The organism is Tenacibaculum sp. FZY0031 (genome assembly GCF_036350695.1).
Taxonomy (GTDB): Bacteria; Bacteroidota; Bacteroidia; order Flavobacteriales; family Flavobacteriaceae; genus Polaribacter.
The window spans coordinates 115,343-173,013 of the sequence record NZ_JAZDVY010000005.1 but is presented as its reverse complement, the minus strand read 5'-3'; the positions used below and the strand labels follow the sequence as shown (position 1 = coordinate 173,013).

Genomic DNA, 57,671 nt, shown 5'->3' with positions numbered 1-57,671 from the left:
AATACCAGAAGCAGAAATAAACTTTTTAAGAGGTATTTGATATTCTTGTACTTTATTAAATAGTAAAGTAGCTGTTTTTACACGGCTATCAATTAATTCTTTTTTTCTTTCATTGGTCCAACGTTTATCAGCAATTCCAGCTCCAGCCAAATGAACAATATGACTCACATTATTAAAAGCATCTTTATCGATAAACCCTTCTTTAACATTCCAACGAAATTCGTTATTCTTTTTTGGGGTTCTGGTAAGAATGTTAACGACATGTCCTTTGCTAGTTAACTTTTTAGTTAACTCTTTTCCAATAAAACCAGTTCCTCCTGTAATTAATATAGTCGCCATAGTACTCAAAAATAAACATTCATTTTTAAAAAAATGAGGCGAGTAGAAGAAAGATTATAAAAAAATATTCATCATACACCCTAGTAAAATTAAGGCTTATCAGTCTTTCGTGAAAAAAAGTTTAAAAAAAAGAAAACCACTATTATCATTTTCTCGTAAGTAAGGTTGAATGAGTAATTAACTTTAAAATTTACAACCATGAAAAAAATGAAATTAATTATTGGAGCTAGTGCTTTAGCATTAATAGGACTAGTTTTATTGGCAGCCGATCACATTGACGCTCCAAACGTAACAGGAGGTTCAAGTGATATTACAGACTATTACGCCTTCCAAGGAGAAAATACAAGCAATCTTGTATTTGTAGCAAATATCCAAGGATTGTTAAGTCCATCTGCTACAGCATCAGCGAGCTTTGATGAAAATGTATTGATAGAGTTCAATATTGACAACAATGACGATAAAGTTGAAGACTTGGTAATTCAGGCAATTCCAAGAGATGGGAAAATGTACTTTTTTGGTCCCTATAGTCCATCAACAACAGGTTTAAGTAGTACGTTACCACAAGATGGTTCAGAATACGGGGTGTCTATAACACCTTACGGATCTAGCGCTATTATTGGAAGTAAAGGAGGAATGCAATTTTTTGCAGGACCTAGAGACGATCCTTTCTTTATGGATTTTGCTCAATACGGTGAAATCATCGCAGGAAATGCAGGCGGTTTTAACGATCCTGGGGCGGATACTTTTGCTGGTACAAATGTATTATCGGTAGTAGTAGAGGTACCAAAATCTATGATTGGAGGTTCAGGAACCATCAATACTTGGGTAGAAACTAAAATGAAGCAGTAAAAATCAATCAACTTTAAAAATAAAAGACATGAAACTTAACAATATAAAAATTTTAGCAATTTTAATCCTATCAACTTTTGCTTTAGCAAGTTGTAGTGACGACGATAACAATGTACCTCCAATGGCTTCTATTGATTTTTCAGGAAGTTATATGCAAAAAGACCAAATGGGTAGACCAGCAGTGAACACAGTTTTTGTAAATAGTGATATGAAAGATGCGTTTAACGTTACAATACCGTCTGAACAAGGAGCAAACTTCGCTGCCATGTTTGAAGCGAATTTAAAAGCATTAAGTCCAGCCTACGCAAATGATGGTGATGCAAATGCATTAGGTTTAGATGCTGCCACTTTTGCCAGCGTTTTAGCAACTGACGTGCTAACTGTTTCATTAGATGGTACAACAACTTTTTATGACGGTACTAATGTGTTAACAGGGAGAGCTTTAGCAGACGACGTAATTACAGTTGAATTATTATTGATTTTTGGAGGGGAAGATTTTTCCGAAAACCCAACATTGTCAGATGATCATGTAGATGGAAATGATAAAGACTTCTTAAGTTCTTTTCCATATTTGGCAAGTCCTTGGTAGAACGGGATGACTAACCCTCCTAGGGGTGAAATTGGTTGCTTTTTAGCAACCAATTTTTAAACAAATTACAAACTAAAAATCCTTCTAAAATGAAAACTATTAACCTAATTATATGTGCTATTTTAAGTAGCGCCATGGTGAGTTGTACCTCTTCAAAAACAACAAAGGTAGCTAACCAAGAAGAGTATAATAAGTACTTAGAGAATACGATGACTGCTTCAGAGTCGTTAGCGCAAAAAGAACTAAACTTTTGGCAGAAAAAACTTAATAATCAGCCAACACAATATCCGTATTTAAGCAAAATAGCAAAGGCTAATACGTTACTTTTCTCAGAAAAAGGAACTATTTCTTACTTGATAGAAGCGGAGAAAAAGCTGTTACAAATTAATCAAAAAACAAATTATAACAAAGCTTCATATTTACGATCATTAGCAAGAAACTATATTTCTCAACACCGATTTAAAGAATCGTTAGAATTGCTAAAAAAAGCAGCAATAAATGGAGAGAATTTAAAAGCGACTCAAAAAATGCTATTTGATGTTTATTTAGAGTTAGGAGAACCTAACAAAGCTTCAGAATATTTAGCCAAAATTGAGGATTATGCCGACTTTGACTACTTAATTAGAGTTTCTAAATGGCATGATTATAAAGGAGATTTGTCTTCAGCAATTCGTTTTATGGAAAAGGCGATGAAAAAAGCTGAAGAAGCAAATAACAAGGAATTAAAAGCTTGGAGCTATACTAATTTAGCTGATTTCTACGGTCATAACGGACAAGTAAAAGATGCTTATAATTTATACTTAAAAGCACTAGAATTAGATAACAGTAATGCGTATGCCAAAAAAGGCATTGCTTGGATTGTATATTCTCATGATAAAAATGCAGACGAAGCACTCCGAATTTTAGATATCATAAGTGACGAACATTCCTCACCAGATTACTATTTGTTAAAGGCAGAAATAGCTGAGTTTAAGAATAATTTAACAATGAAAGAAAGTAATATAGAGGTATATTTATCGGCTGTGAAAAATAGCTTGTATGGTGTGATGTATCATCAGCATTTAGCGAAGTTATATCTAGAAGAATTTAACGATACAGCTAACGCATTATCGTACATAGAAAAAGAAATTGAGAGCAGGCCTACGCCACAATCATACGATTTACTAGCTTGGTATTATTACAAAAATAAAGAGTTTAAAAAAGCTTTAGAAGTAATTAATACACATGTAGTAGATAAAACTTTCGAGCCCGAAATACAATATCATATAGCTGAAATTTACAAAGCAAATGGAATTAATGATAAAGCTATGGCTTTAAAAGATGAGTTGCTAGAAAGCTCTTTTGAATTAGGTCCGTTGATGACAGAAAAAATTTTAAGTATATAGTTAAACCCCAGTATTTTGAAAGCAAATATTTTATTTTTAGCATTATTGCTAGGTAGTTGTCATGTATTTTCGCAACAATTTAAAGGAAAGGTATTTAATACTAATAAAAAGCCTTTAGAAAATGTGTACGTATACAACACTACCAGTAATAGTCATACACATACGAAAGTTAATGGAGATTTTATCTTAGATAATTCAAAAGTAGGAGATATTATTGAATTTGGAATTCTAGGATATAAAAAAATCAAGCTACAATTAGATCGTGATGATTTAAGATCATCTAAAGTAATTGTCTTAGAAATGAAAAGTTTTTTATTAGATGAAATGGTACTGTCTAATAAAAGAGATCCATTACAAACAATTGTTAGAGTTGATTTAGATAAAAAACCAGTAAGTTCATCTCAACAAATATTACAACGAGTACCAGGGCTTTTTATAGGTCAACATGCGGGTGGAGGAAAAGCAGAACAAATATTTTTAAGAGGTTTTGATATCGATCATGGTACTGATATAGCATTGTCGGTAGATGGAACACCAGTAAATATGGTTTCTCATGCACATGGACAAGGGTATAGTGATTTACACTTTATTATTCCTGAAACGATTGAAAAAATAAACTTCGGAAAAGGGCCTTACTACGCTAGTAAAGGTGATTTTAATACCGCTGGATATGTAGATTTTAAAACAAAAACATATTTAGAAAATAGCGAAATTGAAGTTGGTATAGGGCAGTTCAATACTTTTAGAACTTTAGGAATGTTTAATTTATTAGACAAAAATAGTACTGATAATGCCTATGTAGCTATTGAATATTTAGCAACAGATGGTTTTGTAGAGTCTCCTCAGAATTTTAGCCGAATTAATATTTTTACGAAATATAGAACTTTTTTAAAAGACAATAGTAGTTTATCATTATCAGCTTCACATTTTACGAGTAAATGGGACGCTTCTGGACAAATACCACAAAGAGAAGTTGATAATGGAAATATTACTCGTTTTGGTTCAATAGATGATACTGAAGGAGGAACAACCTCGAGAACAAACATAAATTTAGAACACTCAAAAGTTTTAAAGAATGATATTAGCGTAACGTCAAATGTTTTTTATTCGAACTATAATTTCAATTTATTTTCAAACTTTACTTTCTTTTTAGACGATCCTGTAAACGGAGATCAAATAAAGCAAACTGAAAATAGAGATATTTTTGGGTTCAATACACAGTTTAAAAAGAAGACATACGTGTCAAATACACCTGTAGAACTAACTTTTGGAACAGGGTTACGCGCTGATATCGTAGATAATTTAGAGCTATCACATACGCTACAAAGAAAAGAAGTATTAGACCAAATTCAATTAGGAAAGGTAAACCAAACCAACTATTACGCTTTTGTAAATAGTGAATTTGAGTTTGGGAAATTTATGGTGGCACCAGCGTTACGCTTAGACTATCTAAAATTTAACTACAATGATTATTTATTACAAGAGTATAAAACATTTTCGGAATCGCAAGTGGTTGTCAATCCTAAAATTAATCTAACCTATACTCCAAACCAAAAAATTCAATGGTTTTTAAAATCAGGAATAGGGTTTCACTCAAATGATACTAGGGTAGTGGCAACACAACCTAATAAAAAAACTTTGCCTAGAGCCTACGGTGTTGATTTAGGAACAGTTTGGAAACCTACTTCAAAAATAGCTATAAATTCAGCAGTATGGTATTTGCTTTCAGAAGATGAATTGGTATATGTTGGAGATGTAGGTATTGTAGAGCCTTCAGGAGAAACACAACGGTATGGTATCGATTTAGGTCTTAGATATCAATTAACAAATTGGTTATATTTTGACAGCGATGCTACTTATACAAAAGCCAAAAGTATTGAAGCCCCATCTGGAGAAAACAATGTTCCTTTAGCTCCTAAAGTAACTGTAACAGGAGGCTTATCTGTAACTAATTTTAAGAATTTTTCAGGAGGAATGAATTACCGATATATAGGAGACAGACCAGCAAATGAAGATAATTCAATTGTAGCAGAAGGTTATTTTGTTACCGATGCCAATGTTAGCTATAAAGTAAATAACATAACATTTGGGGTTGCTTTGGAAAATATTTTTGACGTAGCTTGGAACGAAACACAATTTGCTACAGAATCAAGGCTACAAAATGAACCCAACCCTGTAGAAGAAATTCACTTTACACCAGGAACACCGTTTTCTGCTAAAGCCACCATACGATATTCTTTTTAAAAAAAAATGATAGTCCGGGGGGACTTCATGAGTTGTCATTTTTTTAGAAGGATTAATGGCAACAAAAATATAGCCGCTTTAAGCGGCTATATTAATTTATGAATAGATTGTTGTTTATACTGCACCCAGAGTGTATAATTGTTCTAAAGTAGGTGTTTCACTTCCACCGGCTGGCTCTAAAGTTATACCAAAAGCTTGTGAATCATTTGGGTTTTCAATAGTGAATATTTTAGTATCACTAGCTGTAAATTGATCTATAGTTCCTAAGCTAGTAGGAGCCAAAGGATCAAGTTTTAAAGACCATACTTGGTACACCTTTCCTTCTGGAGGATTGGGTAAACCTTGAACATCTAAATATATATTTTTTGAGCTTTTGTTCCAGTATACTTTAGCATAGGCTTCAGGATACACTTTTTGCCCCTGTAATGGAACCGTAACTATTTCTTTGCTTCTTATTACTGCTAAAAGTTTTTTGTTTTCAGCTAAATCAGCATTAGTTTTATCTAATTGAATTTCATACTGCTCTTTTGATTCATTAATCGTGTCTATTTGACCTTGTAAATTAGCACTCTTATTTAACGATAAAATTAAAGTACTCCCAACTACTAAGGCAGCAGCCCACCCAGTATAAGTTACCCAATTATTTTTTGATGTTCGTAAAGGAATTGTGTTGGCTGAATTTTCTTTTTCTTGTAACATTTTTATTAAAACGTCTTTAAAAGAATTTTTAGCATTTTTAGGAGCAACATGAGAAGTAAGTATAGAAATAGACTTTTCAATTTCTTTTACCTCTTCTAAAACCTCAGGATGTTCCATCATTAACCCATATACTTGCTCATTTTCTTTATCAGAAAGAGCCCCAGCTATATAGAGTTCTAATATTCCAGATTCTATGTGTTTGTTTGTAGCCATTATTTAAGCATAAGTCTTAATTCGTTAATACAATTTCGGCTTCTTGTTTTTACAGTACCAAGGGGTATTTTTAAACTTTCAGAAACTTCCTTTTGTGTAAAGCCTTTAAAATAAAGAAGCTCTATAACCTTAATACAAGTATCTTTTAACTTGTTTACAAAGTTTTTTATACCAATTGCATCTGTTTTAGAGTCCAAACTATCGTGGTTCTCTAATATATCTACGAAAATTTCGGCATCAAGGTTTTTTGAATTGTTCTTAAAGTTTTTAGATCTTGTTTTATCAATAGCAGCATTTCGGGCAATATTGATAATCCATGTAAAAAAACGTCCTTTTTTCTCAGAATAAGTATTTGCATTATTCCAAGCTTTTATAAAAACATCTTGTGTTATTTCTTCAGCTACCGTCTGATCTCTAACAATATTGAAAATTACACCAGTAACGCTTTGTTTGTACATTTCGTAGAGGCTTTCAAAAGCTTTTACATCTTTGTTTTTAAAATTTTTAACGAGGGATTCTAGTTGCATATAGTTTATTGATTGGAGTACAAAATACTAAAAAATCATTTAGAATCTACCTAAATATCCTTTCTATTAGGTTTATTACATGGTAATTAAAAGTTAGTTATAAGTGTGTGGTAAAAAAGAAACCCCATCATTTTGTAATGATGGGGTTGTATGATGGTTATTAATACTATTATTTTACGTCTTTAAGAGTATTATTAATTAACAGTTTTAATTGATTTTTATGAGCTTTTGTGGCAATATTTCCAACACCATTACTTACCCATGACTTAATTCTATTTAAGTTATATAAGGCCATGGCTTTAGAAGCATTTGTATATTTACTTTTTTCATTAACCATTTTTAATAACATCTTAGTATACTCTGTTTGTAAGTTTTGGCGGAAAGAGTTGATATTGGTATTTACATCCACCTTAAAAATCGCATTGTTAAGGTCTGTCATAAAAGTAGCCAGTTTATACTGATTTCCATACAATTCTGAATCAGAAATTCTTTGCAAAGTGTTTCTGTGTAAAATATGGTTTAGCACTCTTTTTTGATAGCTTAATACTTCTGCATGAATTTTAGGATCTTCAGACCTTGCAAAGAAGTTAAAACCACGTCTTTGTTTTGCTAAATAATTGTATAAATCTTTAGGAGCATTAAAGGCATCTGGAGCAAAAATGTAAGTTTTTAAAGCGTCCATAGCTCTTTTTTGATCTGCTAAACTAACAGGTGTGTATGGTTGACTAGCATTTTCCTGACCCGACACAGCTCTGTCTACATAAACACCACCTATAAACCTAGAAATTACATCACCTGCTCTAGCAGCTTGACCATTTAAGATATAATAAGCATTTCTAAGCTCTTCATAAGTTTGTCCTTCTTTAGCAAAACGCTGTTTAATAGTAAACATCATGTTATTAGCCAGCTTAATGCGGTCAATTGAATATTTGATTTGATCGTTTGATAAATCACCTGTCATTACACGAGGATCTATCGCTTTACCAGGAGAACGCATATCGTCTGCATCATTACCAAAAATTAATTCTGGTTTTGTTGATTGCGCTAATAACGCATCCATTTCAGCTCTGTTCTTAAAAGGAGTATAACCGTATTGGATAGCCCAAATATCATAAGGTCCTACCGCAGTATCGTAATATTGTCCTTGTTTACTTCTATCAAGTGTTAAATTGATAGCGGCATAGTCCATAACAGAACCAGTTAAGCATTTTCCTTTTATAAAATCAGCATCGGCTAGTTGCTCAGGAGAAAACAACTGACTTGCTTTCATATTGTGGTTTAAACCTAATGTATGACCAACTTCGTGCATGATTAATGATTTCATAGCTTCTCTTTTCATACCTTCCATTGCTAAATCAGATGCACCTGTCGCTGCTAAAACCGTCTTACCAAACATGGTGTTTTCATGCATTAAATGACCTGCTGAACAGTACATGTGGTTGTTTTCACTTGTAAAAATAGCACGTGCCTCTTCTTCCGAAGAAGCTTTAGACACCTCTCCAAATATTTTATTGTATTTCACGCGATTGGTAAAATGAACGTATTCAAGCATGATGTCAGCTCCTAAAATCTCACCTGTTTTTGGGTTTACAAAACTTGGTCCGTAACCACCAAATGGAGGGTTAGGAGAAGAAGTCCATCGCAACACATTGTAGCGAACATCGCCAGCATCCCATGTAGCATCCTCTGGTTGAACTTTTACAACCATAGCATTTTTGAATCCCGCTTTTTCAAAAGCCTCGTTCCACGCTAAAACACCTTCCTTTATAGTTTCAATAAACTCTTTAGGTGTTGAGTTCTCAATCCACCAAGTAATTGGTTTTACAGGTTCTGAAATAGCTAGCTCAGGATTTTTCTTAACAAGTTTCCAACGGTGTATAAAATCTCTATAATTCACTGTTTGTGTAGAGGTCATATCGTTAGTATTGGTTAAAAAATAACCTACTCTAGGGTCATCCATTCTCGCTTGGTAGTTGTTTTCAGGAAGGTTCATAAACGTATGAAAAACCTTTATAGAAATATATCTACCATCTTTAATGGCTGTAGATCCTTGGTTTAAAACTGTAGGGTTGTTATACACATATTCAGTTTTAAGATTGGTGTTTTCAGGATAGTTTTTTATGGTGTTTATTTTCGACTTGTTTTTATCGAATCTACCTAATTTAAATGCAAAAGGTGAACTTTTAGGGAAGTTTGGAGCTTTAATTCGAGTAAATGCTTCAGAAATAAATAAAGGATTAGCGTCGATTAAATATTCTCCTTTTTTCTCATCAGAGGCTAAAATTTTAGTGCTGGCTATAATCGCATCACTAATATTTGCCTTCGCCGACTTAGAAATCGCATTGTTTTCATCAAAATAAAATGAAGTATTAGGAGCAACAAATTCAATTTTATTGAAGTGTTTTTTTATGTTGAAAATACTTGAACCTCTATAAGCCCCTCTAAAAGCACCTGCTTCTGTAACACCGTCAGCAATTTGCGAGAAGTAAATAAAGTCTTTATTTAACTGTTCTTTCTTCAGTAATAATTTAACATCTCCAGTAACAGAGTCTTGGTAAATAGTAAATAGACCGTCTAATTTTTTACTGCTTTTTGTTAAGCTTTTAATTGTTTTTTGGGGTTTCTTTTTTGATGCAGAAGAAACTTCTGTTTTAGCTTTGTTCTTTTTCTTTTTCCTTTTTTGAGCATTCATGTCTTGTATGCCCATTATTGAAATGGTTAAAAAAAATAAACAAACTAACTGTAGTTTTTTGGTAAACATAATAATTTGTTTGAGTTGATAAATAATAAGAGTAGCAATTTACTTTTATTATTGTTTAATATTGTTAATTATATTATAAAATTTAACAGTTTATTTAGACTTTATGTTGGCTTTGCACAAACGAATTACTTCGTGAATTCGTTTAGTTCTCGTAGTTTCTCTTTTGGCTTGGTGTACCCAGTATAAGTAGCTCTTACGATAGGATGGAGCAAAGTTTTGATAGTTGTTAAAAGCAGTTGGGTTTTTATCAAATTGAACCTGTAAATCATTAGGAATAATTAAATTTTCTACAGTGTCTAAAGCATTCCAAGAGCCATTTTCTTTAGCAATTTTAACAGAAGTAATTCCCGAAGCATGCATTAAATTGGAGGCAGTCAGCTCTTTGATGTATTTTTTATTTAAAGCACTCCAAACACTTTTAGGTTTTCTGGGGCAGAAGTATTGCCGTCTTTTACCATCGCCTAAACTTTTCACAGTACTATCTATCCAACCAAAGCACAAAGCTACTTTCACAGCTTCTTCCCAACGCATACTAGGTATGGCTAAGTCAACTTTGTATAAAATTAAATGGACTCCATCACTTTCATTATGATTATCGAATAACCAAGCTCTCCACTCCATATGTGTTTTAAAATATAGATGAGGTTTATTGTCCATTTAACGTATAATTTTTGAAGGGAACGAAACGATGCTTTCATGTCCGTTTTTACCTACAGCACTTACTCCAAAGAAATAGTTATCTAAGACAATTCCCTCTAAGGTAAACTCAGTAATATTTTCTACATATTTAAAGTTATCCCAAGTAGGAGAAGTGGTATCTCTCCAGTAAATTTTATAGCCTTTGGCATCATTTACCTTATCCCATTTAAGTTTGGCAGATGCTTCAACAATACCGCCAATTCCTACATTTTTAGGCGAAGGTGGAGCAGCAGCAATGCTAGCTAAATTGATAGCATTTACAGCTGTTAATTTTTTAGCATATTCAAAATTTACAAATTGTAAACGATCTCCGTATTCAATACCATTCTCAGTTCTAATGTCTTGGTGTTGTTGCGTATAGTTTTCATGTGCTTCCATAATTCGAATACCCGCAAAACCAGCATCGTTAAAAGGTCGGTGATGCCCGCCACGACCAAACCTATCTAGGCGATAAATCATTTTCGGATTCATTTCAGGCATATACGTTTTGGTAGTTTTGTATATATAACGTGCTAGCTGACGTGAAATTCCGTCTACCTCACCACCGTAAAAGCGACGCGCTTTTCGTTGACGTTCAGTTTCGGTAGGAGGCACAGGTTCAGAAAAGATTCTAAACGTACGATTATCAATTACGCCGTCAACACCTTTAATATTTCCAATCATATCATTATTCATAACCCCCACAATATTCCAGTTTTTTTCCTTGGCGTAGGCAGCCAATCCTTTTCCACCAAACAAACCTTGTTCTTCACCAGACAGTCCTACGTAAATAATACTATTTTCAAAGGTATAGTTACTTAATACACGAGCAGCTTCAATAGTACCCGCCATTCCAGACGCGTTGTCGTTAGCCCCAGGTGCATCATCGGTAAAATTATTAGGATCGGAAATTCTTGAATCAATATCGCCACTCATTACAATGTAATTGTTTGGATATTTAGTACCTTTTTGAATAGCCACTACATTTACCACCCAAACATTTTTAGTAATTCTAGCATTGGTTCCTTTTTTTACCAAGTCTTTTTGATAAAATACCTCTAGACAATGATTACAATCGGAAGAAATTTTATCGAATTCAGACTTAATCCAACGACGTGCTGCACCAATTCCACGCGTATTAGAAATGGTATCGCTTAATGTATGACGGGTACCAAAGTTAGCTAGTGTCGTAATATCAGCTTTAATTCTGTCACTAGAAATAGCATTGATAATATCGTATATTTTTGTATCGGTTTGCGCTAATATATTGGTAGAAATAAGTAAGAATAGTATGGTGAATTTTCTCATGTTAAGGAATTTAGTTTACTAAATTACAAAACAAAAAAGAGAATAAAATTAGCTTTATTCTCTTTTAACATATTTATTCAAGTACGTGTTTATTTAAACAAACTTTATTCGTTGTCTAATTTTTTAGTTTGATTGAAACCGATTAATAAAGCGCCGCCAGCACACAGAAAAATAGAAGCTACAAAGAAAACCTCAGCATCAATAGCATCTACTGGGCGTGTTTCCCATGGACCATTATAACCAAAGAAAGAACTTAAAATAGCTCCTAATAAAACGCCAACACCTATTCCCATAGCTAATAAGGCCAAGTTTAAGATAATAACTCTTCCTGTTAGTGTAGAACGTTTTTTTTCGCCTTGCATAAAAATTTTGGCATCTACACCTTTTTCAATTAAAGCTAAACGTTCTTTATTTCTTGTTGAATAGAATAGATAAAAAATTCCGAATATTACTGCAAACAAGAACATAAATACAATTGCTACTTCCATATTTTTAAGTTTAAAATGATTATTTTTAATGTGTTTGCAAGTATGACAGTTGTACTTTAAAAAAGGTTACAGAAAATTTTTACTTTTTTTTAAAAATACTTGTAACCTTTTCTAAGATGGTACAGTCATAGTATAAAATGACTATTATTAACGATCAAACGTACATAGATAAAATTCTTAAAGGAGATACGAACGCTTATGCTTTTTTAGTAGAAAAGTATAAAGTAATGGTGTTTTCGTTAGCGTTAAAAATGGTAAAGAGTAGAGAGGAAGCTGAAGAGATATCACAAGATACTTTTATCAAAGCTTATAGAAATTTACCTAAGTTTAAAGGGGAGTCAAAGTTTTCTACTTGGCTGTATAAAATAACGTATAGAACTTGTTTAGATAGTTTGAAAAAGAATAAAGAAAAATACATAACCAACCCAATTGATGAGGTTGTCATCAACAGAATCCAATCTACGGATGGTATTTTAGAAGGTATTGAACAAAAAGAACGAGCACGAGTAATAAATAGTTGTTTGTTAAGTTTACCAGAAGAGGAGCGTTCCATTTTATGGATGTTTTATTTTGAAGAACTAAGTTTGAAGGAAATCGTATCGGTAACTGATTTTTCTGAAGCGAATGTTAAAGTGAAATTACACAGAGCGAGAAAGAGTTTACTGAATATAGTAGAAAAAAAAGTAGCACCAGAATTGATTGATCATTATGGAAGAAAATAAAAACATAAAAGAGTTAGATGCTTTTACCAAAAAGTATATCAACGAAATAGAAGAGGAAGCACCGTCTATTGATTTTACTGCAAATATTATGGGTGCTATTTTAAAAGAAGAGGAATCCTCTATTTATAAAGCGACACCATTAATTTCTAAAAAAGTATGGGGTGTGTTAGCTAGTGTGTTAGCTATTAGCATGTTGTTTGTGTCAAAAGGAACTTCATTGAGTTGGTTAAAAATACCCAAGATGAGAATAGATTACTTATCAACTATTCAAATACCTAATTTATTTGAAGGTATTACAGTATCTAATTTAATGCTGTGTGCATGTTTCTTTTTTACCCTAATGGTTTTTGTGCAAATTTATTTTTTAAAAAATCACTTTACTAAAAGGTTAAAAATGTAAAATATTGTTAGCGAATAAACCTAACCACAGCAATTTTTCCACTAACTATTTCATAAACGGCAATAGCTTGAAAAGTAGCTCCGTTTGCTGTAACTTCTTCTTCATCTATCACCACGTTTCCTTTAACTATTCTACTAATAATCTTACAGTGTAAATCTTTTGTGGTTTCAAACTTAGGAGCATATCGTTTGCGCATTTCTTCAATACCTTCATATTCTAATTTATTTGGGTAACTGTACACTTTTACATCTTTAGCGTAAGGTTTTAAAAAAGCTTCTATATCTCTTTTATTATAAGCCTCTAATTGTTCTTGCGCTAAAGTTCTAGGAGATACTTCTGCTACGATTGCTAGTTTTGTTCCTTCAGAATTTGCCATAATTCTTGAAATATTATTAATGTTTTCATTTTTAAACTGGTGAAAAACAGATACCTTTTTGTTAGTTCTAGGGGTGTATTGAAAAATCATGTTCTGATAAGCAATTAACAACCTACCATCAGGAAGCCAACAAACATCTTGACTGGTTCCCGTAGAAACGATTTTTTTGGTTTCTTTAGAAATAGGATTTAATGACCAAACTTCCCATTTTTTACCATTTTGTTTCATGAAACTAACTAAGTTAGAGTTTGGAATTTTATGAAATGAACGTCCAGTTTGTTTAGCTACTGAGATGTTTGTGTTCTTTTTTAAGTCACTCATATAAAGTTCAAGAGTATCATTTACAATTACGGAAGAAATTACAAGGTTTTTAGTATACCACATTGGGTATGCTACTACCAAGTCTTTAATTAGTTCTTTACTTTTACCTGTTTTAAAGTTATATTGATAAAAACGTTGTAAGCCATTATCATCTAAACGTACAGCAGAAACATCTTTTGAGTTGGGAATTCGTTGCGGAGAATATTCGCCTCCATTGGGCGTATGATTCATAAAGCTCTTAGTTCCGCTATTCATAGAATATTTTACAATATCGGTTTGTCCATTTCTATTGGAAGCAAACAAAATGGTGTTGTCATCATAAAAATAAGGTTGGCTATCGTACCCATCATTATTTGAAATGTTTTTTCCATTGGTCACTTTCCATTTTCCGTTTTCAGAATTGATATCAAATAAATGAATTTCGGTATTTGTTTGAGCAAAAGTAAAGGAAGTAATGAATAGGGAGTATAATAGCTTTTTCATCTGTTTATTTTTATCGTTTTTTATTGGTCACACTTCGGCTGCGCTCAGTACAGGAATGTAATTTACCAACAAAGATATTGATAGGTATGAATATTCCTGATGGCTCATTTCATAATGCATAAATTGAGGTCTAAAATACTAAAAAAGTCCGCTCTTAATAGGTAGAACGGACTTTTTATGAAGATTTACAAAGTTACTTTTGAGAAGTTATCCACTTGTCAATTTTGTTTTCTAAAAGTGCCAATGGAATACATCCAGTTTCTAAAACCTGATTATGGAATTCTTTAATATCGAATTTATCACCTAATTCCTTTTTAGCCTTAGCTCGTAATTCACGGATTTTTAATTGTCCAATTTTATACGATAATGCTTGTCCAGGGTTCGCCATATAACGCTCAATTTCAGAGATAATACTTGCTTTACCTTCTGCTTCGTTGTCTAATGAATATTGAATTGCTTTTTCACGACTCCAACCTTTAGCATGCATTCCTGTATCGACTACTAAACGAATTGCTCGGTGCATTTCCATACCTAACATTCCGAAGTATTGATAAGGATCGGTATACAGGCCTAATTCTTTCCCTAGGTTTTCAGTATATAAGGCCCAACCTTCACCATAAGCACTGTACCATAACGTTTTTCTAAAATCTGGTAAGTCTTTATTTTCTTGTGTTAATGAAATTTGATAGTGGTGCCCCGGAATCGCCTCGTGTAAAAACAACGCTTCATCAGAAAATACGTTGTATTTAGTAGCATCAGGAATTGGCGTATAGAAAACTCCTGGACGAGTTCCGTCTAACGAACCCGGGTTGTATTCAGCACTTGCTGATGCTTCTCTGAATTTTTCAGTTTGCTTTACCACAAATGGAGTTTTTGGCTTGTTCCCAAATAACTTTTCCAATTGTGGCTTCATTTTTTCGTGAATCGCGTTAAAGTTATCAATAATTTGTTGCGGCTCTGTATATGGCATTAACTCTTTGTTGTTACGGACAAAATCAAAGAACTCTTTTAAGCTTCCTTCAAATCCAACTTGCTCTTTTACTTTTTCCATTTCCGATAAAATTCGAGCGACTTCTTTTAGCCCTAATTCATGAATTTCATCAGCAGTCATATTGGTAGTCGTATAATTTTTGATAGCGTGTTGATAGTATGCTGTTCCGTTAGGAATATCAGAAATACCGCTACTTTCTCTACCAGCAGCTAAATAGTTGTTTTTTAAGAACTCATACATGGCTTTGAATGACGGAATTAACTTATCATTCAATATGTTGGTATACGCTTCTGTTAATCTAGTTTTATCAGCATCAGAAAAATCAGCAGGTAAAGCGTTTATTGGAGAATAAAATAAATGTTCAGAAAAATCGGTAATTCCTTCAGAAGACTTTTTTACAACGGTTAAGCTTTCAAATTGAGGAATTACTTTTTGAATTAATGATTTAGGTAATACATATCCTTCATTCATTCCTTCTTGCATGCGTTCTTTAGCCGATTGCAGCCAGGTATTGTATTGGTCTAATCTACTTAACCAATTGCCGTAATCTTCCACTGTTTTAAAAGGTTGTGCGCTACTACCACTTGCCAATTGACCCATGGTAAGGTTAATTGTCCACATTTGGTTAATAGGCATTAATAAGTCGTTTTTATAGCTAGCTTGCGCCAATGCCATATCACAGTCCCAATCTAATACCGCTTTACTCATTTGTTGACTTTCGGTTAAGTCAGCATCTGTAAAATTGTTAAGTTTAGCTTTGTAATTTTTGAAAAATTCATTGTTTTTCGCTTGATATTCGTCTGACAATGTGTTAGGAAATTGATCGTTAAAACGATTGTCACCTGCAAAAGTTGCACTTACAGGATTTAATTGTAGTTTTCCTTCGTTATAGTCTTTTAGTAACTGGTTAAACTCCGTGTTTTCAGGAGTAGGAGTGTTCAGCGTTTCTTTTTTTTCTTGTTTGCAAGAAGCAAGAAGTGTAGCCGTAGCTACTATGGTTAAGAGGATTTTCTTCATGGTTATATTTTTGAATGTGAACAAATATACCAAAAAGAACATCTTAGCTTTGTTAAAACTAATTGTTCTTGTAGTACCAAAAAGGGATTTGGGCTACATGCTCAAGTTTTTCTTTTTTTGTTGTTGTATTTAACACTTTCCTATGAATAGAAATTAAATGTTTTCCTTCTGTAATACCTTTTAGAGATAAAATGTTTTCAAACCCGAGTTGTTTATTTGTTTTAACAATTATAAAGTTAGAAGGCATTTGTAGGCTATCTATTTCAATTTTGTAAGACTCATTAAAAGCAGCTAGGTATTTGCTGTATATACTATCTTTTTTGGCAGAATATCCTTTTGATTTAGTGAAAACTTTGTACAAATTACTTTTTAAGCCTCTTTGATCTTCACTTGGTTTTAAGCTTGTATTCCTATTTAAAATAAAATCTTCAGTTTTCTTTTTAAAGGGAATAAATAGTGTAGTGTATGGTTTGTTAATTATCTTAGTTGGTATAGCTACATCTTTAACAAACTCATTCTTTTGAAGTAAATCTAAATAGTTGTTATTTCTAATATAATTCATTGAAGAATATGAATCAATTTCTAAATAATTTGACCTTACATTGTTTAAACTACTAATATAAAATATACACATGTATAAAGGAAAAAGTATGAAGGCAATTCTTCTTCCGAACTTATTATCTATAAGATTATAGAGTAAAGGTCTGTATAAGAAAGAAAGAGTAAGAATACTAAAGACTTTATAAATAGGCATATATAAAAATGATGTCCATTCTTTTTTCTTTAAATATCCAAGTGTAATAAAATCTATAAATATGATAATGGAAAAAAATAGTAAGAATATAGAAAAAAGACCTAATAAAGTTAAGCCTAAAGTTTGAGAAAAAATAGTTGATTCAATAAAAAAATTACCAGCTATTATGAATATAAAAAGTATTGTAAAGAAAGAAATTAAGTAGAACAATGTTAAAAAAGTAACAGCAAATAAAATACTACAATAGTTTTCTAATTTTGCGATATACTCATCAAAAGAACCAACTTTGTTTTTTAAATAATTAGTGAAACGTTTGTTATAATCAAGTACGTCATAATCTATATCGTTAGAGACATATCTTAAACCAATTGCACCAATCCATAAACCTCTTAAAATAACATGAATAACCAAGTTAATAATTAATATGTAACAAGCTGCCCTAATTACAGGGTAATAAAATCTACCAAAGTTTTGTAGTGCTTTAGATTCGTTTATAGCAGCTTCAATAGGTTCGATTAAATTTATGAGACCAAAAATAGCAAAACCAGTTATAAGTAATTCTAATTGCCAGCTTTCTTGCTGGAGTTTATCAAGAAGGGCTTTAAATTTAGAGCTTTTGTAATCGTTATTCATAGTTCGTTTTTTGGTAGATGACTTTCTACAAAAAAACAAAATCCTCTTTGGATTAACAAAGAGGATTTGAATAATTTATTTCAGTAGACTCGAACTATTTTATTAATTCGTAGCTACGTTTGATAAAGTTGGTTAACTCTTCACCATGCAATAGGTTTTGAGATAATTTGGCTAAATCAAATGCTTGTGTAACTAATTGTTTTTGCTTGTCTTGATCAGCAGACAAAATTTCTGATACTAATTCGTGGTTAGTGTTTACTACCAAGTTGTACATTTCTGGTAGGTTACCCATTCCCATCATTCCACCGCCACCAGTAGCGTTCATTTCTTTCATACGACGCATGAATTCTGGTACCGTAATTATAAAAGGAGAAGCACTAGAATCCATCGCTTCTAATTGTACGGTATAGCTAGAGTTATTTACAGCTTCTTCGATAACAGGTTTTAGTTTCTCTTTTTCTTCATCAGAAAGTTTAGAAATTACTGTATCGTCTTTCTTAATTAAGTTATCAATATGGTCAGCATCTACACGTTTGAATTGTACTTTAGCATCTCCAGATTCCATTTCTAATTTTTGCATTAAATGTGGAACGATTGGAGAGTCTAATAAGAGTACTTCGTATCCTTTAGCTTTCGCATCTTCAATATAACTGTGTTGTGCATCTTTGTGCGCCGCGTATAAAACAATATGATTTCCGTCTTTATCTGTTTGAGTATCCTTCGTTTTTTCAATTAATTCATCAAACGTAAAGAATTTATCATCAACAGTAGGGTATAAGGCAAACTTCTTCGCTTTGTCAAAGAATTTCTCTTCCGATAACATTCCATATTCAATAATAACCTTGATGTCGTTCCATTTTTGTTCAAAATCTTCACGATTGTTTTTGAATAAAGAAGAAAGTTTATCTGCTACTTTTTTTGTGATGTATCCAGAGATTTTCTTCACAGCTCCGTCTGCTTGTAAATATGAACGAGAAACGTTTAACGGAATGTCTGGAGAATCAATGACCCCTTTTAACATTTGTAAGAAATCAGGAACAATTCCTTCTACATTATCTGTTACAAAAACTTGGTTTTGGTATAATTGAATTTTATCCTTTTGCATATCCAAGTTCTGTGTTAACTTAGGGAAGTATAAAATTCCTGTTAAGTTAAATGGATAGTCTACATTTAAGTGAATGTGGAATAAAGATTCTTCAAATTGCATCGGATACAACTCTCGGTAGAAGTTTTTATAATCTTCATCTTCTAAATCTGCTGGTTTTTTAGTCCATGCAGGTTCCGTATTGTTGATGATATCGTCTACTTCAATTTGTTTGTGAGGCTCTGTTACTTCTTTACCGTCTTCGTCTTTTGTGGTTTGTGGAGTGAAATCAGGATCGTTTATTTTCTTGGTTCCGAATTTAATTGGGACTTGGTTAAAACGATTGTATTTTGTTAAAAGCCCACGGATTTTTCCTTCTTCTAAAAACTCAGTAGAATCTTCCGCGATGTGTAATACGATTTCTGTACCTCTGTCAGATTTGTCGTGTTCTACCAAAGTATATTCAGGAGAACCATCACAAGTCCAGTGAGCAGCAGGCTCGTCTTTAAATGATTTGGTAAAAATTTCTACTTTATCAGCCACCATAAAAGCAGAGTAGAACCCTAAACCAAAGTGACCAATAACACCTGTTTCGTTTTTATCGTCTTTGTATTTTTCTAAGAACTCTTCAGCTCCAGAAAAGGCAATTTGGTTGATGTATTTTTCAACCTCATCCACGGTCATCCCAAGACCTTGGTCTTTTACAGTTAAGGTTTTTGCATCTTTATCAATACTAATTTCAATTTTAGCGTCACCTAATTCTGTTTTAGCTTCACCAATAGAAATAAGGTGTTTTAATTTTGTAGTAGCATCAGTTCCGTTAGAAATTAACTCACGTAAAAAGATTTCGTGATCAGAATACAAGAACTTTTTAATCAGTGGAAATATATTTTCTACCGATACATTAATGTTTCCTTTACTCATAAGTATATATTTTATTTGATATTATTTTCTGTGAGTTTAAGTGTCAAAAAAAATACCAAAGAAATATTAGTGACAAGATGACATGTAAGTGCTTTTTACAAAGGAATTTATTTCATGTTGTTGCTCGCGAATTTTTTGTACCAAACTAAATTGATTATTCGCTCTTTCTAGGTTGTGGTTTGAATGCTTGGTTTTATAATAAACATCATTATTTAAATAATCTGTTAAAAAGCGAAGTCCCATAATAAAGGTCATGACTTGAATACTAATAGGAAGATAGCTTGCTTCTTGTTTAGAAATATTATTTGCTAAACTTTTAAGAAAACCTTCTGTGTAATTTTTAAAATAATTGAGATTAAAGTTAATAGCTGATACATTGACTTCGTCTTCATCGGTCGTATTACAAATAGTTCGTAAAGCATCTCCGTAATCAAAATGTATGCATCCTTTCATTACGGTGTCTAAATCAATCATACAAATAGCTTTGTTGTTGGTATCGAATAAAATATTAGAAATTTTAGTGTCATTATGAGTGACTCGTAACCGAATTTCTTTTTGATTGATAGCACGGTCAAGAACCATCATCTCTTTTTTGTTTGCTAGTGCAAAATCAATCCACTTTTGAGCTTTTTGTTTTCTTATTTTGGAAGTTGCATTTAAAGCGTTTTGAAACTCTTGAAAACGAAAAGACATGGAATGAAAGTTGGGTAATGTTTCTACCAAATCGTTTTCGAAATCTGATGTTTGTGCTAAAAATTCAGCGGTAATTAAGCCTGCTTGATATGCAATATCGTTCGCATTAACTTTTAAAAACGTTTGAGAGTTTTCAATAAACTCAGATAAGTTCCAAAGATGGTTATCATTATCTATTAGAGAATAGCTATTTTCTTTGGTGGGAATAAAATGAATTGTTTGTATTCCTTTTTTTGATAAATGTTGGGTGATTTTTATTTTGTTGTGAATAACATCGATTGCTTTTTTAAAAACAGTTGTATTTATTCTTTGTAATACATAATTAACTTCCTCTTGAGTAAGAATTAAGAAAGTATCGTTGATATGGCCAGAATTAAATGTTTCAAAACCTTTGAAAGTGTGTTCGGTTTGAAATTGCTGAAAAATAGTGGCTAATTTTTTTTTTAATTCCATAAGCTTTCTGGGTACACACCGTCTTTTTTTAATTCAGTTATTTTCGAAATTACTGCTGCTTTATCTTTTTTATAGGTAACTCCTAACCAATTAGAGCTGGTTTCTAAAACTTTTACAGTAGCTTTTTGGGTATCTAGTAAGTGATTTACCACACTTGGCAGGTAGAATTCTTCTTTTTCTGTTCGGTAATTCTCCTTTAAAAATTGATGAAAAAGGGTCTCCATTTCTCGAAAGATGGTGGGAGTAAATCCCCAAAAATTCATGGAAACCAAACTGTTTTTTTGAATTTCCTTCTCCTGATTGTTTTCGGAATAAATGATACGGTTGTTAATTAAACTTATATTAGTGCGTTCAACAACTCTTTTTAAATACTTGCCTGAGTCAAGGTAACATTCTCCTCTTGAAACACTTCCATTTTCAGAAAGTGTATTTTGAATTTTAAATCCAACCATGGCATATTCACAAGAAGAAGAATCAGTTTTGTTTAAAAACTCAGCCATTTTTAAAAAAGCATTAGCTCCATAAAAATCATCGGCATTAATTACACAGAAGTTTTCATTAACTGCATTTTTGGCGGTTAAAAGAGCGTGGGCTGTTCCCCAAGGTTTTACTCTGCTGCTGTTGTTGAACTCTTCCGGAATATTGGTTACCTCTTGGCAAACAAACACTACCTTAATTTTATTGTGAAGTTTGGGTAAATACAAGGCTTTTATAGTTTCTAAGAAATCTTTTCGCACTACAAAAACTACTTTCTTAAAACCACATTTTACAGCATCATATATAGAAAAGTCGATTATAGCTTCGTTTTTATTACTAATAGCGTCCAATTGCTTTAATCCGCCATATCGAGTTCCCATACCAGCAGCAAGAATTACTAAAGTCATAACATTTATTTAAAAAAGCCCAATATAATTTAATCCGATTGATTATTTTGGTCGACATTAAATTTTATTTCATGAACTTAACTACGATTGATTATACTTTTATCTTTATTTTTTTCAGTATCACATTAGGAATAGGAATCTGGGTTTCGAAAAAATCAAAACAAAGTACTTCTGAGTATTTTTTGTCTGGAAGAAATATGCCTTGGTGGTTATTGGGAGTTTCAATGGTTGCCACAACTTTTTCGACAGATACTCCTAATTTAGTGACAGATATAGTTAGAACCAATGGGGTTTCTGGAAACTGGGTTTGGTGGGCTTTTTTGCTAACAGGAATGTTAACCGTTTTTATTTATGCAAAATTATGGAGGAAGAGTCAATCAACTACAGATTTAGAGTTTTATGAGCTTAGATATGGAGGAAAACCAGCTAAGTTTTTAAGAGGGTTTCGATCCTTATACCTTGGGATATTTTTTAATGTTTTAGCAATGGCTGGGGTAACCTTAGCTGCTATAAAAATAGGAGAGGTAATGTTAGGTTTAACACCAATTCAAACAATTGGGATTGCTTCGGTGGTTACTGTGATTTTTAGTGCTATTGGTGGATTTAAAGGAGTGGTGTATACCGATTTTTTATTGTTTTTTGTAGCTATGATTGGAGCTGTTGGTGCTGCTGTGGTTGCTGTAAATCATCCCCAAGTAGATAGTTTAGAAAATTTATTAACACATCCTAACGTCGTAGATAAATTATCAATTTTACCAGATTTTAATAACAAAGAGTTGTTAATTTCAATTTTTATTATTCCGTTAGCAGTGCAATGGTGGAGTGCATGGTATCCTGGAGCAGAACCAGGGGGTGGAGGGTATATCGCTCAAAGAATGTTGGCATCTAAAAATGAAAACCATGCTATTGGAGCAACTTTTTTCTTTAATATTTTACATTATGCTTTACGCCCGTGGCCATGGATTATTGTAGCATTGGCTTCATTAGTTGTCTTTCCTGATTTGGCTAGTATAAAAGAGGCTTTTCCAAATGTATCAGATGATAAATTAGGACATGATTTAGCATATCCAGCCATGTTAACATTCTTACCTAGTGGATTAGCAGGGGTTGTACTTACATCGTTAGTAGCAGCATACATGAGTACAATTTCTACCCATTTAAATTGGGGAGCATCTTATATAGTTAATGATTTTTATAAGCAAAATATAAATCCAAACGCCAATGAAAAAACATTGGTAAATGTAGGGAAGTTAGCTACTGTTGTTTTAATGATTTTTAGCGCACTGTTGGCTTTGCTATTTACCAATGCGTTGGAGATTTTTAAATTTATCTTAATGTTTGGTGCAGGTACCGGACTTATTTTTTTGTTGCGCTGGTTTTGGTGGCGTATCAATGCGTGGAGTGAAATTTCGGCAATGATAGCATCAGGGATTTTTTCACTGATTTTTTATTTTAATGCTGAATACTTATTTGGAAATGAGGGACTGTTTGAAAGCTATTGGCAGTTTCCATTAGTAGTGTTGTGTACTACTATTGTTTGGCTGTTGGTAACTCTGCTAACGAAACCAGAAGATGATGAAGTACTGATTAACTTTTATAAAAAAATTCAACCTAAAAAAGCAGGATGGTTGTGTGTGTTAGCTAAAGCAAAAGAGAAAAATATACACATAGATGAGCAAACAGAAACGGTTAATTTAGGCAATGGTTTACTAGCCGCCTTTACGGGCTGTATTTTAGTTTTTAGTAGTTTGTTTGCTACTGGAAATTGGATTTATGGAAATTATACAATTGCTATGGTATTAACAGGAATTGCATTCATAACAGTATATATTCTACTAGGCTTGTGGAAAAAGATTAAAGTAAATTTTTTATAAAAACAGATTAAAATAAATACTAAAAAAAAACACTAACCTCTTAAAGGTTAGTGTTTTTTGATTAGCGATTAAATATCTCTTAACATTTCTGATTTGTTGTTGTTCTTCCATGTTCCTCCTGTAAAATCTGGAACTTTAATAGAGCTACTGTTTTGTGCTACAGATAGCTCTGAAAGAGGGGTAATCGCACTCCATAAAACACTATCATATACATTAATATCTAATGGTAATCCTTGGTTTAAGCATCTAATTAAGCGATAAATCATCACAAAATCCATTCCTCCATGACCTACAGAATTGTCTGAAATTTGTGTTTTTAGTTTGTCCCAAAGTGGATGGTTGTATTTTTCTCTGTATTCATTATATTTTTCAGGTTTCAACCATTCATGTCCCCACCAAGCCAATTCTTCATCGTTAATATACAGTTTAGAAGGGTACCCTTCATGTACAGCTTTTGTACCTACTACAGTATTTAAACGATCGTATGGTCTACCTGTATGTACATCAAACTGCAGCATAATAGTTTTACCTAATTTAGTTTTTATCATGGTGGTATTCATATCACCACACTTGATATTAGAAAACTTATTTATTCCTGCATGTTTGGCAGCGTCGCTTAAACTTTTTTCACGAGAACTCATCGATACCACATGGTCATAGTTGTCACCACGACCTATATCCATATACTGACTTATTGGTCCCAATCCATGTGTAGTGTAAAAGTTACCATCTTTATATAAGTGGTGTTTTATTCTCCATTGGTCTTCGTAGTATTTTTCATCTAATAAATGCTTACGTAAATCGTGAATATAAGCACCTTCAGCATGAGTTAAATCACCAAAGACACCTTGGTTGACCATATTCAATACCCATAGTTCTTCGTTGTTAAAACAACAGTTTTCTAACATCATACAATGTTTTTGGGTACGTTCTGCGGTTTCTATCAACTTCCAACAATCTTCTAAGGTATAAGCTACAGGAACCTCGCAGGCTACATGCTTGCCTTGTTCCATTCCATATAAAGCCATCGGTGTATGCCATTCCCAAGGAGTAGCAATTATTAACAAATCGATATCATCACGTTCAACAACTTTTTTCCATTCTTCAGGATTGCCATAATACGCATCAGCAGTTTTATTGTGTGTTTTTTGAAGATGTTCGTTTAGTTTGTCTGTTTTCTCTTTACGTAAATCAGAAACAGCTACAATTTCAGCGTTATCATTTTTTACCAACCAATCAAACATTTGTACCAGTACTTGCCCTCTGTTTCCACAGCCAATAATTCCAACATTGACTTTGTCTATTTTAGAAGCAGTTAAAGCAAAAGCAGTTCCTTTTGCTGTTTTGTTTAATAAGGGAGTGGTTTTGTCACTCGCTTCTTCTTTACAAGAAAAAGCAGTAGACAAACCAAAAAACATAGCAGCTTTGGTTGATAATGAGAGGAAATCTTTTCTGTTCATAAATAATTAATTAATATTTGTAGTTTTATGTCTTTTTGTAAAGGTATTAATTAATTACTATTTTTACAGGCTGCAATTGACAACAACAAAATAATCAACATAAAAAAATATGTATAGTTCAAAAATTACAGGGTTAGGTTATTACGTTCCTGAGAACGTAGTGACTAACGATGACTTGACTCAGTTTATGGAGACGAGTGATGAATGGATTCAAGAAAGAACTGGTATCAAGGAGCGTCGTTGGATAGACCCAAAAACTTCTGATGATTCTACATCAGTAATGGGGGCAAAAGCTGCTAAAATAGCTATTGAGCGTGCGGGATTGACTAAAGATGATATTGATTTTATCATTTTTGCTACGTTGAGCCCTGAATTATATTTTCCTGGAGGTGGAGTACAAATTCAAGATTTATTAGATATGCCTACAATTGGTGCGTTAGATGTACGTAACCAATGTTCTGGATTTATTTATTCACTTTCTGTGGCTGATCAGTTTATTAAAACAGGAATGTATAAAAATGTTTTAGTAATTGGTTCTGAAAATCACTCAGGTGGTTTAGAACGTTCTACACGTGGTCGTGGAGTTACTGTAATTTTTGGGGATGGAGCAGGAGCAGCTGTTTTATCTCGTTCAGAAGAGGAAGGAAAAGGTATTTTATCTTCTCACTTGCATTCTGAAGGAAAGTTTGCGAAAGAATTAATGTTAGAAGGGCCTTCAACAGGGCGTTGGGTTCCAGAAATCATAGAGGCCAATGATCCAGATGATACTTCTTACTACCCATACATGAACGGTCAGTTTGTATTTAAACATGCAGTTGTTCGTTTTTCTGAAGCTATTATGGAAGGTTTACAAGCAAACGGATTACAAAAAGAGGATATTGATATGTTAATTCCGCATCAAGCGAATTTACGTATTGCACAATTTATTCAAAAGAAGTTCCAGTTATCTGATGATAAAGTGTATAACAATATTATGAAGTATGGTAATACGACTGCTGCTTCGGTTATTATTGCATTGACGGAAGCTTGGGAAAAAGGAAAAATAAATGAAGGTGATTTGGTAGTATTGGCTGCCTTTGGTAGTGGATTTACTTGGGGATCTGTAGTGATTCGTTGGTAATTTTTACTTTATACATAAAACAAAAATTCCGAAGTTAATACTTCGGATTTTTTGTTAAAACATCCCTCCTTGGGCTTCATTACTGTCTCTATATTTTCTACCTTTACTCTTGTTCTTCTCACTTCCAAAATTATAGGAAAAACCTAAGTAAATTGAGTTGTATTCCAGTGTATACTTTCCTTTTTGTGTAAATGGATTATTTGATGTGTAATCAAAATTTACATTATTAAAAATATCAGTACCTCTTAAGGTGATACTTCCTTTACCGTCAAATACTTTTAATCTAGCTCCAGCATTAATCATAGTATATGGTTGTACAGTGTATTGAATGTTTTCACTTTTACCTCTAAAAATACCTGATAACTGGAAGCTCAGTTTTTTTGAAGCTTTAAAAGAGTTGCTTATTCGTCCTTTCACCAAGGTGTTTTTAACTGTTTCTAAGTTATTATTTAGTACTCCTTGAGAATCTTGTATGTAGGTTTCAAAAGCAGGTCTCAGTGTCCACCATTTTATAGGTTTAAAGCTAGCAGAAAGTTCAATACCATAACTATCTGCAAAGTCGTAATTGGTAAAAGAACTAATTGTTCTATCAGGGTTTTGATTGTCTTTTTGTAGTAACCGGCCAATCTTATCGTTCGTTCTTCGGTAAAATGTGCCGAAAGAAATATAGCCTTTGGTAATTGTTTTAGTATAATTAAGCTCTAGTGAGTTTGTAAATTGTGGTTGTAAGTTCAGGTTTCCTTTAGATATAGTTAGTGGTGAAAACCATTCCTGAATAGGAGTAACTTGATATGCAGAAGGTCTGTCAACCCTTCTGCTGTAAGCAAATTGTAAGTTGTCTTTTTTAGAAAAGTTATAGGAGATTGATGCTGAAGGATACAGATTAAAAATATTATCTTTTAAATTAGTGTTTCCTTGTTCTGTATTTGAAAAAAGAGCATTTAAATTAAATTGCTCTAATCGTATTCCTGTCTGAAAGGCAAACTTGTTGAACTTTTTATTAAAGTTAAGGTACCCCGAAAAGATTGATCGATTATATTCTAAATTGGTATTACCTACGGGGGCTACAGTAGAAGAGCTATTTACAGCTTCTCTATCTGTGAGTATTTGATTGTAAAAGTTTTGTTTTCTAAATTCAAATCCAGCCTCCAATTTTCCTGATTTTATAGGTTTTACATAATCAATATTTAATAGCCATAACTTTCGTGTATCTTTAATATCATTCGTATAATTATACTCTTTCGAATTAGGATTGATAAATTCTTTGTTAGTTGTTTTTTCAGGATTTTTGGTCATAGAGTGATTAAATTCAATCTCTAAATCTTGTCCTTTATCATCAAAGCTGTAAATATAATCAATGTTATAAGTCTGGTCTTTTTGATCATAATCAGAAAAACTCTTGTTATCAAAGACTAAAGAATTGTTTTCATGAACAAGAGTATTGGTTGCTAAGCTATTATTATCGAAATTTTGAGAGGTGTAAGCAGATAATATACTTTGGGAGTTAATGTCTATGTCTACACCAAACTTAATAGTATGATTATTTGAATTACTCAAAAAGTCAATGTCTTGAGTTAAGTTAATGTCAGTCCTTTCTAAATCATTAAAAGTTTCATAATCACCCCAGCTTGTATTGTAGTTTAGGTAAAAGTTAGTGATCCCCGTTTTATAGTTAGTATTTAAGGAAATATCGGGTCTTAAATTTTTACTTTGTTTAGCACCAGCAGAAAAACTTCCATTAAATCCAATGTTAGTATTTTTTTTAAGAATTAGGTTGATAATACCGCTCATGCCTTCTGGAGTATGTTTTGCTGAAGGGTTTGTAATTATTTCAACACTTTTTACCGAGTTAGAAGGTATTTGTTTTAATAATTGAGCTGTATTTACGTTGGAAGGTTTTCCATTCACTAAAACTCTAACATTTTCATTTCCTCGTAAACTTATAGTCCCAGAAAGTTGATTAATATCTACTGAAGGAATGTTTTCAAGCATTTCTAGGGAGGTAGCTCCAGCAGCAGTTAAGTCATTACCTACATTGATAACTTTTCTATCAATTTTTTGAATAATAGTTGAAGTTTCTCCTTGTATTTCAACTTCGTCTAATTGAGTAGTATTTTCTTCAAGAAAAACGATTCCTATTTTACTATTTTTTTTTAAGTCAATTTTCTTTTCAAAAGTTTTGTAACCAATAAATTGAAAAGTTAAAAGTAAATTTTCTTTTGGAAGGTTTTCAACTTTAAAATTCCCTTTTTCATCAGCGATACTACCTGTTAGTATTTTATTGGAAGTGTTTTTGCAGGTAATTGTAACAAAAGGCAGTGGATGGTTGTTTTTTTTATCTAAAATGGTTCCTGTAAGTTGCAGGTTTTGTGCTTGACAAAAATAAGTACCTAGTAATAAAATTAATATGAGCAATCTTTTCATATGTTGAAGGGAATGAAATTGCGCTAAAAATAAAAAAAACGAAGTATTTAGCTTCGTTTTTTTTAAAATAATTAATTAAAAACTAATTTTATAGGAAACCTCCGCCTCCTTGCTTTTCGTTATTGTCGCGTTGTTTTCTAGCACGGGCTTTGTTTTTTCCTCCACCAAACCTATAGTTAAATCCAATATAAGCTGTTCTGCTTTCCCATTTAAAACGTCCATTTTGAACAAAAGGTCTTTCAGAGTTAAATTTAAATCTCATATCGTTAAAGATATCATTTACTCTAAGGTTGATATTTCCTTTCCCTTTAAGAATGCTATAGTTAGCACCAATATTAACCATTTTCATAGGGTCTACGTCCCATTGAATGTCTTCTCTTGGACCTCTATACATAGCAAATAATTGTAAACGTAACTTTTTAGATACTGTAAAGCTATTGCTTATACGTGCGTTAAAAATATCTGTTTTAACTTCAGTAGTAGGAGCATTAGGATTGCTTAAATCAGTGGTTCCAAATTGTTTTTGAGAATAATAATCCATACTAGCATTAGCTCTCCACCATTTTGCAATTTTATAGTTTGCAGAGAACTCTAAACCATACGCATCTGTGTCATCAAAATTTGCAAAAGTTAATATTTGTCTTACGTCATTAGCATCGCTTGGATCTTTATAAGTAGCTCTGTTAATTACATCGTTAATATTTCTGTAAAAACTTCCTAAAGTTATAGATCCGCCTTTTATTTTTCGTGTATAGTTAAATTCAACTGAATTAGTGAACTGAGGAACAAGGTCAGGATTACCTATTGACGTAATTAAAGGCGTACTCCATTCTCTAATAGGGTTTACTTGTTGTATTCCTGGTCTGTCAACTCTTTTGCTATAACTTAATTGAAATTGATTTTTTTCAGAAGGATTATAGGTAAGAAAAGCTGATGGATATACACTAAAGATGTCATCTGTGACAGTTTCTGTAGGTTCACCTTCTTGATTAAATATTCCTTTTATTTTATACTGCTCAAAACGTGCACCTAACTGCATAGTAAGTTTACCAAATTTATGACCGTAATTAGCATAAGCAGAGTAAATATCTCTATCATAACTAAAAGATGAATTGTTAAAATTAACCTGTGTTGTTAAGTTTGTATTATCAGTGTTATTTACTCTGTACTCTAAACCTAATTCTAATTTTCCATTTTTAGAAACAGGGTTAGTATAGTCTAAGTTTACTAATGTACTTTCTCTGTTGTTATTAATATCATTGAAATAATCTGGTTGTGAGTTTTCTAAGAAACGATTTTCTAAAAAGCTAGGTGTATCATTTTTAGAAAAGTTAGCTTCAAACTCTATATTATGTCCTTCTTTTTCAAATTCATGCTTGTAATTTACGTTATAGGCTTGATTATGACTATCACTTGTTTGTGTGTTAGGAGAGTGTTCTATTAAATCACCATTATTATCTGTAATTATAGCACGCCCCCTAGCATTACTATCAAACCAGTTTTGAGTAGTGTAAAGAGACAAGGTGTTTTTATCGTCTAAATAAATATCAGCTCCAATTTTAAATAAATGAGACTCATTGTCATTAATAAAAACAAAGTCTTGGTTGTTAACTCCAGGTCTGTTAACATAACCAAAGTTATAACGATCTCCACCATTAAATCCGTAGTTACCAAAAAAGTTAACTTTTCCTGTTTTATAATTCATGTTTGTAGATGCATTATAACGAACATAATGTCCAGCTTCAACTCCTGTATTTATAGATCCATTAAAGCCCATATTAGCGTTTTTATTAAGAATAATATTAATAATACCGCTCATTCCTTCAGGATTGTATTTTGCAGAAGGGTTGGTAATTAATTCAACACTTTTAATAGATGTAGAAGGAATTTGTTTTAATAATTCAGAAGCAGGAATGTTGGTAGGTTTTCCGTCAACTAATACACGTACATTTTCATTACCACGTAAGCTGATGTTCCCCGATTGGCTGTCAACACTCACAGATTGTACATTGTTTAGTAGCTCAGAAGCAGTAGCACCTGCTGAGGTTAAATCTTTACCTACATTAATTACTTTTCTATCTACTTTTTGGGTTACCGAAGAAGTTTCTGCACGAATTTCTACTTCGTCTAAGGTGGTACTGTCTTCTTCTAGAGAAATAATCCCTAAGTTTACTTTATTTGATTTATTACTAACTGAAACAGGTTTAGAAAATGTTTTATATCCAATAAATTGGACTTCTACAATGCTGTTGCCTTCAGGGATGTTCTTTATAGAAAATAAGCCATTATCATCCGTAATTCCACCAGTAATAATTTTTTTGGCAGCATCTTTGATTATGATATTTACATAGGGGAGGGGTTGCTTGGTTGTTTGATCGACTACCTTACCAGAAATTACTCCTGGTTTAGGAAGGTTACTTTTAGGCATTTGCGCATAAATACTGGTAGTAAATACAGCTAAAAGTATTAGTAATATGTTTTTCATTTTTGTTGTTTTTGAATTGTTTTGACGCTTAATAGACTCTTTATTACTTAACTTTGTTACTTAGTTTAAGAGAGTTTAACGTATTATTAACAGAAAATGAAAAAACGTACTTTGGTGTTAGGAGCTTCGCTAAAGCCCAATAGATATTCTAATATTGCTATTAAAAGGTTAAGAGATAATGCCATAGAAACTGTAGCAATTGGTTTACAAAAAGGAATTGTTGCAGATGTAACTATTGAAACAGAAAATATTTTTTTAGAAAATATAGATACTGTAACCTTATATTTAAATCCAAAGCGTCAGGAATCGTATTATGAATACATAATTAATTTAGAACCTCGTAGAGTAATTTTTAATCCTGGAACCGAAAATGTAGAGTTTATTAAGTTGTTAAAAGAAAAAGGGATTGAGAGTGAAATAGCTTGTACTTTGGTGCTTTTATCAACAAAGCAATATTAATTTAAAATTTCTACAGGAAAAGAATTGGTGCTATATCTTTTTCCTGCTTCCGCTAATTCAGTATTCTTAAAAACTGTTTGAGCCTCAATTTTAAAATCGTTAATGTTTTTATACCTGCTAGAATAATGCCCAATAATTAATTTATGTGCATTTGCTTGATTGGCAATAGAAGCTGCTTGTTCTGCGGTTGAGTGTTTTGTTTTATCACATAAATCCTCTCTGTCTTTTAAAAATGTAGCTTCATGGTATAACAAGTCTACCTCTTTAATAATAGGAACAATGTCTGGTTTGTAGGCAGTGTCACTACAAAAAGCAAAACTTAAAGGTTTAGGCGGATTGATAGTAAGTTCGTCGTTAGGAATTACCTCTCCAGTAGAAAGAGTAAAGTCCTTTCCTGCTTTGATGTTATGAAAGTCACAGGTTTCTATTTCTTTGTATTGCTGAATATTGTCAATGTGTAACTTTCTAAGTCTTGGTTTTTCAGTAAAAAGAAAACCATTAGTATATACCCTATGGTTTAAAGGTATAGTTCTTACAGTAACGTTATCATCTTCAAAAATAAGTTCACTTTCTTTAGATTCTAATTCGTGAAAAACAATAGGGTACTTAGTCCACGATTTTGAAACCTTTAACTGAAGTGTTGTCACCTCTTTTATACCTTTTGGGCCGTAAATATGTAATTCTTTTTCTCTGTTTAAAATCCCAAAAGTAGCAATAAGTCCCACTAAACCAAAAAAGTGATCCCCGTGTAAGTGAGAAATAAAAATATGGTTGATTTTTGAAAAACCAACCTTGTATTTTCGCATTTGTCGTTGGGTACCCTCTCCGCAATCAATTAAAAAATGACGATTGTTAATTTCTAAATATTGGGCAGTAGGATAGGCATTAACTCTAGGGGTAGCAGAATGACAACCTAAAACAGTTAAGTGTAAACTCATTTATTTAATTACAAAGCGTTTTGAAATGATTTCTTTATTACTTTGTATTGCGTAAATGTACATTCCAGATTTTAAATCGTTACGTTGAAACGGAAAAGAGTTACGGCCTTGAACCACTTTAAGCTCTTTGTTATAAACGGTTTTACCTAATACATTTCTAACAGTTAAAATAACTGTTTGACTATGTTTAGCATTAAAGTAAATAGTAGTATTGTTTGTAAAAGGGTTAGGGGATGCGATTAACTTCTCAATTGATTTTTCTTGAGAAAAACCAATGGAAATAGCTAAGAAAAAAGTTATAAATAGTATTTTTTTTACCATAAATTATCATTTAGGGGATGGATAATTACTTAAAAACATAAGGTTAAAAACCTAAATCACGTTGAATATTTTCCATTTCTATAACATCTTCTGCTTCTACTAATGTAGGAACAATGTTAAAGGTTTCTGGAAAATCATCAATAGTTACATCTTTTGATACAACCACAAAAGATGTGCCATTGTTTTGATGTTGTTCTGCGTATTTCAAAAATAGCAAAATATTTTTGTTAGAAGCATTAAATTCTTCTGAAATTACAATAATCAGGTTTTTTCCTGTGAGGTTTAGGTATTCATTCTCAAAGCTTTCAATGAAGTTCGAAAATGTATTTTCCTCAGCAGTAATTAAAGTGTAATCAGTTTTATTTATTATATTCATTGCTATCTTTTTATTTGTTGTGCTAACAAATAAATAACTGCCATACGAACAGCAACTCCATTTTCTACTTGATTTAGAATAATTGATTGATCACTGTCGGCAACATCACTTGTTAATTCTACTCCTCTGTTAATAGGACCAGGGTGCATGATGACAATTTTTTTACCAAGATTGTCTAAAATTTCTTTGTTGATACCAAAAAGTTGTGTGTATTCTCTAGTTGATGGAAAATATTTTATATCCATACGTTCGTGTTGCACACGTAATACATTAGCAACATCACACCATTCCAAAGCTTTTTTTAGGTTGGTTTCTACCTCAACCCCTAAACTAGAAATATATCTAGGAATTAAGGTGCTTGGTCCACAAACTTTTACTTTAGCTCCTTGTAATTGTAAAGCGAATATGTTTGACAAAGCTACACGAGAGTGTAAGACATCACCTACAATTACAATTTTCTTACCTTTTAAGTTACTATTTAAAGCTTCTCGCATAGAAAAACTATCTAATAATGCTTGGGTTGGATGTTCATGTGTACCATCACCAGCATTGATAATTTTAGCATCTACATGGTTTGATAAGAAAATTCCTGCTCCTACATTTGAATGACGCATTACAACAATATCAACTTTCATTGATAAAATATTGTTCACAGTATCAATTAAAGTTTCTCCTTTTTTTACTGAAGATTGTCCAGCAGAAAAATTAATAACATCTGCAGACAAACGTTTTTCAGCTAATTCAAAAGAAAGTTTTGTACGTGTACTGTTTTCAAAAAATAAATTAGCAATGGTAATATCACGTAAGGAAGGAACCTTTTTAATAGGTCGGTTAATGACTTCTTTAAAATGAGCAGCAGTTTCAAAAATAAGCTCAAGGTCATTTTTGTTAAGGTATTTAATTCCTAGTAAATGTTCAACACTTAACTGCTTCATTTTAGTTTGTTTTTTTAATCATAACTAATCAAGCTTTGAGGGCTTGGGTTCAAGGTAAATTGTATCTTCTTTATGAGTTTCTTGCCAGTTTACAACTACTTTTTCTTCGTTGATGGCGTCTACTTGTCTTCCTCTGTAATTAGGTTGTATTGGTAAATGACGGCTAAAACGACGATCTATTAATACCAATAATTCAACATAATCAGGTCTTCCGTAGGATTGTAGTGCTGTTAAGGCACTTCGAACGCTTCTTCCTGAAAATAAGACATCATCAATAATAACCACCTTTTTTCCTTCAATTAAAAAGTCAATTTGTGTAGAAGTGGCTTCTAAGGGTTCTTCTCTTCTGCGGAAATCATCACGATAAAAAGTAATATCTAACAAGCCTAACTTTAGGTCTTTAATATGATATTTTTCTCTTAGTAATTTAGCCAATCGATTAGCTAAATACGAACCTCTAGGTTGTAATCCTATTAAAACGGTGTTAGAAAAATCGTTGTGATTCTCGATTAACTGACACGCTAATCGATGCAGAATGATTTCAATTTCTTTCGAAGTAAGTAGTGTTTTTCTGCTCATTTGTTGCTACCAAATTGGTTTGATAGTTCAACGTTCAAAATTAAGGCAAAAATTTACGCTGACAAAATTAAACTTAATGAAAGGTAAAACTTGGTCTATAAAATTATCTTTACATTTGCGCACTTTTACAAAAGACTCTTAGAAATTATGATGAAATACATTAAAAGTAAGAAGATTAACATAAAAGACGATTCGCTAGCAGGTATTACAGTATCGTTAGCAATGATACCAGAAGTGGTAGCTTTTGCTTTTGTGGCTCAAATTAGTCCTATTGTAGCACTGTTTGGAGCTTTCGTTGTGGGAATCATTTCTGCCGTTTTTGGAGGAAGACCCGGGTTAATCTCTGGAGCAGCAGGAGCCGTGGCAGTAATTTTTGTAAACATGATACAAGAAGGACATGCAAAAGGACTGCTGTTTGATACGCCTGTAGAAAATATGGGGTACTTCTATTTATTGGCAGCTGTGGTTTTAATGGGGGTTATTCAAGTATTAGCAGGAGTATTTAAACTAGGGAAATTAGTTCGGTTAATTCCACACCCAGTAATGATGGGGTTTGTAAATGGTTTAGCGGTTGTTATTTTCATCGCCCAATTAGGGATGTTTAAAGAAAACAAGAAAGATATTTTCGGACAAAACATGCGTAAAACCGAATCGAAAGAACTGGTTTATAAAATAGCAGATAATGAAGTACAAGATCTAGTATCAAATGCTGCATTATTTTCAATCAAAGGAAATTCAGTAATTAACAATCAAACAAATCAAGAAGTTTTTGTGAAATCAGATACACAAGTGTTTGATGCTAAAACAAAAAAGGTTGTTTTTAATATAGAAAATGGCGGATTCTATTCCATAAAAGATAGTGGAGTAGTAAAATCTACTTTACAAGGAATAAAACTATATACTATGATAGGGTTGGTGTTACTAACAATGTTAATTATATGGTTGCTGCCAAAAGTAACAACAAAAGTACCAGCAGCGTTAACAGCTATTTTAATTGTTACGTTTGTAGCTGTTTTTGGAGGATTGGAATCTATAAATGTTGGAGACTTCATTAGAGATGGTGGAGGAGCTGGTTTAAATGGTTTTGATGAGATTTCTAAAAAAATGAATTTAGCAGAACTTTGGAGCAATTTACCATTCAACTTAGATACGTTAAAGTTTATAGCACCGTACGCTTTTTTAGCAGCTTCTGTTGGATTGATTGAAACGTTAATGACGATGAACTTAGTGGATGAATTAACAGACTCAAGAGGTGATGGTAATAAAGAGTGTATAGCTCAGGGGGCTGGAAATATGGTAAGTGGTTTGTTTGGAGGAACTGGTGGTTGTGGTATGATTGGTCAAACAGTAATTAATATTAACGCAGGTGGTAGAGGACGTTTATCAGGAGTTATGATGGCGGTTACTTTATTAATTTTTATTCTTTTTGCAGATAAATATATAGAACAAGTACCTATTGCAGCTTTAGTAGGCGTAATGTTTATGATGGTAATTGACACATTTGCATGGTCGAGCTTTAGAATTATGAACAAGATACCAAAGTCAGATGCGATTGTGTTAATTATAGTATCAGCGGTAACCGTGATTTTTGACTTGGCAATAGCTGTATTTGTTGGAGTTATTATTTCAGCATTAGTTTTTGCTTGGGAAAATGCCAAAAAAATTAGAGCGAGAAAGCGTTTTAAAGAAGATGGAACTAAGATTTACGAAATTTGGGGACCATTATTCTTCGGAAGTATTACTGCTTTTAACGAAAAGTTTGATATTAAGAATGACCCAGCTAATGTGGAAATTGACTTTGTAGAATCGCGTATTTCTGATCACTCAGCTATTGAAGCTATTTTTATACTAGTTGAAAAATATCAAAAGGTAGGAAAAAAGGTAACCTTAAAACATTTAAGTGAAGATTGTAAGGTGTTGCTTTATAAAGCAAGCCCTATTTTTGCAGATGTTATTGAAGAGGCGGTAGATGATCCTCGTTATCATTTAGCAGCAAATCCGGAAGATTTTCCAAAACCTTTATCAGAATATAGTTTTTAAATCGCTGAGCGATAAAAAATAAAAAATCCCGCTAATAGCGGGATTTTTTATGTGTTTTTTAGAATTAGGCGTATAATGATTATTGCAACTAAAAATAATAGATACTTTAGAAATTTTGTGTTTAATTGAGTGTTTTTATTTAAGTTATCAAGAGGAGAAGAAACTTTTTTTATGTTAGTAGGCGTTTTTGAAAAACTATATCCTTCGAAATTAGTATCAAATAATAACTCATCATCTGAATTCAATTGCTTTCCAAAATACCTTGTACATAACTCAAATACAAAATTTTCACCTACTTGATCTTCAGTAAATTCTCCTTCAGTAAAATCATCGAAATTATAAAACCTATTTCCATTTTCATCTATTTTTGACTTAGATAATAGTTTTTCTTCCTCTTTAAGAGGTTTACCGAAATCAATAAAGGTGCCTAGTTCTGATGTTCCTCCTTTAACCCTTAATTTTTGATTATTTATAGTAACAGAATATGCCCAAAAATTAACAGTGCTTTGAAGAGCAATAGAACATATTTCAGTATCAGGAAAAAAATCAGATAGTGTATTTTCCTCATAGGAAGTGTTTTCTTCAAATGATTTTATGGGCAATTCTTGTTCACATATTATCCAATTTCCTTTGTATTTTGTAATATAAACGGTATTATCTGGAGGTAACATAACCTCTTCAAACGTTTTAGGAACTATTTTTTTTAGATTATGAAAACCGATACTATTTAAGAGTTTTTCTTTCTCTACTTCTTTGTTAGAGTTAATAATTACGCATGATATTTTCCACCCCATAGCTAGGTCAGTTATTTTAAAATGTTAACTTAATGAAGTTTATTTTTTCTGAAGTGGACTTATAATTTCTACATCACTAAAAGCAATAGCACCTCTAATAACACTATCAATAGTACTTTTTAGAGCTTCTATCAATTGCATTTTCAATTGAGATTTATGATAAATCAAGCTAACCTCACGTGCAGGAGAGGGAGTTTCAAACTCTCTTAAATGAGTTTTATCTCGCTCATTTAAGTCCAACGTGTTTAAGTAAGGAAGTAAGGTCATTCCTAAACCGTCTTTAGATAACTTTATCAATGTATCAAAACTTCCACTTTCTAATTGAAAGTGATGTGTTGAACTTCTTTTATTTGTTCTACAAAGATTAATTACACTGTCTTTAAAGCAATGTCCGTCTTCTAACAATAAGATATCATCAACTTCTAAATCGTCAACTTTTAATTTCTTTTGATTAAATAAACGATGTTCACTAGGAACCAATCCAACAAAAGGTTCATAATATAAAACACGTTCTTTAATCGCTTCATTTTCTAATGGAGTAGCTGCAATAGCAGCATCGATATAACCATCCATTAATTTTCTTACAATTTCCTCAGTAGTTAACTCCTCGATAACCAACTGTACTTTGGGGTAATTTTTACTAAATGTTTTTAAAAACATAGGAAGTAGTGTAGGCATAATTGTGGGAATGATTCCTAATCTAAACTCACCTCCTACATAGCCTTTTTGTTGATGCACAATGTCTATAATGCGATTACTCTCATCAACAATAACTTTGGCTTGCTCTACAATGCGTTTACCAACTTCTGTAAGTTCTATTGGTTTTTTTGAACGATTAAAAATTTTAGCATCTAATTCTTCTTCTAATTTCTGAATTTGCATACTCAACGTTGGTTGTGTAACAAAGCAATGTTCAGCGGCTATGGTGAAGTTTTTATATTCAGCAACCGCTAGTGTATATTTTAATTGTGTTATAGTCATTTCAATAATAATTTTTGATAAAGATATTAAAACAATCGATTACCTTTATAGTAAAGTTGTTAAAACTTGCCTTAAATTTGTAGTAGAAAAAGTAAAAAACTTAAAATCAAAACAATATGTCAACCACAATTTTAGGATTAGATAAACAAAAAACTGAAAATTTAGTAAAAGAGTTAAATGCCTTATTAGCAAACTTTCAAGTGTATTACCAAAATGCAAGAGGATTGCACTGGAATATTAAAGGAAAAAATTTCTTTGAGTTACATATGAAATTTGAAGAATTTTATACCGATGCGCAAGAAAAAGTAGACTTAATTGCAGAGCGTATTTTAACATTACAAGGAACACCATTGCATACTTTTGAAGATTATACTAATGTGTCGAGAGTACCAGTAGGTAAAAATATTTCAAATGATGTAGAAGCTGTAACATTAATCATTAATTCATTATCAGAATTACTAAAAATAGAGCGTACAATTCTTGATTTGTCGGATAATGCAGAAGATGAAGGAACAAACTCGATGATGAGTGATTTTATAGCTGAACAGGAAAAAACATTGTGGATGATGAATGCTTGGTTAGGCTAAGAAATAGTTATCTATGTTTTGGGGATGAAAGAGCAACGTATATACGTTGCTTTTTTTTTTGGGGTAAAACTTGTAACCTGTTTTTTTTTGCTGCGTCTTACCTACGATAATCACGAAAACAAACCAAATGAAAAACAGAGTTCAAATTAGAAAAGGGATACTTTCTGTATTGTGCTTTTTACTAACAAGTATGGTTAGTGCACAAAATTTAGAGTCAGAAATTGATGAAATTTTAAAAGCTCAATTTAAAGATAATGAAAGTGGAGTTGTTGCTTTGGTTGCTAAAAAAGGAAATGTTATTTACAAGAAAGCTTATGGAAAGGCTAACTTAGAGTTAGATGTAAACATGAAGCCAAAAAATGTTTTCGAAATTGGTTCAATTACTAAACAGTTTACAGCAGTTTCCATACTAATGTTACTAGAAGAAGGAAAACTTGACCTAGAAAATAAGTTAGCTAAATTTATACCTAATTATCCAAAAGGAAAAGAAATTACAATCCACCACCTATTAACACATACTTCTGGGATTAAAAGCTACACCTCAATGCAAAAGTTTGGAGAAGTAACAACTCAAGATGTAGAACCTTTAAAATTTATCGATTTCTTTAAAAATGAACCGATGGATTTTGAACCGGGGGAGCAATATAAATACAATAATTCTGGGTACTTTATTTTAGGGTACATTATTGAAAGAGTAAGCGGAATAAGTTATCCAGAATTTGTTGAAGAACGAATTTTTAAGAAACTGAATATGAATTCTTCTTCTTATGGAAGTCATGTAAAACTGATTAAAAACCGAGCCATAGGATATCGAAAGAGAAATGGAGACTATTCGAATGCTCAATACATAAGTATGTCGTTACCGTATGCGGCAGGATCACTTATGTCGAATGTAGATGATATGTTGCGATGGCAAACAGCCATTCGTAATAATACACTAGTAAAAAAAGAAACAATTGAAAAAGCGTTTACCAATTACGCATTAAACAATGGTAAGAAAATAGATTATGGGTATGGTTGGAGCTTGAATGAAATAAATGGAGTACCAACTATAGAACACGGTGGCTCAATACCAGGGTATAAATCTATGGGAGTATATGTGCCAAGTGAAGATGTGTATGTAATTGTATTTTCTAATTGCGGTTGTAAATCACCAACAGCATTGACTATAAAAATAGCAGGGTTGGCTATTAACAAACCTTTTGCTACAGGTAATAATGCTGTTTCTTTATCAAAAGAAGAGTTACAAAAATGGGTAGGTACTTATAAATTTGAAGATGGAGGAATTCGTTTAGTTACGATGGAAAATAACCAACTGTATAGTCAAAGAAAGGGGAGTTCAAGTAAATTTAAGATGTATCCTACTTCACCAAATGAGTTTTCTTTTGAAGATGGATTTTACACGTATAAGTTTTCAGAAAAAAAAGGAAAGAAAACAGTAATTTTTCAAAACAGAATAAAAAAAGAAAAGGGTATGCTTACAGCAAACCAAAGCTAAAGAGTAATAAAAGGAGCAAAAAAGCGAAATTAAAATAAGTACTTAATTAAAATACGAATACTCACAAAGGCAATCAAAATAGCGGTTGCCTTTTTTAGTTGCTTAGGTGTAAAGAATTGGTTACTCATTCTACTACCTATTTGCCCGCCTATAAAAACTGTAATTAGGAGAGCAGAGGTTAAATTCCAATCGATAGAAAACTCAGGGTTTGTATACTGACCTATCAACCCAGATATAGAATTTACCAAAATAAAAAAGCTTGCTGTAGCAGCTATTTTTTTAGGAGTGTCCCAATTGGTTAAATGAAGTAACGGAGCTAAGAAAATACCGCCACCAATTCCAACCATTCCAGAAATAAAACCAATAATTCCGCCATAACCTGCATTTTTTACTAGGTTTAAATCGGTAGTTTTATTGTTGTTGGTAACTACTTTGTTAGAAATCCACATGGTAATAGCTGCAAAAAGTAGTGTAAAACCTAAAAGAATAAAGAAAAACGTTTGACTTATTCGTAAATAACCACCTAAAAAAGCCATAGGTACACTAAATAGCGTAAGCGGAATAACCTTTTTCCAATTATATTGCTTTTGTTGTATGTACAGTAAAACATTACCAGTAACTACCATAACATTACAAAGTAATGCCGTAGCTCTTATTTGTGTAAAAAGTAAGCTCGTAAGTGCTAAAACAGCCAAGTAACTAGAGCCTCCACCAAAACCAACTGAAGAGTATAGAATAGCTACAATAAAAAAAAGTAAGATTATGTACCAATTGGTACTTAAAACATCTAGAAAAAGAGAGATAACCATATCAAACAAATGTACCTATAAAAGTTTTTGAAAAAAAGTTACTGATTTACTCTTTTATAAAGGACTTTTTAAATTGCTGAGGAGTAATCATCTCCATTTTTTTAAACTGCCTGTTAAAATAGCTAATATTGTTAAAACCAGATTTGTAAGCTATTTCAGAGATTCGTAGGTTTTTAGATTGTTTTATAAGTTTTTTAGAAAATTTAATCTTTTCAGAATTTATATAGTCAATAGGAGAAATTCCTAAGGTGTTTTTAAACTTTTTATGAAAATGAGATGTACTCATACAAGCCTTCTTAGCTAACAATTCTACAGTGATATCTTTATTAGTAAGGTTGTTTTTAATAAACTTAATAACCATGCCAATACGGGTGTCTGTAAGTGTACCAGAAGGATCATTTAAAATAAAAGCTTTAGCCTTTGTTTGTAATAATCTAACAATCAATTCTTGTATCATAAGATCAAGAAGAATGTCTTTAGATTTGTTTTGATCGGTAAATGTATGTACTAAACGTCCAACTAAATGATTAATATCCGTATTATGAACAAGGTGAGAAGAAGTTTCATTTAGCTTCCAATGATTATTTTCACGCTCTATGGCTACATTGTGATTAAATTTTTCTACTATCTCGTCAATTTTATCAGAGTCAATACCCAAAGCCAAACATTGAGTAGGATTCTCTTTTTCAGCCAAAGGAAAATCGATAATCATTTCTTGGTTGGTAGGCATTACTACAGATTCACCAGGGAAAAACTCAAAGGGTTCCATACCTTCTAAATGCATTATTTTTTTTCCAGTGAGCATACTTGCAATCACAGGAAAATCAAAAGTCAAAGAGACTTGTTCTGCGCTTTTGTGAGTTTCAAAAATATTTAACTCAGCATATTCAGCATTGTACGTAGTTCTGTTCTCAATTAAAGTAGTGAGTTTTCTACTCTCTTTATGTCGACTTAATAAATGGTTCATAATCAATAGTACAAAAATCTATCGTTTCTTTTTTGAGATAATAGATATGTGTTACAATTTAATAAATACGTTCAATGTATTGACTATTTGATATTTTAATTTTACAAAAATTACGAAATATTCATTTTTAACACGGATTGATTAGAGAAGTGTTATTTCGAAAAATTAATTTAAGTAAAGAACAAAAATACAAAGTTTTATGAGTTACACGAAACCAAAATTTAAAGACACGTATGCAAATTTCATCAATGGGAAGTTTGTGTCTCCATTAGGTGGAGAATATTTTGAAAACAGATCTCCAGTTGATAATAGCGTTATAGCAAAATATCCAAGATCACAAAAAGAAGATATAGAATTAGCATTAGATGCAGCCAATGCAGTAAAGGAAAGTTGGGGAAACACTTCAGCTGCAGAACGAGCTTCTTTGTTAAATAAAGTAGCAGATATTATTGAGGCAAATTTAGAAGAGTTTGCCTTAGTAGAAACCTGTGATAATGGAAAACCAATACGAGAAACATTAAATGCCGATGTTCCATTGGCGGTAGATCATTGGCGCTATTTTGCTGCTGCTATTAGAGCAGAAGAAGGAAGTGCAACAGAGCTTGATCAAAATACCTTATCAATGAACATTAAAGAGCCTTTAGGAGTTGTGGGGCAAATTATTCCTTGGAATTTTCCTCTTTTAATGTTGTCGTGGAAGTTACCTCCAGCATTGGCTACAGGTAACTGTGTAATATTAAAACCAGCAGAACAAACTCCGTCATCTGCAACCTTGTTAATGGAAAAAATAGCGGATGTTTTTCCTCCTGGAGTTATTAATGTCGTGCATGGTTTTGGTCCTGAAGCAGGGAAACCATTAGCATCGAGTTCAAGAATTGATAAAGTAGCCTTTACAGGAGAAACCACTACAGGGCAGCTAATTATGCAGTATGCTTCTAAAAATTTAAATCCAGTAACGATGGAGCTAGGAGGTAAGTCTCCAAACATCTTTTTTAACAGTGTAATGGATGCAGACGATGCATTTTTAGATAAGGCTATTGAAGGAGCTGTGTTGTTTGCTTTTAATCAAGGTGAAGTTTGTACCTGCCCTTCACGTATTTTAGTTCAAGAAGCTATTTACGATGCCTTTATGGAGCGAGTGGTAGCAAGAACAGAAGCTATCGTACAAAAGAGTCCGTATGACGTAAACACAATGGTAGGTGCGCAAGCATCAAATGATCAATATGAAAAGATCCAGGCATATATTAAAATAGGAAAAGAAGAAGGAGCAAAAGTGCTATGCGGTGGAGAAGCAAATGTACTAGAAGGAGAGTTAGCAAATGGTTTTTATATTAAACCAACTATTCTAGAAGGGCACAATAAAATGCGTGTCTTTCAAGAAGAAATTTTTGGACCTGTTGTATGTGTAACAAAGTTTAAAGATGAAGCGGAGGCGTTAGAAATAGCAAATGATACCATGTACGGATTAGGGGCAGGAGTGTGGACACGAGATGCACATCAGTTATATCAAATACCAAGGGCTATTAAAGCAGGAAGAGTATGGGTAAATTGTTACCATGCTTATCCTGCGCATGCGCCATTTGGAGGATATAAAAAATCTGGATTTGGTAGGGAAACACATTTAATGATGATGGATCACTATCGTCAAACTAAGAATATGTTAATATCGTATGATAAAAACAAGTTAGGATTCTTTTAGTTGTTTGACAATACTGAGCTTTTTAAAGCTCAGTATTGTTGTTATTAAAAAATAAAATATGCAAAGAGTAGCAATAACAGATGCCGCAAAAAAAATAGTTGAAAAACTAAAAAAGCAACATGGCGCATTGATTTTTCATCAAAGTGGTGGGTGTTGTGATGGATCATCACCAATGATTTTTCCTAAAGATGAAATGTATTTAGATGAAAGTGATATTTTGTTGGGAGTGTTAGAGGAAGTCCCCTTTTATATGAATAAAGATCAATATGAATATTGGAAGCATACACACTTAACCATTGATATAACTGAAGGAAGAGGAGCAAGTTTTTCATTAGAAATTCCTTTAGGAGTCCGTTTCATTGTACAATCACGTTTGTTGCAACAAGAAGATGAAGAATAGTGTTATTTTAAGAAGAGAAATTAATAAGTTGATAAACAATTAAAAAAGATTTATTTTAGTAGCTTAAGCTAAAATAAAAAGGAGTATAAGAATGAGTAACTACCACGTAAAAACATTAGAAGAATATTTTCAAGTATATAGAAAGTCTGTTAGAAATCCAGAATTATTTTGGGAAGAAATAGCAGAGGAACACTTTGTTTGGAGGAAGAAATGGGACACCGTTTTAGACTATGATTTTGAAAAAACAGAGTTCAAATGGTTTGAAGGAGCAAAGCTAAATATTACAGAAAACTGTATCGATCGTCATTTGCATATTAGAGGAGATAAAACAGCTATTTTATTTGAACCAAATAACCCAAAAGAAGAAGCTCAACACATCTCTTACAAAGAGCTACATAAACGTGTTTGTAAATTCGCCAATGTGTTAAAAGATAATGGAATTAAGAAAGGAGACAGGGTTTGTGTTTACTTGCCGATGATTCCAGAATTAGCCATTTCAGTTTTAGCCTGTGCGCGAATTGGAGCAGTGCACTCGGTTGTTTTTGCAGGCTTTTCGTCAACAGCACTAGCAACGAGAATTAATGATTGCGAAGCAAAAATGGTAATTACTTCTGATGGTTCTTTCAGAGGAGCTAAAACTATTGATTTAAAGAGTATTGTTGATGAAGCATTAGAAGACTGCCCTACCATAGAAACTGTATTGGTTGCTAAAAGAATTAATTCAGATATTCAATTAAAAGAAGGGCGAGATAAGTGGTTAGCCCCTTTATTAGAAGAAGCTTATCAAGATTGTGTTCCTGAAATTATGGATGCTGAAGACCCTTTGTTTATATTGTATACTTCTGGTTCAACAGGGAGTCCCAAAGGAATGTTACATACTACAGCGGGTTACATGGTATATACAGCGTATACGTTTAAAAATGTATTTAATTACAAAGAGAACGATGTGTATTGGTGTACCGCAGATATTGGCTGGATTACAGGGCATAGTTATATCGTGTATGGTCCCTTGGCAAATGGAGCAACAACTGTAATGTTTGAAGGAGTACCTAGTTATCCAGATTTTGGTCGTTTTTGGGAAATTGTGGAGAAGCATAACATAAATCAATTTTATACAGCACCTACAGCAATTAGAGCATTGGCGAAAGAACATTTAGATTTTGTGGATAGCCATAATCTTTCATCCGTAAACGTATTAGGAACGGTTGGGGAGCCTATTAATGAAGAAGCATGGCACTGGTATAATGATAATGTTGGAAAAAAGAAAAGTCCAATTGTAGATACTTGGTGGCAAACTGAAACTGGTGGAATTATGATTTCACCATTGCCCTATATTACGCCAACTAAACCTACTTATGCAACATTGCCTTTACCAGGAATTCAAATAGCATTGATGGATGAAAACGGAAAAGAAGTAAAAGGAAATCAGGTTGATGGTAGGCTGTGTATAAAATATCCTTGGCCTTCTATGGCAAGAACTATTTGGGGAAATCATCAACGTTATAAAGAAACGTATTTCTCTGCATTCGATGCTATGTACTTTACAGGTGATGGTGCACTTCGTGATGAGGTAGGTTATTATCGAATTACAGGTAGGGTAGACGATGTAATTATCGTTTCTGGGCATAATTTAGGAACAGCACCTATTGAAGATGCTATAAATGAACACCCTGCTGTGGCTGAAAGTGCTATAGTTGGTTTTCCACATGATGTAAAAGGAAATGCCTTGTATGGATATGTGATTTTAAAAGAAACAGGAGAGGCAAGAAACCAAGATAATGTACGTAAAGAAATAAATCAAATTATAACAGAGCATATTGGGCCAATTGCGAAGTTGGATAAAATTCAGTTTACAGCAGGACTGCCTAAAACACGTTCAGGAAAAATTATGCGTCGTATTCTACGAAAAATAGCACATAATGAATTAGATAATTTGGGAGATGTTTCTACACTCTTAAATCCTGAAGTAGTACAAAGTATTATTAATAACAGGATGTAAAATAAGAGAAAAAAGGATTCTTACAAGAATCCTTTTTCTTTTGCTATTAAAATTAAATCGCGATCATCAGAATTGTCAACCCCAAATACCTTAGCCATTTGTCGTTTTCTTTTTTGTACGGCAGCTAATGATAAGGGGAGTATGTTAGGCAATTTGTTAACACGATTACCAATCGATAATTCATACAAAATTTTTCGATCCAAATCATCTAAGAAATACTCATTAGAAACTTGACTTCTCAGCATTTTCATTACTGTTTTACTGTAGTAAGGAGGGTCGTTAAGCACTTCTTCAATAGCATGAACTAGCTCTACAGGAGTAATGTCGTTTTTTACCAAGAAACCATCTGGGTTTACATTTTTTAAAATGCTATGTACTCGATAATTATCGTTAAAAGTAGTAGAGATGATAATTTTAGCTTCTGGAAGCTTTTCATTTATAATCAAACCTAAATCTTCACCAGATAAAATACTTTTTTCTTCTAAAGGAGGTAAGCTAATGTCTAAAAAAATAATCTCAATAGGTTGCTTAGAAGAAGCATGGGTTTCAATAATTTCATCGGCAACGCCACAATTGTTCGCTATTTGAATATGAAAAGAAATGTTTTCATTTTGACTTTCAATATAGGTAAAAGCACTTTTGTAGGCTTCTGATATTAAAGGATGATCGTCAATTATTAAAGCGTTGTACTTTTTACTTTTCATTTTTAGTGTTAAAAGGGGTTATAATGACAAGTGTAGTTCCTTGATGTTCTTTAGAAATAAATTTTAAATGACCACCTAGTTTTTGTACCCTTGCTGTAATATTTTTGATACCAATTCCCTTTTTCTTTTTCTCGGTGTTAAAACCAATTCCGTCGTCTTTCAGCGAAATAATGAGTTCTTTTTTCTTAAAAGAAACCTCTAAGGTAACATTTTTTGCCTTAGCATGCTTTATAATGTTTTGCAAAGCTTCTTGAATGATACGATATACATTGGCCTTTGTAACTTCACTAATTTCGCTCCAAGGAATAGTTTTATCAAAATCAAATTGATAAGTAAAGTTACCAATGGCGCTTCTGTCTTTTAAAAGCTGCGTTAAAATTGTTGTAAAATTAATATTGGCACTATCAAAATTATCGCTTAATCTGTGAGAAACATCTCTAATTTCCTTTTCTATTTCTTGTAACTCGTCTAAAAAAGCCTGATGTTTTTCTTGAGTTTCAGGCTTCATTTGCATCGCTAAAAAGCCAAGATTTACTCGAGTACCAAAAAGTTTTCCTAACACACCATCGTGTAGTTCTGCCGAAATACGGTTGCGTTCATTAATTCGTTCTTCTTCTAATTTTGCTTGCTGTTGTAGGGTTAATACATATACTTCTTCATTGGCTTTTTGTTGTTCGGCTTCTAGTTTTAATTTTTCATTTCTTACTTTTTGTACACGTAAAAAATAGAGTAGGCTAAGAACTAGTAGACCAGCAAAACTAGTTACTAGAATCCATATACGTTGTTGACTTAATCGCTCGGTTTCTTCAATATATTCATCTGTTTCAAACTCAATACGTGTAAACTTATTTTGTATTCTTCGTTCGGCACTAATTAAGCTATCGTTAAACACTATATAACGATCTAAGTATTTTTTAGAATTTTGTTTGTCTAAGTTGGCAAGCTGGTTTAGAGTAGTTAAATAATCTCTACCATTCTTTAACTCTTTAGCCAATAAATTGGCTTCTTTAGCATATTGTAGAGCTTCAACGGTGTCTTTAATATATTTGTAATAATCTGAAATATGGATTTTAGAGGTTAGAATTCCTTCTTTGTTTTTTAAGCTGTCTCTTATTGCTAATGCTTTGTAAAAATCTTTTTTGATATTTAGAGTGTCATTCATTAAGAGTTTGCAGTGTGCTTTGTTGTCAAGAAGTGTAGCATAGTGAAGGGGTCTTATTCTCTTTTTTAGATCTTTATCATAGGCTTCAATAGCTTTTTTATAAAGATTTTTTTTTCTGTAAACATTACCAATGTTATTATATTTAGCGGAGTATACCTGTTCTTTACTTTCTAATTTAGAAAAGTACTTAAGTGATTTATTATGATAAAATAAAGCTTTATCATACTCTTTAATATCTTCTTGTAGTAAACCGAGTAAGTTGTATGCGTTATATAGCTCTTTGTTACTTTTAGTATCTTTAAAAATTTTAATAGCTTTAATGAGTAGTACTTCACTACCTGTGTAATCTCTGTATCTACCTTTAATTCTAGCCATACCATATAACATTTTTCCTCTTTCATATTTATGATTTCCCTTATCAAAAGCTTCATAGCCCTTGTTAAAATAATGATAAGCTTTAGGGTAATTTTGTTTTCTAACAAAATATGTAGCAAAATTCCAATATGCATCACCTAAGGCATAATAGTCTTTTTGAGTCTTAGAGATTTCTATAGCTTTATGATTTATTTTTTTAAATAAAGAAGTATCTTTTAATTTGTAGTATTCATAGGCTATAGAGCTTAACTCTAAAGGTTTGTTTAAGTTATTGTTTAAGATATATTGATATGATTTAAGAAGTAGATTTTTTCTATTATTAATGTCTAGCTTTTTATTTTTGGATTTATTAATCCAAATATCAATACTATCACTTTGAATAAGGAAAGTATTTAAGTTGTAGCTAAAACAATTTTTTGAAAGTATAATTAACAAAAAAGATAGAATAATTTTTTTTATCATTTTAATTTTATAAAGTAAACAAATCTAAAAAAAAAAGCCTCTAACATTTGTTAAAGGCTTAGTTAATTGGTAAAGGTTAATTTCCTTTACCACCATCATCTGTATCTGTATCACCACCACCAGTATCTATATCGGTAGTTCCTCCAGTACCGTTATCACCGGTACCATTGGTAGGTACATTAGTACTTGTAACTAATTCTGTTTGGTTAACAGTGTTGTTCGGCACAATATCTTCTGTTAAGTCTGTACAACTTGTAGTTAACAAAAATAACAAGCTTATTAGTAGTGTAAATTTTAAAGTTCTCATAATTTCAATTTTTAAATTTTGACAATAGTTTTCCTAGCCGCATCTGCAGCTCATATAGCATCGAAATAAATTTTCGCGTGTATTGCATCATTTTTAAATGAGGCAATAGTCATCTAACCCAAGTGTTTGGGTAGTAGGTAGAATTAAATTGATAGAAACATCAATTTATGAAGATGCGTTACTGCTAAGGCCTATTGAGTACAACAGACTTCAGGAAATTCTACTTTGTCATAAAGGAAGCGTTTGCAATTTTGAAATGAACGCTAGTTGATTTTGATTCTAAAATAGTGACATCATTATAAATAATGAAGGTAATTTTAGTAAGCGTTCTTGTTTAATGAGTAAACGTCCTTTTTCATTTAGTGTGTGCAATTTTAATGTTTTCATAGCTTTTATTTTGTCCCCTTAATATAGTGAAAAAAAACGAATCATACAAGTTTTAACTTGTTAAAAATGTGTTTTTTAACAAAAAAAGGCGTCTTTTTTAAAAAAGACGCCTTTGTGTAATATATAAGTAGAGAATAATTACTAATTCCTCATTAAATACATTGCTTTACAATAAACATCCTTGTCCTTTTTTGTTTTGTAATCAGCTCCTTTTCCATAAGCTAAGCTGCTACTTCTGTTTATATTAGTTAATACCATAGTGTTAAATTATTATTTGTCAATACTACTAAATTAAGTTTGCCTTAATAAGTAGGGTACAAATATACAGAATTTTTACAACAAAACAAGTTTTTTTAGATGTTATTTAGTTGATAGTCAGTATTTTAGATTGATTTTGAGATAGAAGGGGGTTGTCCGGATAAGATCCAGATAAGAAGTTATTGGTAACGTTTTGTACGTTAGTAGTTTAGAGTTCAATTAAGAATTTTTATATGTTTTATGTTAAAATTTCATTTTTCAAAAAAAAATATAAAAAAAGCGTCCAAAATTATTTGGACGCTTTATATATTATTACATAGTTATAATCAACTCATGTTTGAGTTCTTATTATAATTAACATATAACGTCCGGTTTCGGCAGATTCCTTCATCAGGATTTCTGCGAAAACCACATGTTAAGCTTACCAGCTCTTGTGCTATATGTAAAATCATTTTTTTCATAAAAAGCAAATATATATAAATTTTAATAATTATTGTTTTGGACTATTTTTTTTGCTTTTAAAGTGTTTTTTAGTCCATTTTGATAAAAAAGTAAGTCAGTGACTTACTAAAAGTAAGTCACTGACTTACCAAAAAGAAAATTAGACGGTTTATTTTTGTCTCGGTTAAAATTTAAACCTTGTATAAGGTAAGATATAAAATGGGGAATTATATCACGTCGTCGGGGAAAATTCTATGAAAAAAAAGAAAACAAAATGATTTTTACTCTAACCAAAGTAAAATTTTGAAGTAAACTAAGAGCACCTTTTAAAGGTGCTTTTTTTTTTATTATATAGAAAATGAAGCAAGCAATTATAAGGACCATATAAATTAAGTAAAGAAAAGGTTAACTTGTAGAGGGGTGATAGTTAGTGTTTAAGTCGTTTTGAGGACAATTATTGTGTAGGGCTGTTTAAGTTTAGTTAAAGTTGGTAACCTTTTGATGAGATAGATTTAAACTACAGCTAAGAACTTCTTAAAGTAAGAGTTGTTGATTTGCGGGTATAAATAAAATTAACAAAATAATGAAAAACTTACTTAAATTAGGATTCTTAGGTGTTTGTGGTGCTATTGCTTTAACATCTTGTGATTCTGATAGTACCCCTAATCAAGGAGATTCAATTGAATTAAAAGCACATTCAAAAACTCCTAACTTCTTAAAATTAGAATCTGCTTTTTCTGGAGTGAAAATTTACCCTTTGTTATCTTCTGAAGATAAGTTAGAAGATACACCAAACTTTGTATACGGTTCTATGGCAGACGGAGCTGGGTTAATGAGAAACTCAGATGGTACTTATACTTTAATAAATAATATAGAGGCAGATTATTCAATTGCTCGTATTACCTTAGATAAAACTTTTAAACCTGTACATGGAGAATATATTTTAAATGCAAATGCTACAGCTAGTACGGCACAGTGTTCTGGATCTTTAATTACAGAGGCTGAGCACGGTTTTGGTCCATTGTATTTATCAGGAGGAGAATGGGGAGGAGCTTCTAAAGGAGTTTTTGCTACAGATCCTTTAAAGAGTGCTTCAGCAGCAAGTTCTCCAAGAATGTTAACAGCTTTAGGGCAATGGTCTACAGAAAATGCTGTAGCTATTGGTAAAGACGCTTATGCTAATAAAACTGTTGTATTTATAGGAGATGATCATTCAGATAATGAAGTTCCTTCTGGTCAGTTAGGGATGTATGTAGGGAGTAGAGGAGATTTAGAAGGAGGTAAATTGTATGGTTTGAAAGTAACGGATGAAGGTATTGCATATGAAGTAGATATGAAGGAAGGTACAACCTATAATGCTTCTTTTGTTGAGTTAACGGAAAAAAATATCGATTTACTTGATGCTGAAGCAAAAGAAAAAGGTGTAATGGGCTTCTCTCGTTTAGAGGATATTGATTGGAGAAGAGGTTCTGCTCAAAATAATCGTGAAATTTATTTTTGTGTAACAGGTCGTAAAAAAGATGGTTTAGTGGGGAAAGGAAGTATTTACGGACGTGTATATAAGGTGGAGTTAAATGAAAACGATCCTACTGGAGCGGCAAAAATTACTTGTGTATTGGATGGCGATATGTTAGATGGAAAGGCGAGTGCTTTCCACAGTCCTGATAACATTGTAGTGACTGAAAATTATGCCTATATCCAAGAAGACCCTAACGGATATTTTGATGGAGAAAAAAATCATGCGGCAAGCTTGTATCAATACAATTTAAAAACAGGAGAGTTAAAAAAAGTATTAGAATGCGATCAAGTAACGGCTTCTGCACAAGGTTATGGAGCGTCTTACCAAGATAATGCATGGGAAATTACGGGGATGATTGATATTTCTGAAACTATTGGCGTAAGCAATACGTTCTTATTAATTACTCAAAACCACGGATGGGTTCCAGCAGACGGGGGAGCATTTACTGACGCGAATGCAAATGATGCAGCTGAAACATCAAAAGAAGGAAGTCAATTGTACGTTGTTCAAGGATTAAATAGGTAATGACAAAGAATTTTCAAAAAATAAAAAAGACACATGTTCTCATGTGTCTTTTTCTACTATCTATAGTTAGCTGTAAACAAGAAAAATCGGTGAGCTATACAAAGGTTGAAAATCAAATTTTGGTAAAGAAAGTTCAAGATTATTATTCAAAACATCTTGAAAACTGTATTTCGTATTTAGAAGAAATTAATACCGTTAAAGAGGTTTCAGAAAAACTTAAAAACTACAAATTAGCAAGAAATGAATTTAAGTTACTGGAACCAATAGTAGCTTTTGCAGATAAAGAAAACTACAAGAGCTTAAATGCTCCTAATATTTTAAAGGTTGAAGAAGAAGATGCAACAGATATTAAAATAAGAAGTCCTTTTGGATTTCAGGTTATAGAAGAATTATTGCACGAAGAAACAGCTGAGACTATTAACGTAGATGAAATAGTTAAAATTACAGCGAACAGACTTAGGTTAATAGCTGCAAATAATAGGCTGTATTTAAAAAAGCATCATATTTTATGGCTGTTACGCGACCAAATTGCTCGTGTAGCTTTGGTAGGCATTACAGGCTTTGATTCACCCGTATTAGAGCAATCGTTATCAGAAGCAAAAACAACCTACGAAACCTTACTCTTTATTATAAACACATATAAAAGTGAGTTTTCAAAAGATAATTTATATACTGATTTTGTAAATGAGTTGCAGACAGCTCAAAAAATGTTACAAGAAGGCGACTTTGAGTTTTTTAACCGCTATGATTTTATAAAAAATCACACACATAAAGAATTGGAGCTGTTGGCAAAAACCTCAGAAGATTGGAAAGTGGAATTCCCGTTAACTATGGCGTTCAACAATAACATCACTTCATTATTTTCTAAAGAAACATTTAATGTGGATTTTTTTAACGATTACCACCAGCTAGAAAAAGCCACGTCTGAAGAGAAAATAGCATTAGGAAAAAAGTTATTTAATGATAAGAACCTGTCGAAAGATGGTGTGATGAGTTGTGCTACTTGTCATATTAAAACCAAAGCTTTTACTGATGGGTTGGCAACTTTTCCGAAACAGTTAAGAAATACCCCAACTGTATCGTATGCAGCTTACCAACAAACTTTTTTTCACGATGGAAGAGCAGGGAGTTTAGAAGGGCAAATTGTAGGTGTTGTTGAAAACAGGAATGAGTTTCATACCAATTTAGAAAACTTAACGGAAATTGTAAAAAAAGACAGTGTGTACACAAAATCGTTTGCTAATTTATATGGAAAAGTAACTGATTTTAACATCAGAAACGCAATGGCAAATTATATTAGAAGCTTGGGCGACTTTAGTTCTAAATTTGATAAAAACATCAATAATAAGGAAAACACTTTAACAACGTCTGAAATCAACGGTTTTAATCTTTTTATGGGGAAAGCAAAATGTGCCACTTGCCACTTTCCGCCTGTGTTTAATGGAACAGTTCCACCTAATTTTACTGAGACTGAGGTAGAGTCTATAGGAGTTCCTAATACACAAGAAACAGGGTTAGATGATGATTTAGGGGCGTATAATATATTTAAAACTGAAGAACGAAAGTACTTTTTCAAAACTTCTACCGTTCGTAATGTATCCAAAACGGCTCCCTATATGCATAATGGGGTATATGAAACCTTAGAACAAGTAGTTGATTTTTATAATGAAGGTGGAGGACAAGGATTAGGGTACGAAGTGTCAAATCAAACCTTACCATCAGATAAATTGAACTTGTCAGAAAAAGAAATTAAAGACCTAATAGCTTTTATGGAAGCCTTGACGGATGAATAATTCATTCAATTTTTATAGTTAACACAAACTCTCTAAATATATTTGGAGAGTTTTTTATTTTTACTGTAATTTCTAATGGTAGTTTCGACCAAATAGAATAAAATAAATCAATCATCATGAAAAAAATAGTACTACTAATAGCTATAGCTCTTGTTTCAACAGCATGTAAAAAAGAAGTTAAAAAGGAAACAAGTAAAAAAGATGAGGTAGCAATATCAAAATATCCAAAAGCTTTAGAAGAAGTTTTAAAAAAACATGGAGGCATTGAACAGTGGAAAAAAATGAAAACACTGTCATTCACATTAAAAAATGAAGAACATACTACAGACTTACATTCACGAAAAACAGTAGTAAATTCGCCAGAATATTCTTTGGGCTTTGACGGAAAAGAAGTGTGGTTGCAACAACAAGATTCAACAGCGTTTAAAGGAAATCCTGAGTTTTATTACAACCTATATTTTTATTTCTACGCAATGCCTTTTGTGTTGGCAGATGATGGTATAGTATATTCAGAAACAAATCCACTAATTTATGAAGGAGTAACTTACCCAGGAATAAAAATTTCATACAAAGCCAACGTCGGAACTTCACCAGATGATAATTATTTTATATTTTACCATCCAGAAACAAAACAAATGGCATGGTTAGGGTATACGGTTACCTTTTTTAGTAAAGAACCAACCGATGCTTATAAAATTATAAGATATAACGATTGGGAAAATGTTAACGGTTTATTATTGCCAAAATCCATAACTTGGTATGCTAAAGATGAAAACGGACAACCAACAGAACCAGGACGAGCACCTACTCAGTTTAAAATGCCTTTGTTAAGTGAAGCATCATTAGCCAATAGTTTCTACGAAAAACCAAAACAATAATCAACTAACAAAAAACAAAGTATGGATAAAAAGTATGTATGGAAAAAAGAGTATACATTAGTCTTAGTAGCTAATTTAGTATACATCGTGTTATTTTACATCATTACTAACATATATACAAAATAAACCATGCAGCTAGTAGATTGGATTGTTCTTTCGGTAACTTTATTGTTTATTGTATTATACGGAGTTTGGAAAACCAGAGGAAGTAAAAATGTTGAAGATTATATAAAAGGAGGGAATGAAAGTAAATGGTGGACAATTGGTTTGTCGGTTATGGCTACACAAGCCAGTGCGATAACCTTTTTATCAACCCCAGGGCAAGCATTTCATAGCGGAATGGGATTTGTGCAGTTTTACTTCGGACTACCAATAGCCATGGTTGTTATTTGCTTGGTGTTTATTCCAATATACCACCGATTAAAAGTTTATACAGCCTACGAATATTTGGAAGGAAGGTTCGATCAAAAGACTCGAACCTTGACTGCGATTCTGTTTTTAATTCAACGTGGATTAGCAGCAGGAATTACCATTTTTGCACCAGCTATTATTTTATCAGCAGTATTGGGGTGGAATTTAATTACTTTGAATATCATTATTGGTGTTTTGGTAATTATTTACACCGTTTCTGGGGGAACCAAGGCAGTGAGTGTTACGCAAAAACAACAAATGGCTGTAATTTTTGCAGGAATGTTTGTGGCTTTTTATTTGATATTAGAGTATTTACCTGATGATATAACTTTTAGTAAAGCATTAGAAATAGCAGGAGCTTCCGATAAAATGAAAGTGCTTGATTTTTCTTGGGATTTGAATAACCGTTACACGGTTTGGACAGGTATTTTAGGAGGTACATTTTTAATGTTGTCGTATTTTGGTACAGATCAAAGCCAAGTACAACGCTATTTATCAGGAAAGTCATTACGAGAAAGCCAATTAGGGTTGATTTTTAACGGGCTGTTAAAAGTGCCGATGCAGTTTTTTATTCTGTTAGTTGGAGTGATGGTATTTGTATTTTATCAGTTTAATCCGTCACCGTTAAATTTCAATCCAAAATCCGGAGAAGCAATAGCAAATTCCAATCTTGAAACAATAGAGCAGTATGTTAAACTAGAAGAACAACATCGTTTTATAGAAGGAAGAAAAAAAGCGTTGATTTTTGAAGGGTTAACTCCTGCAAACGTAACACAACTTCAAGAATTTAACGAACAAGATAAGGTGCTAAAAGAAGAAGCAAAAACTATTATTTCAAAAGTAGCTCCATTGGTAGAAACAAACGATAAAGACTATGTGTTTATTCACTTTATTCTGAATAATTTACCCAAAGGGTTGATAGGTTTGTTGTTGGCAGTAATTTTATCAGCAGCAATGTCTTCTACAGCATCAGAACTAAATGCTTTGGGAGGTACCACAGCTATTGATTTATATAAGCGAAATACCAAAATAGAATACAGCGAAGAACATTATGTAAAAATGTCAAAGTGGTTTACCTTAGGTTGGGGTATTTTGGCAATTTTAGTCGCCTGTGTCGCTAATTTATTTGATAATTTAATTCAACTTGTAAATATTATTGGTTCTATTTTTTACGGAAACGTGCTGGGAATATTCTTATTGGCCTTTTTTATAAAACATGTAAAAGGAAATGCAGTATTTATTGCAGCAATAATTACACAATTAATCATTATAGCAGTTTGGTATATCGATTGGTTACCGTATTTGTGGTTAAATGCTTTAGGCTGTGGTTTGGTAATGTTATTAGCGGTAGTAGTTCAATCAACGTCTAAACAAAACTAACTTTTTTCTATTCGTAAAGCATCAATAATATCAGAAGCAATTAACGCATTGTATCCTTTTTTACAAGCGGCATCGTCACCTGCTTTTCCGTGAAAAAACACGCCTAACAAAGCAGCGTGTAAAGGTGGGTAATTTTGCGCTAATAAGCCTGTGATAATTCCTGTAAGTACATCACCGCTACCACCTGTTGCCATTCCTTGGTTTCCAGAAGTGTTGAAGTATAAATTTCCTTCAGGAGAAGAAACAGTAGTAAATGCATTTTTTAAAACCACGATGCATTCATGTCTTGCAGAAAATTCAAGTTGCTTTTGAAAACGTTCCGTTGAGGTGTCAGATTCTCCAACCAATCTATCAAATTCTTTAATATGTGGAGTTAAAATAGAATTTTTAGGAAGCAACGATTTCAATTCTTCGTTTTGGGCAATGATATTGATGGCATCGGCATCAATAACTAATGGGACATTGCTTTCTGAGAGTAGTTTTTTTACAAGTTGAGCTGTTGGGTTATG

The 57,671-nt window shown here is 32.3% G+C and carries 48 protein-coding genes (2 of these 48 running past the window's edge); 19 read left to right on the top strand and 29 right to left on the bottom strand.

The window, feature by feature from the left end; genetic code table 11:
• On the bottom strand, positions 1-339 hold the start of the coding sequence (locus V1T75_RS08630) for a TIGR01777 family oxidoreductase (RefSeq protein ID WP_330488147.1). 549 nt of this gene lie to the left of the window's left edge; the window shows 339 of its 888 coding nt (coding positions 1-339); the start codon lies at positions 337-339; the stop codon falls past the left edge of the window.
• Positions 340-537: 198 nt separating this feature from the next.
• Between V1T75_RS08630 and V1T75_RS08625 the strand changes: the two genes are divergently transcribed.
• The 4 genes from V1T75_RS08625 (at position 538) to V1T75_RS08610 (ending at position 5,406) form a co-directional block, all read left to right on the top strand.
• On the top strand, positions 538-1,188 hold the full coding sequence (locus V1T75_RS08625; RefSeq protein ID WP_330488146.1) for a DUF4331 family protein: 651 nt from the start codon (positions 538-540) through the stop codon (positions 1,186-1,188).
• Between the two features lie 28 nt (positions 1,189-1,216).
• Positions 1,217-1,777, top strand: coding sequence for a DUF4331 family protein (locus V1T75_RS08620; RefSeq protein WP_330488145.1), 561 nt, complete (start codon positions 1,217-1,219; stop codon positions 1,775-1,777).
• Positions 1,778-1,866: 89 nt separating this feature from the next.
• Positions 1,867-3,162: a tetratricopeptide repeat protein gene (locus V1T75_RS08615; RefSeq protein WP_330488144.1), complete on the top strand. Its 1,296-nt coding sequence runs from the start codon at positions 1,867-1,869 to the stop codon at positions 3,160-3,162.
• Positions 3,163-3,177: 15 nt separating this feature from the next.
• Positions 3,178-5,406, top strand: coding sequence for a TonB-dependent receptor (locus V1T75_RS08610; protein WP_330488143.1), 2,229 nt, complete (start codon positions 3,178-3,180; stop codon positions 5,404-5,406).
• Between the two features lie 114 nt (positions 5,407-5,520).
• On the opposite strand, the gene V1T75_RS08605 is transcribed toward V1T75_RS08610, so the two are convergent.
• From V1T75_RS08605 to V1T75_RS08580, 6 genes are all read right to left on the bottom strand, one after another.
• Positions 5,521-6,318: an anti-sigma factor gene (locus V1T75_RS08605; RefSeq protein ID WP_330488142.1), complete on the bottom strand. Its 798-nt coding sequence runs from the start codon at positions 6,316-6,318 to the stop codon at positions 5,521-5,523.
• Complete coding sequence (locus tag V1T75_RS08600) at positions 6,318-6,845, bottom strand: RNA polymerase sigma factor (protein ID WP_330488141.1); 528 nt, start codon at positions 6,843-6,845, stop codon at positions 6,318-6,320. Before V1T75_RS08600 ends, V1T75_RS08605 begins: the two co-directional genes overlap by 1 nt.
• A gap of 169 nt (positions 6,846-7,014) precedes the next feature.
• A complete protein-coding gene (locus tag V1T75_RS08595) occupies positions 7,015-9,552 on the bottom strand; it encodes a zinc-dependent metalloprotease (protein WP_330488140.1) in 2,538 nt (845 codons plus the stop codon).
• Between the two features lie 144 nt (positions 9,553-9,696).
• Positions 9,697-10,263 carry a YdeI/OmpD-associated family protein gene (locus tag V1T75_RS08590; protein WP_330488139.1) on the bottom strand — a complete coding sequence of 189 codons (567 nt, stop codon included), beginning with the start codon at positions 10,261-10,263 and terminating at the stop codon, positions 9,697-9,699.
• Positions 10,264-11,592, bottom strand: coding sequence for a M28 family peptidase (locus V1T75_RS08585; protein ID WP_330488138.1), 1,329 nt, complete (start codon positions 11,590-11,592; stop codon positions 10,264-10,266).
• A gap of 104 nt (positions 11,593-11,696) precedes the next feature.
• Positions 11,697-12,080 carry a DUF6249 domain-containing protein gene (locus V1T75_RS08580; protein ID WP_330488137.1) on the bottom strand — a complete coding sequence of 128 codons (384 nt, stop codon included), beginning with the start codon at positions 12,078-12,080 and terminating at the stop codon, positions 11,697-11,699.
• Between the two features lie 137 nt (positions 12,081-12,217).
• On the opposite strand from V1T75_RS08580, the gene V1T75_RS08575 reads away from it, so the two are divergent.
• Positions 12,218-12,802 carry an RNA polymerase sigma factor gene (locus V1T75_RS08575; protein WP_330488136.1) on the top strand — a complete coding sequence of 195 codons (585 nt, stop codon included), beginning with the start codon at positions 12,218-12,220 and terminating at the stop codon, positions 12,800-12,802.
• The gene (locus tag V1T75_RS08570) at positions 12,789-13,202 is read left to right on the top strand and encodes a hypothetical protein (protein ID WP_330488135.1); all 414 of its coding nucleotides are present in this window, start codon (positions 12,789-12,791) and stop codon (positions 13,200-13,202) included. Before V1T75_RS08575 ends, V1T75_RS08570 begins: the two co-directional genes overlap by 14 nt.
• A gap of 7 nt (positions 13,203-13,209) precedes the next feature.
• Here the strand turns inward: V1T75_RS08570 and V1T75_RS08565 are convergent, their stop codons facing one another.
• The 6 genes from V1T75_RS08565 to V1T75_RS08540 all read right to left on the bottom strand — a co-directional run bounded on the left by V1T75_RS08565 (position 13,210) and on the right by V1T75_RS08540 (position 21,815).
• Positions 13,210-14,382 carry a nuclear transport factor 2 family protein gene (locus V1T75_RS08565; RefSeq protein ID WP_330488134.1) on the bottom strand — a complete coding sequence of 391 codons (1,173 nt, stop codon included), beginning with the start codon at positions 14,380-14,382 and terminating at the stop codon, positions 13,210-13,212.
• A 193-nt stretch (positions 14,383-14,575) separates the two neighbouring features.
• The gene (locus V1T75_RS08560; protein ID WP_330488133.1) at positions 14,576-16,390 is read right to left on the bottom strand and encodes a DUF885 domain-containing protein; all 1,815 of its coding nucleotides are present in this window, start codon (positions 16,388-16,390) and stop codon (positions 14,576-14,578) included.
• 58 nt (positions 16,391-16,448) lie between these two features.
• Positions 16,449-17,777: a hypothetical protein gene (locus V1T75_RS08555; RefSeq protein WP_330488132.1), complete on the bottom strand. Its 1,329-nt coding sequence runs from the start codon at positions 17,775-17,777 to the stop codon at positions 16,449-16,451.
• Between the two features lie 94 nt (positions 17,778-17,871).
• Positions 17,872-19,785, bottom strand: a complete 1,914-nt coding sequence (gene htpG, locus V1T75_RS08550) for a molecular chaperone HtpG (RefSeq protein WP_330488131.1) — start codon at positions 19,783-19,785, stop codon at positions 17,872-17,874.
• 66 nt (positions 19,786-19,851) lie between these two features.
• Positions 19,852-20,931, bottom strand: coding sequence for a phosphotransferase enzyme family protein (locus V1T75_RS08545; RefSeq protein ID WP_330488130.1), 1,080 nt, complete (start codon positions 20,929-20,931; stop codon positions 19,852-19,854).
• The gene (locus V1T75_RS08540; RefSeq protein WP_330488129.1) at positions 20,922-21,815 is read right to left on the bottom strand and encodes a nucleotidyltransferase family protein; all 894 of its coding nucleotides are present in this window, start codon (positions 21,813-21,815) and stop codon (positions 20,922-20,924) included. The genes V1T75_RS08545 and V1T75_RS08540 overlap by 10 nt, the downstream gene beginning before the upstream one ends.
• A 71-nt stretch (positions 21,816-21,886) precedes the next feature.
• Between V1T75_RS08540 and V1T75_RS08535 the strand changes: the two genes are divergently transcribed.
• On the top strand, positions 21,887-23,689 hold the full coding sequence (locus V1T75_RS08535) for a sodium:solute symporter family protein (RefSeq protein ID WP_330488128.1): 1,803 nt from the start codon (positions 21,887-21,889) through the stop codon (positions 23,687-23,689).
• A gap of 68 nt (positions 23,690-23,757) precedes the next feature.
• Here the strand turns inward: V1T75_RS08535 and V1T75_RS08530 are convergent, their stop codons facing one another.
• On the bottom strand, positions 23,758-25,149 hold the full coding sequence (locus V1T75_RS08530) for a Gfo/Idh/MocA family protein (protein WP_330488127.1): 1,392 nt from the start codon (positions 25,147-25,149) through the stop codon (positions 23,758-23,760).
• Positions 25,150-25,258: 109 nt separating this feature from the next.
• On the opposite strand from V1T75_RS08530, the gene V1T75_RS08525 reads away from it, so the two are divergent.
• A complete protein-coding gene (locus V1T75_RS08525; RefSeq protein ID WP_330488126.1) occupies positions 25,259-26,269 on the top strand; it encodes a 3-oxoacyl-ACP synthase III family protein in 1,011 nt (336 codons plus the stop codon).
• A gap of 54 nt (positions 26,270-26,323) precedes the next feature.
• On the opposite strand, the gene V1T75_RS08520 is transcribed toward V1T75_RS08525, so the two are convergent.
• Complete coding sequence (locus V1T75_RS08520) at positions 26,324-28,693, bottom strand: outer membrane beta-barrel family protein (protein ID WP_330488125.1); 2,370 nt, start codon at positions 28,691-28,693, stop codon at positions 26,324-26,326.
• Between the two features lie 88 nt (positions 28,694-28,781).
• Complete coding sequence (locus tag V1T75_RS08515) at positions 28,782-31,178, bottom strand: TonB-dependent receptor domain-containing protein (protein ID WP_330488124.1); 2,397 nt, start codon at positions 31,176-31,178, stop codon at positions 28,782-28,784.
• Between the two features lie 96 nt (positions 31,179-31,274).
• Here V1T75_RS08515 and V1T75_RS08510 point away from each other — a divergent pair, with 96 nt between their 5' ends.
• Positions 31,275-31,637, top strand: coding sequence for a CoA-binding protein (locus V1T75_RS08510; protein ID WP_330488123.1), 363 nt, complete (start codon positions 31,275-31,277; stop codon positions 31,635-31,637).
• Here V1T75_RS08510 and V1T75_RS08505 read toward each other — a convergent pair.
• The 5 genes from V1T75_RS08505 to pyrR are packed head-to-tail and all read right to left on the bottom strand — an operon-like array spanning position 31,634 to position 34,786.
• Entirely contained in the window at positions 31,634-32,575 is a 942-nt protein-coding gene (locus tag V1T75_RS08505) for a ribonuclease Z (RefSeq protein WP_330488122.1), read from the bottom strand. The two genes, V1T75_RS08510 and V1T75_RS08505, sit on opposite strands and share 4 nt — an antisense overlap.
• Positions 32,576-32,896 (bottom strand): T9SS type A sorting domain-containing protein, encoded by a 321-nt coding sequence (locus V1T75_RS08500; RefSeq protein WP_330488121.1) that lies wholly within the window; start codon positions 32,894-32,896, stop codon positions 32,576-32,578.
• 43 nt (positions 32,897-32,939) lie between these two features.
• Positions 32,940-33,272, bottom strand: a complete 333-nt coding sequence (locus V1T75_RS08495) for a hypothetical protein (protein ID WP_330488120.1) — start codon at positions 33,270-33,272, stop codon at positions 32,940-32,942.
• A gap of 2 nt (positions 33,273-33,274) precedes the next feature.
• Complete coding sequence (locus tag V1T75_RS08490; RefSeq protein WP_330488119.1) at positions 33,275-34,207, bottom strand: aspartate carbamoyltransferase catalytic subunit; 933 nt, start codon at positions 34,205-34,207, stop codon at positions 33,275-33,277.
• Between the two features lie 24 nt (positions 34,208-34,231).
• Positions 34,232-34,786 (bottom strand): bifunctional pyr operon transcriptional regulator/uracil phosphoribosyltransferase PyrR, encoded by a 555-nt coding sequence (gene pyrR / locus V1T75_RS08485; protein ID WP_330488118.1) that lies wholly within the window; start codon positions 34,784-34,786, stop codon positions 34,232-34,234.
• Between the two features lie 147 nt (positions 34,787-34,933).
• Here pyrR and V1T75_RS08480 point away from each other — a divergent pair, with 147 nt between their 5' ends.
• Entirely contained in the window at positions 34,934-36,826 is a 1,893-nt protein-coding gene (locus V1T75_RS08480) for a SulP family inorganic anion transporter (RefSeq protein ID WP_330488117.1), read from the top strand.
• A 47-nt stretch (positions 36,827-36,873) separates the two neighbouring features.
• On the opposite strand, the gene V1T75_RS08475 is transcribed toward V1T75_RS08480, so the two are convergent.
• Positions 36,874-37,620: a DUF6928 family protein gene (locus tag V1T75_RS08475; RefSeq protein ID WP_330488116.1), complete on the bottom strand. Its 747-nt coding sequence runs from the start codon at positions 37,618-37,620 to the stop codon at positions 36,874-36,876.
• 39 nt (positions 37,621-37,659) lie between these two features.
• On the bottom strand, positions 37,660-38,601 hold the full coding sequence (locus V1T75_RS08470; protein WP_125345236.1) for a hydrogen peroxide-inducible genes activator: 942 nt from the start codon (positions 38,599-38,601) through the stop codon (positions 37,660-37,662).
• Between the two features lie 116 nt (positions 38,602-38,717).
• On the opposite strand from V1T75_RS08470, the gene V1T75_RS08465 reads away from it, so the two are divergent.
• Positions 38,718-39,188, top strand: coding sequence for a Dps family protein (locus tag V1T75_RS08465; protein WP_125345235.1), 471 nt, complete (start codon positions 38,718-38,720; stop codon positions 39,186-39,188).
• A gap of 127 nt (positions 39,189-39,315) precedes the next feature.
• Complete coding sequence (locus V1T75_RS08460; RefSeq protein ID WP_330488115.1) at positions 39,316-40,686, top strand: serine hydrolase domain-containing protein; 1,371 nt, start codon at positions 39,316-39,318, stop codon at positions 40,684-40,686.
• Between the two features lie 29 nt (positions 40,687-40,715).
• Here the strand turns inward: V1T75_RS08460 and V1T75_RS08455 are convergent, their stop codons facing one another.
• Both V1T75_RS08455 and V1T75_RS08450 read right to left on the bottom strand, forming a co-directional pair.
• Complete coding sequence (locus V1T75_RS08455) at positions 40,716-41,495, bottom strand: sulfite exporter TauE/SafE family protein (RefSeq protein ID WP_330488114.1); 780 nt, start codon at positions 41,493-41,495, stop codon at positions 40,716-40,718.
• A gap of 46 nt (positions 41,496-41,541) precedes the next feature.
• On the bottom strand, positions 41,542-42,462 hold the full coding sequence (locus V1T75_RS08450; RefSeq protein WP_330488113.1) for an AraC family transcriptional regulator: 921 nt from the start codon (positions 42,460-42,462) through the stop codon (positions 41,542-41,544).
• A gap of 199 nt (positions 42,463-42,661) precedes the next feature.
• On the opposite strand from V1T75_RS08450, the gene V1T75_RS08445 reads away from it, so the two are divergent.
• The 3 genes from V1T75_RS08445 to acs all read left to right on the top strand — a co-directional run bounded on the left by V1T75_RS08445 (position 42,662) and on the right by acs (position 46,560).
• Positions 42,662-44,161, top strand: coding sequence for an aldehyde dehydrogenase family protein (locus tag V1T75_RS08445; RefSeq protein ID WP_330488112.1), 1,500 nt, complete (start codon positions 42,662-42,664; stop codon positions 44,159-44,161).
• A gap of 58 nt (positions 44,162-44,219) precedes the next feature.
• Positions 44,220-44,561, top strand: a complete 342-nt coding sequence (locus tag V1T75_RS08440) for a DUF779 domain-containing protein (protein WP_330488111.1) — start codon at positions 44,220-44,222, stop codon at positions 44,559-44,561.
• 91 nt (positions 44,562-44,652) lie between these two features.
• Positions 44,653-46,560 carry an acetate--CoA ligase gene (acs, locus tag V1T75_RS08435; protein WP_330488110.1) on the top strand — a complete coding sequence of 636 codons (1,908 nt, stop codon included), beginning with the start codon at positions 44,653-44,655 and terminating at the stop codon, positions 46,558-46,560.
• Positions 46,561-46,580: 20 nt separating this feature from the next.
• Here acs and V1T75_RS08430 read toward each other — a convergent pair whose 3' ends face one another.
• From V1T75_RS08430 to V1T75_RS08420, 3 genes are all read right to left on the bottom strand, one after another.
• On the bottom strand, positions 46,581-47,264 hold the full coding sequence (locus V1T75_RS08430; RefSeq protein ID WP_330488109.1) for a DNA-binding response regulator: 684 nt from the start codon (positions 47,262-47,264) through the stop codon (positions 46,581-46,583).
• Entirely contained in the window at positions 47,254-49,263 is a 2,010-nt protein-coding gene (locus V1T75_RS08425; RefSeq protein WP_330488108.1) for a tetratricopeptide repeat-containing sensor histidine kinase, read from the bottom strand. Before V1T75_RS08425 ends, V1T75_RS08430 begins: the two co-directional genes overlap by 11 nt.
• 76 nt (positions 49,264-49,339) lie before the next feature.
• A complete protein-coding gene (locus tag V1T75_RS08420) occupies positions 49,340-49,570 on the bottom strand; it encodes a hypothetical protein (protein ID WP_330488107.1) in 231 nt (76 codons plus the stop codon).
• A gap of 1,669 nt (positions 49,571-51,239) precedes the next feature.
• Between V1T75_RS08420 and V1T75_RS08415 the strand changes: the two genes are divergently transcribed.
• The 4 genes from V1T75_RS08415 (at position 51,240) to V1T75_RS08400 (ending at position 57,162) form a co-directional block, all read left to right on the top strand.
• A complete protein-coding gene (locus V1T75_RS08415; protein ID WP_330488106.1) occupies positions 51,240-52,700 on the top strand; it encodes an alkaline phosphatase PhoX in 1,461 nt (486 codons plus the stop codon).
• A gap of 89 nt (positions 52,701-52,789) precedes the next feature.
• Positions 52,790-54,493 carry a cytochrome-c peroxidase gene (locus V1T75_RS08410; protein ID WP_330488105.1) on the top strand — a complete coding sequence of 568 codons (1,704 nt, stop codon included), beginning with the start codon at positions 52,790-52,792 and terminating at the stop codon, positions 54,491-54,493.
• A gap of 116 nt (positions 54,494-54,609) precedes the next feature.
• Entirely contained in the window at positions 54,610-55,371 is a 762-nt protein-coding gene (locus tag V1T75_RS08405; protein WP_330488104.1) for a hypothetical protein, read from the top strand.
• 129 nt (positions 55,372-55,500) lie between these two features.
• Positions 55,501-57,162 (top strand): sodium:solute symporter, encoded by a 1,662-nt coding sequence (locus V1T75_RS08400; protein ID WP_330488103.1) that lies wholly within the window; start codon positions 55,501-55,503, stop codon positions 57,160-57,162.
• Here the strand turns inward: V1T75_RS08400 and V1T75_RS08395 are convergent.
• Positions 57,159-57,671: the end of an NAD(P)H-hydrate dehydratase gene (locus V1T75_RS08395; protein WP_330488102.1), read on the bottom strand. The gene runs 975 nt beyond the window's last position; 513 of the gene's 1,488 nt are visible here — the last part of the coding sequence; its start codon lies off the right edge, out of view — the gene reads right to left on this strand; it ends in the stop codon at positions 57,159-57,161. The genes V1T75_RS08400 and V1T75_RS08395 overlap by 4 nt on opposite strands.

Coding starts and splice junctions, on each gene's coding strand:
- V1T75_RS08500 (WP_330488121.1), bottom strand. CDS start 32,896: ATGGTAAAAAAAATACTATTTATAACTTTTTTCTTAGCTATTTCCATT.
- V1T75_RS08495 (WP_330488120.1), bottom strand. CDS start 33,272: ATGAATATAATAAATAAAACTGATTACACTTTAATTACTGCTGAGGAA.
- V1T75_RS08625 (WP_330488146.1), top strand. CDS start 538: ATGAAAAAAATGAAATTAATTATTGGAGCTAGTGCTTTAGCATTAATA.
- V1T75_RS08605 (WP_330488142.1), bottom strand. CDS start 6,318: ATGGCTACAAACAAACACATAGAATCTGGAATATTAGAACTCTATATA.
- V1T75_RS08420 (WP_330488107.1), bottom strand. CDS start 49,570: ATGAGAACTTTAAAATTTACACTACTAATAAGCTTGTTATTTTTGTTA.
- V1T75_RS08480 (WP_330488117.1), top strand. CDS start 34,934: ATGATGAAATACATTAAAAGTAAGAAGATTAACATAAAAGACGATTCG.
- V1T75_RS08455 (WP_330488114.1), bottom strand. CDS start 41,495: ATGGTTATCTCTCTTTTTCTAGATGTTTTAAGTACCAATTGGTACATA.
- V1T75_RS08600 (WP_330488141.1), bottom strand. CDS start 6,845: ATGCAACTAGAATCCCTCGTTAAAAATTTTAAAAACAAAGATGTAAAA.
- V1T75_RS08565 (WP_330488134.1), bottom strand. CDS start 14,382: ATGAAAAAGCTATTATACTCCCTATTCATTACTTCCTTTACTTTTGCT.
- V1T75_RS08615 (WP_330488144.1), top strand. CDS start 1,867: ATGAAAACTATTAACCTAATTATATGTGCTATTTTAAGTAGCGCCATG.
- V1T75_RS08415 (WP_330488106.1), top strand. CDS start 51,240: ATGAAAAACTTACTTAAATTAGGATTCTTAGGTGTTTGTGGTGCTATT.
- V1T75_RS08555 (WP_330488132.1), bottom strand. CDS start 17,777: ATGAATAACGATTACAAAAGCTCTAAATTTAAAGCCCTTCTTGATAAA.
- V1T75_RS08595 (WP_330488140.1), bottom strand. CDS start 9,552: ATGGGCATACAAGACATGAATGCTCAAAAAAGGAAAAAGAAAAAGAAC.
- V1T75_RS08530 (WP_330488127.1), bottom strand. CDS start 25,149: ATGAACAGAAAAGATTTCCTCTCATTATCAACCAAAGCTGCTATGTTT.
- V1T75_RS08520 (WP_330488125.1), bottom strand. CDS start 28,693: ATGAAAAGATTGCTCATATTAATTTTATTACTAGGTACTTATTTTTGT.
- V1T75_RS08570 (WP_330488135.1), top strand. CDS start 12,789: ATGGAAGAAAATAAAAACATAAAAGAGTTAGATGCTTTTACCAAAAAG.
- V1T75_RS08450 (WP_330488113.1), bottom strand. CDS start 42,462: ATGAACCATTTATTAAGTCGACATAAAGAGAGTAGAAAACTCACTACT.
- V1T75_RS08515 (WP_330488124.1), bottom strand. CDS start 31,178: ATGAAAAACATATTACTAATACTTTTAGCTGTATTTACTACCAGTATT.
- V1T75_RS08445 (WP_330488112.1), top strand. CDS start 42,662: ATGAGTTACACGAAACCAAAATTTAAAGACACGTATGCAAATTTCATC.
- V1T75_RS08545 (WP_330488130.1), bottom strand. CDS start 20,931: ATGGAATTAAAAAAAAAATTAGCCACTATTTTTCAGCAATTTCAAACC.
- V1T75_RS08590 (WP_330488139.1), bottom strand. CDS start 10,263: ATGGACAATAAACCTCATCTATATTTTAAAACACATATGGAGTGGAGA.
- V1T75_RS08475 (WP_330488116.1), bottom strand. CDS start 37,620: ATGGGGTGGAAAATATCATGCGTAATTATTAACTCTAACAAAGAAGTA.
- pyrR (WP_330488118.1), bottom strand. CDS start 34,786: ATGAGCAGAAAAACACTACTTACTTCGAAAGAAATTGAAATCATTCTG.
- V1T75_RS08405 (WP_330488104.1), top strand. CDS start 54,610: ATGAAAAAAATAGTACTACTAATAGCTATAGCTCTTGTTTCAACAGCA.
- V1T75_RS08460 (WP_330488115.1), top strand. CDS start 39,316: ATGAAAAACAGAGTTCAAATTAGAAAAGGGATACTTTCTGTATTGTGC.
- V1T75_RS08585 (WP_330488138.1), bottom strand. CDS start 11,592: ATGAGAAAATTCACCATACTATTCTTACTTATTTCTACCAATATATTA.
- V1T75_RS08620 (WP_330488145.1), top strand. CDS start 1,217: ATGAAACTTAACAATATAAAAATTTTAGCAATTTTAATCCTATCAACT.
- V1T75_RS08465 (WP_125345235.1), top strand. CDS start 38,718: ATGTCAACCACAATTTTAGGATTAGATAAACAAAAAACTGAAAATTTA.
- acs (WP_330488110.1), top strand. CDS start 44,653: ATGAGTAACTACCACGTAAAAACATTAGAAGAATATTTTCAAGTATAT.
- V1T75_RS08425 (WP_330488108.1), bottom strand. CDS start 49,263: ATGATAAAAAAAATTATTCTATCTTTTTTGTTAATTATACTTTCAAAA.
- V1T75_RS08470 (WP_125345236.1), bottom strand. CDS start 38,601: ATGACTATAACACAATTAAAATATACACTAGCGGTTGCTGAATATAAA.
- V1T75_RS08400 (WP_330488103.1), top strand. CDS start 55,501: ATGCAGCTAGTAGATTGGATTGTTCTTTCGGTAACTTTATTGTTTATT.
- V1T75_RS08540 (WP_330488129.1), bottom strand. CDS start 21,815: ATGACTTTAGTAATTCTTGCTGCTGGTATGGGAACTCGATATGGCGGA.
- V1T75_RS08535 (WP_330488128.1), top strand. CDS start 21,887: ATGAACTTAACTACGATTGATTATACTTTTATCTTTATTTTTTTCAGT.
- V1T75_RS08490 (WP_330488119.1), bottom strand. CDS start 34,207: ATGAAGCAGTTAAGTGTTGAACATTTACTAGGAATTAAATACCTTAAC.
- V1T75_RS08560 (WP_330488133.1), bottom strand. CDS start 16,390: ATGAAGAAAATCCTCTTAACCATAGTAGCTACGGCTACACTTCTTGCT.
- V1T75_RS08525 (WP_330488126.1), top strand. CDS start 25,259: ATGTATAGTTCAAAAATTACAGGGTTAGGTTATTACGTTCCTGAGAAC.
- htpG (WP_330488131.1), bottom strand. CDS start 19,785: ATGAGTAAAGGAAACATTAATGTATCGGTAGAAAATATATTTCCACTG.
- V1T75_RS08430 (WP_330488109.1), bottom strand. CDS start 47,264: ATGAAAAGTAAAAAGTACAACGCTTTAATAATTGACGATCATCCTTTA.
- V1T75_RS08510 (WP_330488123.1), top strand. CDS start 31,275: ATGAAAAAACGTACTTTGGTGTTAGGAGCTTCGCTAAAGCCCAATAGA.
- V1T75_RS08575 (WP_330488136.1), top strand. CDS start 12,218: ATGACTATTATTAACGATCAAACGTACATAGATAAAATTCTTAAAGGA.
- V1T75_RS08505 (WP_330488122.1), bottom strand. CDS start 32,575: ATGAGTTTACACTTAACTGTTTTAGGTTGTCATTCTGCTACCCCTAGA.
- V1T75_RS08580 (WP_330488137.1), bottom strand. CDS start 12,080: ATGGAAGTAGCAATTGTATTTATGTTCTTGTTTGCAGTAATATTCGGA.
- V1T75_RS08440 (WP_330488111.1), top strand. CDS start 44,220: ATGCAAAGAGTAGCAATAACAGATGCCGCAAAAAAAATAGTTGAAAAA.